We start from the raw sequence: 56426 nt of genomic DNA, 5'->3' as shown, positions 1-56426 counted from the left end.
ATGGTTGTGGCGCCGGGCGACACTGTCGATTTCTGCGCCGCAGGCTGCTTCGTCACTTTTCCGAACGGCGACCGCGAAGCGCTGACCGGTGATGAGACGATCACCATCACCGGCGGCAAGGCGACGCTGAAATAAGTCTGCCGCATTATTGAATTGAAAAAGCCGGGCGTTGTGCCCGGCTTTTTGTTGGCCTCACCGCTGGCTCAACTGCGCGGCTTGAGGTTTTCCGGGTCGTAAAGCGGCTTATAGCCAACAGACGCTACCTCGACCGGATAGGTTTCGCCGAAATATTCGACGGTCAGCTTGCGGCCTTCCTGACAATGGCTCCATGGCAGATAAGCAAGCGCGATATTCTTGCCGATGGTCGGGCCGAAAGCGACCGACGAGGTGAACGAGCGGCGGCCCAGTTCATCGACCAGCGTTTCGCCGGTTTCCGGCTCCATGACCGGCATGATGCCGACCGGGAAACGGGCGACGCCCTTCGAATCGATATTGTCGGTCATGACCAGCGTGCAGAGCATAGCGGGCTGATGTTCCCGGGCGCGATATTCGACATGTTTGGCCTTGCCCCGGAAATCGGCCTCCTTGACCTTCGGGCGCGCCAGATCTGCTTCAAGGAGATTATACTCGGTCAGCAGGTCGGCGTTCTGAAGGCGCAGGCTTTTCTCCATGCGGCGGGTATTGGCATAGGTTTCGACACCCACGGCAATCGTGCCGGTGGAGCGCAGCGCATCCCAGACGGCGAGGCCATCTTCATAGCGCATATGCAATTCCCAGCCCTGTTCACCAACATAGGAAATGCGGAAGGCGGTCACGTCCTTGCCCGCAATCCTGATCGGCTTGATCGCCGCAAACGGGAAGTTTTCGGCATTGAGACCGTCAGGATTCTCAACGACTTTCTTGAGATTTTCGCGGGCATTCGGGCCCCAGATGCCGATGGTGACATATTTCTCCGTCACATCGGTGATGGTGACGTCAAAGCCCTTATCCTCGGCCACGCGGCGCATGTAATGGAAATCGCGGGGGCCAGCATCGGCACCGTTGATCATGCGGATGCGGTCCGCCATGCGTATTGCCGTGAAATCGGCGCGCACCATGCCTTCATCGTCGAGGAAATGCGTATAGATGCCCTTGCCGATATTGGCGTCGCCGCCGATCTTGGCCGCACAAAGCCATTCCATCAGCTCGACATGGTCCGGGCCTTCAATGTCAACAATCGCGAAATGTGAAAGATTGATGATGCCGCAATTTTCGGTCAGTTCGAGATGCTCGGCATTGGAAACGCGCCAGAAATGGCGGTTGTCCCATTCATTTTCACGCACGGGTACGCGGTTGCCGTATTTTTCCAGCAGGTGTTCATTGGCGGCATAGCCATGCGCACGCTCCCAGCCGCCGAGTTCCATGAAATAGCCGCCAAGCTCCACTTCGCGTTCATAGAAGGGTGAACGGCGGATATTGCGGCCCTTGGAGAAAGGCTCACGGGGATGCACCGCCGGGTTATAAACCTTCATTGCCGTTTCGGTGCAGCGATCCCAGATGAACTGTTCGGTCATCTGGTGCGGATAGAAACGGGAATAGTCGATGGCGTGATGGTCGATGGATGTGCGGCCATCGGTCATCCAGTCGGCAATAAGCTTGCCCATGCCGGGGCCGTCCTTGACCCAGATGGCCACCGCATACCAGAGGCCGCGCACCTTCTGGCTTTCACCCATGGATGGGCCGCCATCGGTGGTGACTTGCAGGAAACCGTTGAAGGAATGGCTTTCATTATAGCCAAGCTCGCCGAGGATCGGGGTCAACTCGATGGCGCGTTCGAGCGGTTCCAGAACCTGTTCCATATCGAGGTCGCGCTGCGATGGCGAAAGGCGCGCTTCGTGCTTTTCCAGAAGATCACGCGGGTGGCAGAGGCGCGGATTGGTCTCTTCGTAATAGCCCCATTCGATCTGGCCACCTTCGGCGGTCTTCGGATCGCCGGTGTCGCGCATATAGGCCGAATTGCCCTGATCGCGCATCAACGGCCAGCCGATTTCCTTGCCGGTGCCTTCGAATTCATTATAAGGACCAAAGAATGTCAGCGGATGGTCAATCGGCATGACAGGCAGATCTTCACCGACCATTTCGGCAATCAAACGTCCCCAGAGGCCAGCGCAGATCACCACATAATCGGCTTCAATCGTGCCGCGATGGGTGACAACACCCTTGATGCGACCGTTTTCGACCAGCAGCGACTGGGCGGGTGTATTGGCAAAGCTCTTCAACTTGCCAGCGGCTTCCGCCTGATCGATCAGTTTGCCAGCAACCGTCTGCGAACGTGGGATGACCAGACCGGCATCCGGGTCCCACAGGCCGCCCTGAACCATGCTTTCTTCGATCAGCGGAAATTTTTCCTTGATCTCTGCCGGTTCCATCAGGCGGGCGCGGGTGCCAAACGCCTTGCCCGATGCGACCTTGCGCTTGATTTCATCCATGCGGCCATCGTCGCCCACACGCGCAACTTCAATTCCGCCGACGCGGGCGTAGTGCCCCATCTTCTCGTAGAAATCGATGGAATAAAGCGTGGTCCAGCAGGAGAGGAAATCGTGGCTGGTTGCATAGCAGAAATCCGACGCGTGGGCTGTCGAGCCGATATCGGTCGGAATGCCCGACTTGTCGATGCCGACGATGTCGTCCCAGCCCCGTTCGATCAGGTGGTGCACGACGGATGCCCCGACGATGCCGCCGAGCCCGACGATTACGACCTTCGCCTTCTTAGGAAACTCTGCCATTTTATGTGACCCTGGTTGGTATTTGACAGAACCATAATCGCTGACGGGGCAGGATATTTGCCTTTATACGACATATTCGCTGCCTGACACGACTGCGTCTGCCACCGGGCAAAGCCGGGGTTATTCGCAACAAGCCTGTTCTGCAAGCGACATGCCGGTACGAGCGTCACCCGATCTTGCGAAACTGATTCCGAAAGACGCTTTACGATACTGATTTTCTTAGTCTTTTACACGAGGATCGGACTGCTTCATCCAGCGGGCATTCGATCTGTCGCAATGATCCAGCCTATGCTGCGATGAGCATTTTGCGATCTGCGCGTTCCTGCTGCGGCGAGCGTCCATAGAGTTCGCGATAGCATTTGGAAAAATGCGACGCGGAAACGAAGCCACAGGCCACCGCCACTTCCACCACCGGCATGGACGATTGCAAAAGCAGGTGCCGTGCTCGGTCGAGGCGGATTTCCAGATAATAGCGGGCGGGAGAGCGCCCCATTTCCTGCCGGAACAGACGCTCGACCTGACGGCGCGACAGGCCGATGGTATGGGCGACATTGATCAGCGCCTGCGGCTCGGAGAGGTTGGCCTCCATCATCTCGATGATCGTTAGAACTTTCGAGTTCTGGATGCCAAGGCGCGCGCGCAGCGGCAGACGCTGCCGGTCTTGCGGGCTGCGGACGCGGTCGGTCAGCGCCTGCTCGCAGATTTTGTTGACCAGATTGGCGTCGAAATCATCGCCGATGAGCTTCAGCATCATGTCGAGCGAGGCTGTTCCGCCTGCGCAGGTGTAGATATTGCTGTCGAACTCGAACAGGTCGGCATAGACTTCCGCCTTCGGAAACGCCTCGGCAAAGCCCGGCAGGTTTTCCCAATGAATGGCGCAACGCTTGCCGGAAAGGAGGCCGGCTGCCGCAAGGATATGCGCGCCGGTGCACAGGCCGCCGACCGCGACGCCGCGGTTATATTCTTCGCGCAGCCAGGCGAAGACCGACTTGTTGCGGAATTCCTCGACATAGACGCCGGAACAGACGAACACCATGGACGGGCGCTGCTCGCGTTGCAGATAGCGTCGTTCGTCTTCCAGCGAGGCATTGGCGGCGCAAACCACGCCGTTCGATGCCGTTACTGGCTGGCCATCCGCCGACGTCAGACGCCAGCGATAGGCTTCGTAACCGAGCATGCGATTGGCGATGCGTAACGGCTCGATGGCGGTCGCAAACGCGATCATCGAGAAGTTCGGCACCAGAAAAAAGACAATAGACCGCTTAACCGATGAAGCCTGGTTCATAACCGGACCGTTCCCACTTTATGAAGCACGCGCTGCGGTTCCCGACGCGGCGATGCTTCCGTCTCCGTCACGACTGCGGGGCCTGTTTTTGCCCCGCTTTTTGCCGGTCGCTATCAGACCGGCGATCCCGGCATCATTGCCCGCAAACACTAGGGGAGAGCAATGACGCAAACGGGACAGTGCTTTATTGAGACACAGAACGGTTAGGTTGCAAAGTGCGGCTAAATGCCTGCCGCGAGAAGGTATTTTCATGTCGTGAAAATGAGGGCGAGACAGGCTCGCCCTCATTGGAAAAGAGATGTTTGTCGCAAATCAACCGTTGTGGAGCGTGTTGGCACGCGTGGGTTGGCTCGGTCGGGTCATCGGAAGGCGGTCATCGATTGCGGGCCAGCCGATGTCCTGCCGAATATGTTCCGGCAAATTCTGGATCGAGAGGCGCGTGCGTGCAATTTTGCGGTCGAGCATCCACTGTTCGATCTGGCTTCTTATTTCAGAGTGGGCCTGACGCAGCCATGTAAAGATCGAAGGCGATTCCGACGTCGCTGAACGACGGTCGCGGGCTGCTGTCTGGCTTAGGGCTTGGCCCATAGTTTGGCATTGTGCGGTCATTTTCGGTCTCCTCGGGGCGAGAATGGATTGGTTTGAATGCCTGCTGCAGCGGGATGGGTGTTTTCGATGTGCTTAATGTGCGCTGTGCTTGACGTTCAATCAAACGAAATATAAAAAGTCTTAAGATCAGAAAATTTGATTTATCATCACCGGAGTTCCGTCATGACAGCGCCCGTCCAGCATCCTTTGCCAATGCTCGATATCGATGTCCTTCGCACCTTTGTGGCGATTGCGGACACCGGCAGTTTTTCATCCGCAGCCAATGCGGTGTTTCGCACGCCATCGGCCGTATCGATGCAGATCAAGAAACTTGAAGAGCAGATCGGCGTCGCCGTGTTTGACCGCGATGCCCGTTCGGTGACACTCACCAGCGATGGCGAAGTTCTGCTCGGTTTTGCGCGTCGCCTTCTGGCGCTCAACCGTGAAGCGGTTTCGAAATTTGTCGCGCCGACTGTCACCGGCGTGGTGCGGCTGGGCTCGCCCGACGATATCGGCGAATGTGTTTTGCCGCTCGTCTTGAAGCGTTTTGCCGAAACCCATCCCGGTGTGACCGTCGATGTGGTGATCGATCAGAGCAGCAATCTGCGCAAGCGCCTGGATGAACGGCGTCTCGATGTAACGCTGGTGAACATGTCGCATACGGTGCCCGGCAAGGGGGACACGGAAGTTCTGCTCGATGAGGAACTCGTCTGGGCCGGGGCGAAATGTGGAACGGCTTATCGTCGCGATCCGCTGCCGCTTTCCATCTGGGAAGAGGGCTGCGCCTGGCGCGGCAATGCTCTGGAAGCGCTTGAAAGCTCGGGGCGTCCCTATCGCATCGCTTATATGAGTTCGCATTCTACCGGGCAGCGCGCCGCCATCATGGCCGATCTCGCCATCGCGCCTTTCGCGAAGACCTTGCTTGGCGAAGGCATTGTCGCGCTGGGTTCGGAACATGGCCTGCCGGAACTGGGGCGCTATCAGCTTGGCATGATCATAAAGCCGGAAGCCGGACCACATATCCATGCAGTGGCGGAGAACTTGCGCAATGTGTTCGAAGCTTATCGTCGGACGGGCCGCTTCGAGACTTTTCGTTCTTGCTGATACATCTCACAAGAACTTGTGGGTCTAAGTAATCCCGTCTCTTGTCAGGCCGAAATGTTGCGCTAGATTTCCTCTATGACAGCCGGATGAAACGGCTTCATCGCCAGCTGACAGAGGCGGGGTCCGGGGTGGGCCGATGGAATGCTGGCACGATACAAGCATGTGTGCCCATTGGTTTGGGCTGTAACGACATCCTTATTCGGAGAGACCGCTATGAAACTGACCCGCCTTGTCCCGGTTGCTATTGTTCTCTGTGCCTTCACACTGGCTTCTTGCGCCAATACGGTTCGCGGCGTCGGACGCGATGTAAAAGGGACTGCAAATGCCGTTCAGGAAACGGTTGAATAAGGTTTTAAGCAAAAGGCCCGGGATATGCTCCCGGGCCTTTTTCGCGACGCGCATTATTGCGCGTTGACCAGAAAATAACCCACCTGCATCTGCATATCCGGGCGTGTTTTATAAGCGATGCTCGTCGTGAAGATGCCCGTCGTCGGCAGCGCGATATCGGCATTCGCCAGAAGATTCGCAATGTGGGCGTTGGGCGTAGCGTCGCCAAACCACATGACCAGAATTGGCGCTGTGATTTGCTTGGCCCCATCGGGCGTTTCCGGGTGGACAACTTTCAGCGACGGATCGAAGAGCCGGAAATTGCCCGGTATCTGCGCATTATCGGCCACGATGGTCCTGAAATGTCCGTGGCTGCTGATTTCCGTATAAAGCTGACGATAATCCAGCTGACCGTAGGGCGGCATGCTGGAGCCGTAGACCAGATAATAGGACAGGACCGGCGGAACCAGCAGCGCAACCAGCGCGCCCATTGCTGCATATTCGATGACTGGGCGCTTGCCGATACGGAAGCGCTCCAGACGAAATGCCAGCACAGCCGGCAACAGAAACAGCACTGGCTGAAGCCAGCGGTCCTTGACGTCATTGGCGCCGGTAGCAACGACGCCGACGAAAACCACGAGCAAGCCGACAAGCACGAGGCGACGCATGAATGTCTCGCCGGGCGTGTAGGGCGTGGTTGGCTTTGTGCGCTTTTTGTAATGGATCAGCGCGATGATAGCCGCGATTGCCAGGGCGAGCACAGAGAACAGGAAGGCCGCTTCCACGAAGCTTTCAATGCCGTTCAGCCGGTCGAAGATCGGATTGCCCGATGCGCCCATCTGCAACTTGCCGGAACGGGCGATGACGCTCGATTTGTGCGCGAACATCCATGTTGCCGTCGGGCCGACACAGATCGCGAAGGCAAGCAGGGTGACAGCCGAAAGTTTCGACAGCAGCACAGTTCGATATTCGGGCACTGAAAGCCCAGTTATGATCACCATGATGAGGAAGAACGACGCGTTGAACTTGCCCAGAAGTGCAGCGGTCATGGCAACGCCAAGAAGGGCAGCCGAAATAACGCTGCGCTTGCGCATATGCCAGGCAAAGGCAAGGAAGGTCCATCCGCAACCCGCCGTGCCAGCCACCGAATGGGTCAAGGCGCGCTGCGATTCCCAGCCGATTTGCGGAATGAGAAACAGGCCGAGCATGCTGGCCGAGGCCACGGCGCGCGAAAACCCTAAAAGCCGCATCGCGCCAAAGACGCTGAGGAACAGGCTTGCCAGCATGCCGAACTTCACGATTTGAAGCGTCAGCATCGACGTGCCCAGCACGGAGGCGGCAAGATTGGTCGTCCAGGTATAGAGTGGTGGCTGCGAACCGCCATAACCCCAGTCGAGATAGCCTATATTGGCGAGCTGTTCCGCGTCATCGAGCCCGGCACCGTTGGAGATATAAGTCACCAGAACGGCCTGAAGCACGAAATAGCACACTATAAAAAGAACGGCCCAAGGCAGTCCCAATATTTCTTTGTCTGCGGTAGACGCGGTTTGTCTTAATGCGGTCAAGCTTGAAGTCCCGATGCTGAACGAAATGCCCGGATGGGCGCAAACAGGCTGCTACATGTCACAGGATTATGTTCGGATTTCAATCCGGGTAGCGCCAATCAATCGAAATATGAGGACAATATTTGATAAAATTTTCGTTTACGGCAAAAACCGCGCTGCCTTTCGGCGCACGGTTTTGCCAACTACGCATGGCAATCTCACCGGACTAAACGCTGGTGAGAGATACATAAAGCTCCGGTACGCAATACCAGATCCGGAGCATCGAGAGAGGCTCAGCCTGTCTCGAGCTCCTTTTTATCCGAACATCGTTACCGTACGGTTAGCAGACGATTAAGCAAATCTAAACATTGCCTTTTTTGGGCAAGTTTTTCACGGATGTGATGTTTTTTTACTTGGCGTCGGATTTTGCCCGCAAATGATTGATGATGCCGGAGAAATCTTCGCCACCATGACCTTCACCGTCGAAAAGCGCGTAAATCGCTTCGGCATGGGCACCAAGCGGCGTTTCCGCGCCCGCACTTTTCGCCGCTTCCTGCGATAGCTTGAGGTCTTTCAACATGAGTGCTGCGGCAAAGCCCGGTTTGTAGTCGCGATTGGCGGGGGAGGTCGGCACCGGCCCCGGGACAGGGCAATAAGTGGTGAGCGACCAGCATTGGCCCGACGAGGTTGAGGCCACGTCGAAAAGCGCCTGATGCGAAAGGCCGAGCTTTTCGGCCAGCACGAAGGCCTCGCTGACGCCGATCATCGAAATGCCGAGAATCATATTGTTGCAGATCTTGGCGGCCTGTCCGGCTCCATCGCCGCCGCAATGCACAATCTTGCCAGCCATTGGCTTGAGGATCGGTTCGCCACGCTCGAAGGCCTTGTCGCTGCCGCCCGCCATGAAAGTGAGTGTGCCTGCGGCTGCACCGCCGGTGCCGCCCGAAACCGGCGCATCGATGGAGAGGTGACCGTGGCTGGCAGCGAGAGCATGCGCCTTGCGTGCTGAATCGACGTCAATCGTGGAGCAATCAATGAAAAGCGAGTCTTTACGGGCCGTAGGCGCGATTTCCTCATAAACGGCGAGAACATGCTTGCCTGCGGGCAGCATGGTTATAACTGCGTCTACGTCGGCCACGGCTTCCACCGCGCTCGCGGCGATCTGCAATCCATTGGCGCGGGCTTCTTCAAGATGCTGCGGCAACAGATCGAAGCCGCGCACCGTATGTCCGGCCTTGACCAGATTTGCCGCCATCGGGCCGCCCATATTGCCGAGGCCGATGAATGCGATAGTGGCCATGATAAACTCCTCCGTATAAGTGCTGTTCAGCGCCCGATCATATGCCTTGCAATGATCACGCGCATGATTTCGTTGGTGCCTTCCAGAATCTGGTGCACGCGCAGGTCGCGAACCAGCTTTTCGATCCCATAATCGTGAAGGTAACCATAACCGCCAAAAAGCTGCAGCGCTTCATTGGCGACATTGAAGCCCGTGTCGGTCACAAACCGCTTGGCCATCGCCGACCATTTGCCAGCATCGTGGGTTTTGCGGTCGAGCTTGCTGGCGGCGGCATAAAGCAGCAGGCGCGCTGCCGAAAGTTCCGTCTCCATGTCCGCAAGGCGAAACTGCAGGGCCTGAAAACGGTCGATCGTTTGTCCGAAGGCTCTGCGTTCACCGCAATATTCCAGCGCCTTGTCGAGCGCGGATTGCGCGCCACCAAGCGAACAGGCACCTATATTCAGACGCCCGCCGTCAAGACCCGCCATGGCGATCTTGAAGCCGGTGCCTTCATTGCCAAGCCGATTTTCCACCGGCACGCGGCAGTTGTCGAAAATGACGGTTCGCGTCGGCTGACAGTTCCAGCCCATCTTGTATTCATTGGCGCCAAACGACAGGCCGGGTGCATCTTTCGGCACAATGAGGGTGGAAATACCCTTCGGACCGTCCTCGCCGGTACGCACCATGGTGACGTAGATGTCAGTCTCTCCGGCGCCGGAAATAAACTGCTTGGCGCCGTTGATGACATATTGATCGCCGTCCCGCGTCGCACGGGTGCGAAGGGCGGCGGCGTCCGAGCCGGACCCCGGTTCGGTCAGGCAGTAGCTGGCAAGCCAGTCCATCGCTGTCAGCTTGGGCAGAAACTGCTGTCGTTGCGCTTCGTTGCCGAATGTGTCGATCATCCACGCAGCCATGTTGTGGATTGAAACAAAGGCCGAGAATGACGGGCAGGCCGCTGCGAGCGCTTCGAAAATAAGCACTGCATCCATGCGTTTCAGCGCTGATCCGCCAACATCTTCGCGGACGTAAATGCCGCCCATGCCGAGCGATCCGGTCTCGCGGAGTGCATCAACCGGGAAATGCTTGTCGCGGTCCCATTGCAGCGCGTGGGGTGCAATCCGGTCGCTGGCGAAGCCGCGCGCCATTTCCTGAATGGCAAGCTGTTCTTCATTCAGCTCGAACTGGTTTTGTTCGGCAGCATCCATGGTTTCCTCCCTCAGCTTTGAAAGTTGAGTACCGCTCCTCTGTTGTGGACTAGAGCATAAGACCGGATGGCTGCCAACGCTCTATTGGAATAATCTTGCTCACATTTGTAATAAACTGATGCGCATTTTTGCATAGAAGGTGTGTCGTTGAACGCTTCGGATGTGCTGTAAAGCATAGGCTGCGACCCAGATTGCCATGGCTTGCCGTTTCGGCTACGCAGGTCCTATGGTACGGGCAATTATGTTTCAGGGAACGGGGTCTGATGTCGGCAAGAGCGTGCTTGTCGCTGGGCTCTGTCGTGTGGCGCGCAATCGCGGATTGAAGGTCCGCCCGTTCAAGCCTCAGAACATGTCGAACAACGCTGCTGTCAGTGACGACGGCGGCGAAATCGGTCGTGCCCAATGGTTGCAGGCACTGGCGTCGGGCGTGCCATCCTCGGTGCATATGAACCCGGTTTTGCTTAAACCTCAGACAGATATGGGCAGCCAGATCGTGGTGCAGGGTCAGGTGCGTGGCGAGGCACGCGGGCGCTATTATCAGGAATTGAAGCCGCAGTTGATGGCGTCGGTGATGGAGTCCTTTTCCATCGTCAGTGAAGGCGCTGATCTCGTGCTGATCGAAGGTGCGGGGTCGCCCGCGGAAATCAACCTTCGGGCGGGCGACATTGCGAATATGGGTTTCGCAACGCAGGCAGATGTGCCGGTGGTGCTGGTCGGCGACATTGATCGGGGCGGGGTGATCGCCTCTCTGGTCGGAACCCATACAATTTTGTCGGACGAAGACCGCGCCATGGTGCGCGGTTTCATCATCAACAAGTTTCGTGGTGATATTTCTCTGTTCGATGACGGGCTGGAAGCAATCGAACGCTTCACCGGCTGGCGCTCGTTCGGTGTGGTTCCGTGGCTAAAGGCGGTTTCCAGATTGCCTGCCGAGGATTCGGTGGTTCTGGAGCGCGCCGTGCGCAGTGCTGACAAGGCGCTAAAAGTTGCGGTGCCGATGTTGCCGCGCATCGCCAATTTTGACGATCTGGACCCGCTGAAAGCCGAGCCTGCGGTGGAGGTGGTCATGGTGCCGCCCGGTACGTCTCTTCCGCCCGATGCCGGGCTGGTTGTACTGCCGGGAACGAAATCCACGATCACCGATCTGCTGGCTTTCCGTGAAAACGGTTGGGATCGCGATCTGGTACAGCACGTGAAGCGGGGCGGACATGTGCTGGGTATCTGCGGCGGGTTTCAGATGCTGGGGCGCAGCATCCATGACCCGCACGGTATCGAAGGGCAGGTGCGCGAAGCAGAAGGGCTGGGGCTGCTCGACATCGAGACGGTCATGGAGCCGGAAAAAGTCGTCCGCAATGTGAAGGCGACTTCGCTGCTCTATGATGCGCCGCTCGAGGGATATGAAATTCATGTTGGCCGCACGACAGGTGCGGATATGTTCAGGCCTTTCGCGCGCATCGAAAATCATGATGACGGTGCGATATCTGCCGATGGCCGCATCATGGGCACTTATTTACATGGTGTTTTCGGTGCGGATCGTTTTCGGCAGCAATTTCTCGCAGCGCTAGGTGTTGAGGGCGGAATAGGCAATTACCGCCTGAGCGTCGAAGCGGCGCTGGATGAACTGGCGGAAGGGCTGGAAGCCTGTCTCGATATCGATGCGTTGTTTTCGCTGATCTGACACAACTGTACTCGTTCAGTCTCGATAGTTTCACGTATCAGGGCTATTTTTTGGTCTGATATGACAATAAGTCTTAATTATATATAAATTTCAGATAATTCTAATATACTGTATCGTATAAAAATTTATACTGGCATTTTTACCATCTCGTTTCATTCAAAATATATTTAAAATTATAATGAGGCTATTTTGATATTGAGGTTTTTATATCAAAATCATCATATTGTTTTTCGCCGTCATCTCTACGTATATTCACTCTTGGCGGTCAATGCATTGTTCATTGTTTCGCCTCAGGTCGATTTGATTACCAGCCGATATTTTTTCAAACACGGGGATTTTTCCGCGTCGAATTCACCGGCTTGGGTCGCCCTTAGGGATTTCCACCGTGTCAGTCAGTGTTGGTTGCTGGCTGCAATGCTGGTTTTGATCGGTTTCTACGCGTTGTGGCGGCGCCCCATCCTTTCTATCGCCCCTCACAAGGTGCTTTATGTGCTTCTGACCTTTGCGCTTGGCCCAGGCATCGTAACGCAAAGCCTGAAGTTGCTGATCGGAAGAGCGCGGCCACGACATCTGCTGGAATTTGGCGGCTCAATGAATTTTACACCGGCCTGGCAGATGGCTGCGACATGTAGCAAAAACTGCTCATTTCCGTCGGGAGAGGGCGCTGCTGCGGCTGCGATGCTGTCGCTTTTAATATTCGTTCCTGAACGCTGGCGCGTTATGTCCGCCGCGATTTTCATTCCAATCCTCATGCTGATTTCCATGAACCGTGTTTTCATGGGCGCGCATTTTCTATCGGATGTGGTGATCGCATGGAGTTTGGTGGTGGGCGTGATGTTGTGGCTCTGGCCCAGGATCAATGCCAAGGCGGAGACCATCGACCGCTGGGTTCGGCGCAAGGGGCAATTTCTGCGCCCTCGCGCTGATTGACGGCCTATCAGCAAAGGCTTAATGTCCGCGCATGTGACAGGTTTTCGCCGGACGAATCTGGTGAAACCAAGAGGGAATGCGAAGGACGGACCCAATCAGGGCGTTTCTATCGCAGCCGACCCCGCGACTGTAGAGCGGAGAGGAATGAAGCCAAGCCGGGCAACCGGCAGCCACTGGAACATCACGTTCCGGGAAGGCGGTGACATTACCGACGACCCGCGAGCCAGGAGACCTGCCTGTTGCAGAAGGGTATTTTACCCGCGCCCCATGGGAGGTTTTTCCCTGCTGCCTGCACGGAGGTTGTCATGGCTGCACGTATGAATAATTCTGTCTCCGCTACTATTCCCCTGCCTTTGGCTGCGCGCCTCGGTACGGCGGTGGTCTCCCTGCTTCTCGGCGCGTTTCTTATCTATGGCGTTGGCATTGCGCATTCGGATGCGCTGCACGATTCAGCGCATGATACCCGCCATTCTTACGGTTTTCCCTGCCATTGATGCTTTGCATCGACATTGTGAGCCGCGCCCTTGGCCGGTTTGCATGGGGAAATGACCATATGTCTGTTTTTCTAGGAAGCTGACATTGCAGAGCGTCGGATAGCGTTTGCTACCGACGGGCTTTGCAGCTGGGGAATTGAAATGTTGATCCGTTATCTCTTGGCCACGCTTGCTGCGGGCCTTCTGGCAGGGCTTCTGGTGACGCCTGCCATGTATCTCAAAACCGTGCCGCTGATCATTCAGGCGGAAGTTTACGAAGAGGCGGGCGGCGGCCATAGCCACGGACCGGCGGAAGCCGCGCCGCATGAACACGCCGCTGAGACGCCTGCCCATGACCATGCGGCAACTGCCGCGCCGGAGGAAGAAGGAGCCGGAGCAGAACTGCCTTTCGGTCGCCTTGGCAATACAATCCTCGCCAATCTTGTTGCGGGTGCCGGTTTTGCACTGCTGCTTGGCGGTATCGCGCTGCTGATTGGTCGCCCGATCACCGTGCAGAACGGGCTTTACTGGGGCATGGCCGGTTTCTTTGCGGTGGCATTCTTGCCTGCGCTCGGTCTGTCGCCGGAACTGCCAGCCATGCCTGCCGACGATCTTGCAGAGCGCCAGCTTTGGTGGATTTCGACGGTTGTTCTCAGCGGCGTCGGCCTTTATCTCATCGTGCTGCGCGAAGAAATCTGGGCAAAACTGCTCGGCCTCATCGCCATTATTGCGCCGCATCTCTATGGCGCGCCGCATCCTGAGGATATTGCGTCGCCTATTCCGTCGCTGCTTGCGTCGCAATATGCGGTCGCCTCGCTGGCGACGAACCTGTTCATGTGGGCGGTGATTGGTCTGGCGCTTGGCTGGTTCATCCAGCATTACGCCTCATCGGAACTGGAAGGCTGAAAGCATGGCTCTGCCCGGAAAAATAACCTTTGTTCTTGGCGGAGCCCGTTCAGGCAAATCGTCCTATGCCGAAAAACTGGTTGAAGCCTCCGGGCTTCAGCCGGTCTATCTGGCGACTGGTCGGGCCTTCGACGGAGAAATGGAAAGTCGCATCGCGGTGCATCGCGACCGGCGCGGCACGCAATGGCAAACAGTCGAAGAGCCGTTCGAGCTGAAGGGCGCGCTTTTGCAACAGGCACAATCGTCCAGATTTGTGCTGGTTGACTGCCTGACCTTGTGGGTCACCAATCTCATGATGGCCGAACGCGACATTGCTGCGGAAGGGCGTGATCTGGTGACCGCGCTTTCTGAGCTGGGCGGGCCGGTTGTTTTCGTCTCCAACGAGGTGGGTCTTGGCATCGTGCCGGAAAACCGCATGGCGCGGGAATTTCGCGATCATGCAGGCTTTTTGCATCAGGCCATCGCTGCGGCGGCAGACGAAGTTTATTTCATGGCGGCGGGCTTGCCGCTCAAGATGAAGGGATAATTTTATGCAGGGCCAAAAGATACCGGCGACCGTGATTACCGGGTTTCTCGGATCGGGGAAGACCACGATGATCCGCAATCTGCTTGAAAACGCCAATGGCAAGCGCATTGCGCTGATCATCAATGAATTTGGCGATCTTGGTGTCGATGGCGGTATTCTGAAAGGTTGCGGCATCGAAACCTGCCGCGAGGAAGATGTGATCGAACTCAACAATGGCTGCATTTGCTGCACCGTTGCGGACGATTTCATCCCGACCATGACCAAGCTGCTCGACCGCGCGGATCGCCCGGATCACATCGTCATCGAGACCTCCGGCCTCGCTTTGCCACAGCCGCTTGTGGCTGCCTTCAACTGGCCGGAAATCAAGACGCAGGTGACTGTGGATGGTGTGGTCACGGTGATCGATGCCGCCGCTGTCGCCGAAGGCCGCTTCGCTGATGATCATGACAAGGTGGATGCGCAGCGCGCCGCCGATGAATCACTGGACCATGAAAGCCCGCTGGAAGAGCTGTTTGAAGATCAGATTCATGCGGCCGACTTGATCGTGCTCAACAAGGCCGACCTGATCGATGCCTCAAGCCTCGATAGCGTGAAGGCGGATGTTGCCGAGCGCTCGTCGCGCCGCGTCAACATGGTGCCTGCAAGCTTCGGCAAGCTTGGCGCTGATGTGCTGCTTGGTCTTGGCGTTGGTACGGAAGACGATATCGCCAACCGCAAGTCGCATCATGAAATTCATCATGCCGATGGTCACGAGCATGATCATGATGAATTCGAGAGCTTTGTGGTCGAGGCCGGTTCCGTGTCGGACCCGAAGGCTTTTGCCGAAGAGCTGAAGACCATCATCGCCGACCATGATGTTCTGCGCCTCAAGGGCTTTGTCGATGTGCCCGGCAAGCCGATGCGTCTAGTGGTGCAGGCTGTCGGCCCGCGTATCGAGCATTACTTCGACCGCCCATGGGGCAAGGATGAAGCCCGTTCGACGCGTCTCGTTGTCATCGGCCTGCATGAGATCGATGAAACCGCCATTACCAAGGCCGTGAAAGACGCAGTTTTGTAATGCATCTTCTGCTTGCCCAGAAAGGAACGATCAGCGACGGCAATGAGGCCGTCGATCTCGGCCAGACGCCCGGTGACATTCTGTTCCTTTCCGCCGCCGACACGGAGCTGGCCAGTCTTGCGCAGGCGCACCGCGCTGAGCCAAACGGGCCAAGCCTGCGGCTCGCCAGTTTTCTGAGCCTGACGCATCCTATGTCCGTCGATGCTTATGTCGAGCGGACGGTGCGTCATGCAAAGCTGATTGTCGTGCGCATTATCGGCGGTGAAACCTACTGGCCCTATGGGCTGGAAGCACTTCATGCCTGCGCTGTGAACAACGGCGTCAAGATCGCGGTGCTTCCGGGCGACGACAAGCCGGATCATGGGTTGGATCGCTTTTCGACGGTTGCAAACGCTGACCGTGACGCGTTGTGGCGCTATCTGATTGAGGGCGGCGCTTCCAACATGCGCGCTTTCCTCGATTATTGCGCCGCGCTGATCCACGGCGGCGAAAAGCCAGCCGAAGCCGCGCCACTGCTCAAGGCGGGGCTTTGGTGGCCGGGCGAGGCGGTGGTTTCGCTCGATCTCATCAGCAGTCGTTGGATCGAGAATGCACCCGTTGCGGCAATCGTCTTCTATCGCGCGCTGGTGCAAAGCGGCCAGACTCAGCCGGTTGAAGCACTAATTACGGGTTTGCAGGCGGAAGGCATCAACCCGCTGCCTCTGTTCGTCTCCAGCCTCAAGGACCGGCTGTCCGCTGCCGTGGTGGACGGTGTTTTCGAAGATTGCGCGCCGGATATCGTGCTGAACGCGACCGGCTTTGCCATTTCGTCGCCAGGTGCTGAGCGCAAGCCGACGGTACTCGACAAGCGCGGCAACATGGTTTTGCAGGTGATTTTTTCGGGCACGCCAAAGGCGGTCTGGCAGGCATCGCAGCAGGGACTGCTGGCCCGCGATCTCGCCATGAATGTTGCCTTGCCGGAAGTGGACGGGCGCGTCCTGTCGCGTGCGGTTTCGTTCAAATCGGCGCGGCAGTTCGATGCGGCGGTGGAGGCGAATATCGTCACCCATGAGCCCGATGAAAACCGCGTGACTTTTGTTGCGAAACTCGCGGCGAACTGGGTCCGACTGAAGCGGAAGAAGGCCGGGGAACGCCGTGTGGCGTTAATCCTCGCCAACTATCCCAACCGTGACGGGCGGCTTGGCAACGGTGTCGGTCTGGATACGCCTGCCGGAACGGTTGAGACGCTCAGGGCCATGGCCGATGCGGGCTATCAGACTGGCGAAGTGCCTGCTGATGGCGATGCGCTGATGCAGCTTTTGATGGCAGGGCCGACCAATGCCGCGCGCGATGGGCGCGAGATTCGCGAAACCATTTCGCTCAATCAATACAACGACTTTTTCAAAAAGCTTCCCAATGCGATTCAGGCGGAAATCACCGCCCGCTGGGGCGAGCCGGAAAGCGATCCATTCTACGACCGGGAACGCATTGCTTTTGCGCTGCCGCTGATGCGGCTTGGCGAAACGCTGACCGGCATTCAGCCCGCCCGCGGCTACAATATCGATCCGAAGGAAAGCTATCATTCGCCGGATCTGGTGCCGCCACATGGCTATATCGCATTCTATGCTTATTTGCGCGCCGTGGCGAATGTCGATGCCATTGTTCATATGGGCAAGCACGGCAATCTCGAATGGCTTCCGGGCAAGGCGCTGGCGCTGTCGGAACACTGCTATCCGGAAGCTGTGTTCGGGCCCACGCCGCATATCTATCCGTTTATCGTCAACGATCCGGGCGAGGGCACACAAGCGAAGCGCCGTGCGGGTGCGGTGATTATCGATCACCTGACGCCGCCTTTGACCCGCGCCGAAAGCTACGGCCCGCTGAAAGATCTCGAAGCGCTGGTCGATGAATATTACGAAGCCTCGGGCGTCGATCCACGCCGTTTGTTGCGGCTCAAGGGGCAGATTCTCGATCTGGTGCGCGATATCGGCCTCGACCGCGATGCGGGCATTCACGACCATGACGATGAAGATATGGCGCTGCAAAAGCTCGACGCCTATCTCTGCGATTTGAAGGAAATGCAGATCCGCGACGGGCTGCATATTTTCGGGCAAGCGCCTCAAGCGCGGCTTTTGACCGATCTTCTGGTGGCGCTGGCCCGTGTTCCGCGTGGTGTGCCGGTTTCGCTTGGCGGGAGTGCCGGTGACCAGAGCTTGCAGCGCGCCATTGCGGCTGATGCGGGGCTGGATGAAGGTTTCGATCCGCTGGATTGCAACATGGCCGATCCGTGGACAGGGCCGAAGCCGGAATTGCTGGCCGAGGTTAGTCCGGCGACTTGGCGCATCACGGGCGATACGGTGGAACGTATTGAACTTCTGGCAGCAAAGCTTGTCTCGGGCGAGCAGGCTTGTCCGCAAGACTGGCAACAGACGGGTGCCGTGTTGCAAGCGATCGTCGATCATCTGCGCCCCAGCGTTCTTGCCTGTGGCCCCGCAGAAATCGAAGGACTGTTGGCTGCGCTCGATGGGTGCTTCGTGCCGCCGGGACCATCCGGCGCGCCAACGCGCGGACGGCCCGATGTCTTGCCAACAGGGCGTAATTTCTTCTCGACTGACAGTCGTGCGGTGCCAACACCTGCCGCGTGGGAACTCGGACGCAAATCGGCGGAACTGTTGGTTACCCGCTATACGCAAGACCATGGCGAATGGCCGACCTCCTTCGGTCTCACGGCTTGGGGCACATCCAATATGCGCACTGGCGGCGACGACATTGCGCAGGCGCTGGCGCTGATCGGCGTCAAGCCGGTCTGGGATATGGCCTCGCGGCGCGTCACCGGCTACGAAATCGTGCCGCCCGCTATGCTTGGGCGTCCGCGTGTGGACGTGACCTTGCGCATATCGGGCTTTTTCCGTGATGCGTTTCCCGAACAGATCGCCTTGTTCGACAAGGCCGTGCGTGCGGTGGGAGCGCTCGCCGAAGACGCGGAAGACAATCCGATTGCGGCGCGCATGGCGGCAGAGCAGGTGCGTCTTGTGGCCAGTGGAGTCGATGAAAAGACGGCGCAACGCCGTGCAGGCTATCGCGTGTTCGGCTCGAAGCCCGGTGCCTATGGCGCTGGATTGCAGGCGCTGATCGACGAAAACGGTTGGGTTGGGCGCAACGATCTGGCGGAAGCCTGGCTTGTCTGGGGCGGCTATGCCTATGGCGCGGGCGAGGAGGGGCAGGCAGAGCGTGGCCTTCTCGAAGAGCGCCTGCGTTCGGTGCAGGCCGTCGTGCAGAATCAGGACAATCGCGAGCATGATCTTCTCGACAGCGACGACTATTACCAGTTCGAAGGCGGTATGGCCGCGACGGTGGAAAACCTGACCGGTGCCATGCCAACGGTTTATCACAACGATCATTCGCGACCGGAAAAGCCGGTGATCCGCACGCTTGAGGAAGAGCTTTCGCGGGTGGTGCGCGGACGCGCCTCAAACCCGAAATGGATCGCGGGCGTGATGCGCCACGGCTATAAGGGGGCGGCGGAAATCGCAGCGACGGTCGATTATCTGTTCGCCTTTGCGGCGACCACCGGAAAAGTCGGGAACCATCATTTCGAGGCGGTCTATCAGGCCTATATCGCCGACAAGGCGGTGCATGATTTCATGGCTGAAAAGAACCCGGCAGCGCTGGCGGAAACCGCCGCGAAGCTGAACGATGCCATCGAGCGCGGTTTCTGGACGCCGCGTTCGAATTCAGCGCGGTTCATATTGGAAAATCTTCAGAAGTTGAATCCGGAAAGGGCGACAAATGGCTGAGAAATCTGAAAAACTTCTGTCGATGACGGAAGAAGAGCTGAATGCGCGCCATGCCGACAAGATGCGCAAGAAGAAGGCCGCGCGCGACAAGATACAAGCCACCAAGACCGAGGAAAAGGGTCTTGTGATTGTCCATACCGGCAAGGGCAAGGGCAAATCCACTGCCGGTTTTGGCATGGTGTTCCGCGCGCTCGGTCACGGTATGAAGATCGGCGTTGTGCAGTTCGTCAAAGGATCGTGGGACACCGGCGAACGCTGGGTTCTGGAAAAATTTCCCGATCAGGTGACGATTTCGGCACTGGGCGAAGGCTTTACCTGGGAGACGCAGGATCGCAGCCGCGATATTGCCATGGCGCGTGGCGCATGGGAGCAGGCCAAGGCCATGATCATGGACGAAGAGATCGACATGGTGCTTTGCGACGAACTGAATATTGTTCTGCGCTATGATTATCTGCCCGTGGAAGAGATCATCGAAGTGCTGAAAGCCAAGCCGGAAATGAAGCACGTCATCGTGACTGGTCGGAACGCAAAAGATGAGCTGATAGAGGTGGCCGACCTTGTCACGGAGATGGAAATGATCAAGCATCCGTTCCGTTCGGGCGTGAAAGCCCAGAAGGGGATAGAGTTCTGATCATGTTAGCAAGCTGGCAGTTCTGGGCGTTGATGTCGGCGGTATTCGCCGCGCTGACCGCGATTTTCGCAAAGGTCGGCATTCAGGGCATCAATTCGGACTTTGCAACACTGGTCCGCACCTTTGTTATTATCGGCGCGCTGTGCCTGTTTCTGACGATCACCGGCCAATGGCAAAGGCCGGGTGAGATTTCTGCCAGGTCGTGGCTGTTTCTCGTCCTGTCCGGTCTGGCGACTGGCGCGTCCTGGCTTGCCTATTTCCGCGCCTTGCAAATTGGCGATGCGGCGCGCGTCGCGCCGGTCGACAAGCTTTCGGTGGTGCTTGTTGCGCTGTTCGGCGCTGTGTTTCTCGGTGAGCGCATGTCGACTATCAACTGGTTCGGCATCGTGCTGATCGGCTGTGGCGTGGTGCTGGTGGCGCTACGGGTTTAGAACCCAACCCATTGCCGGAGCGGATTGGTCGGGTCCATCAGAAGGCGCACAGCCAGAGCGAGGCTGACCACGATCAACAGCGGCTTGATCATGCGCGATCCAACCTTCATCGCCAGACTTGCGCCAATCTGCGCGCCGATGAACTGCGCAATGCCCATGCAGATACCGATTTTCCAGTTGATGACGCCGACAGCCGCAAAAGTCGCAAAGCCGCCGACATTGGAGGCGCAGTTCAAAAGCTTCGTATGGGCTGTCGCTTTCAGCACGCCGTAGCCCGCCAGCGCCACGAAAGCCAGCATGAAAAACGATCCGGTGCCCGGACCGAACACGCCGTCATAAAAGCCGATCAGCGGCACGATGGTCATGCCGAACAGGAACGGGCCGATGCGGCGGGAACGGTCGATATCGCCGATATTTGGTTTCAGCGCGAAATAAAGGGCGATTGCCATCAACAGCAGCGGCAGCGCGGCGCGCATGATTGCGACCGGCAGAACTGTTGCGAGCAGTGCGCCGAAAACCGAACCGACGAGTGAAGCAAGCGCTTCCTGCCATTGCTCGCGAATGTTCACGTAACCCTTGCGGGCATAGGCGATTGTCGCCGAAGACGAGCCGAACAGACCCTGCAACTTGTTGGTGCCAAGCGCTTCCACCGGAGGAATGCCCGCAAGCAGCAAGGCGGGAATGGTAATCATGCCGCCACCGCCGGCAATGGAATCGATGATGCCAGCGATGAACGCGGCAGCCGTCAGGAGCAGGGTGAGTGTATCGAAGAATTCTAGCATGGAGAGGGTCCGGGAACTGATGTCGCAACATAACGTTGTTTTCCCGATCCGCCAGCATTAATGATGTGCTTCTAACCACGAACCCGGAGGGGCGCCTATGAGCGAAAGCATCTTCGACCGCATTAGCGCATTTTTGAACAAGAAGAGTGCCGTGCAGCGTGTTGCCGATGATCCGGCGCTGGCTTCCGAATTGCTCCTGCTTCTGCACGTTGTGTTCGCCGATGGCGACCAGCATCCGGCGGAAATTGCTGCCTTCAAGGAAATCGCCTTCAAGAATTTCGGCATCGCGGCGGAAGATATTCCGGAAGTGGCCGAATATCTGAAGGATTTCGCTTACGAAACCACCACCAAGCAGGCCGCCAACATGCTGGCCGAAATGGCGCCCGAACGGCGTCTGTCGTTGTTGCGCGATCTGATGACGATTGCCTGCGCCGATAATCGCATCGATAAATCGGAAACGGTGCTGATCCAGCGTGTTGCCGATGTGCTGGGCATCAAGCGCGAGGAATTGCAGCAGGCGCAACGGGGCTCGCCCTGTGGGGCGTGAGGCGCGGCTTGCCGTTCTGGGGATGGGCAGTTCTTCAGGGGCGACGCTTGGCGAACTGATGGCGCTTGCGGGCACTGTCCTATCCCAGTGTGGTCTGCGCAAACCCGATATGATCGCGACACTGGCATCGAAAGCCGGTGATTCCGTTTGGGCGGAACTTGCCGCTCATTACGATTGTGCTTTGCGCTTCTTCGAGGCGGGGCGTCTGGAAGAAGAAACGCCGCGTCTCGTCAATCCTTCCGAAGCAGTGTTCCGGACTGTCGGATGCCATGGCGTGGCGGAAGCTGCCGCGCTTGCCGGGGCGGGGCCGACGGCAAAGCTCGTCGTTCACAAGACCGGCCTGCTGCACGCCACCGCTGCGCTGGCTGTGGCGGGACAAGAAAACAGGTAAGACAAGTGACCGTTCATTTCATTGGCGCCGGTCCGGGCGCGGCAGATCTCATCACTGTGCGCGGCCTGCGGCTGATCGAAAAATGCCCTGTGTGTATTTATGCAGGATCGCTGGTGCCAAAAGATGTGGTTGCTTCCGCTCCCGCCGATGCGCGCCTCGTCGACAGCTCATCCATGACGCTCGATGAAATCATCGCGGAAATGGCGGCAGCCCACGCGAAGGGGCAGGATGTCGCCCGCGTTCATTCCGGTGATCCGTCAATTTACGGCGCGGTCGCCGAACAGATGCGCAGGCTCGACGCGCTGGGCATTCCATATGATGTGACACCGGGCGTTCCCGCTTTTGTCGCCGCCGCCGCCGCGATGAAACAAGAACTGACGATCCCGGAAGTCAACCAGACGATCATTCTCACCCGCACGTCGATGAAATCCTCGGCGATGCCGGAGGGGGAAGACCTCGCCACGCTTGGTCGTTCCGGGGCCACCTTGGTCATTCATCTGTCGATCCGCAATCTTGGCAAGATCGAACGCGAACTGACGCCGCTTTATGGTGCGGATTGCCCGGTTGTGGTGGCTTATCGCGTCGGTTGGCCGGATGAACTCATCCTGCGCGGCACGCTGTCGGATATTGCCGGAAAGATCGAAGCAGCCGATTTGAAGCGGACCGCGATGATTTTTGTCGGGCGCGGGCTCGATCCGAAGAATTTTCGGGATTCGGCGCTCTATCACGAAGCGCACAGCCATGCGGCGCGCTCAAAATCCGAAGTGTAAGCGAATAAGCCGGATTGTTTCTTCCACTGTCTCCGTGACATGTTCAGCCATGACCGGAGGGCGGGCGATCATCATGACGGGCAAAGCGAGATCGCGCGCGGCCCTGATCTTGGCATAAGATGTGTCGCCACCGGAATTGCGACAGACAATCAGCCCGATGCGCTTTTCCGTCAGAAATTGCGTTTCCTGCGCGTGAGTGCCCGGTCTGGCCAGAACAATTTCACACGTCTTTGGTAAGGGCGCGTCGGTCGGGTCGATCATGCGCATGATGAAATGCGCGTCGGCACGGGTTGCGAAAGGCGCGATATGCTGACGCCCGAGCGCGAGGAACACGCGTTCGCCCGCCGGGATCAGTCTTGCAGCTTCTTCTTCATTGGCCACAGTGATCCACTGGTCGCCATTCTGCTGCACCCATTGCGAGCGCTCAAGCCGGAGCAGGGACGTGCCGGTCAATGCGGTTGCCGTCACCGCATTTTGAGAAATGCGCGCGGCATAGGGATGCGTGGCATCAATGACGTAGTCGATTTTCTCAGCCGTGATATAGGCGGCAAGACCGTCAGCGCCGCCGAAACCACCGCTGCGCACCGGACCGGGCAGAGGTGCCGGATTGGCGGTGCGCCCCGCAAGAGAGGTCATGACTGCAACCGGCCAGGTCGAAAGCTCCTGCGCCAGCTGTGCAGCTTCCGTTGTGCCGCCCAGAATGAGAACCTTGGGTTTAGACACGGGCAAGGATTGTTCCCGCCCGGTCAGTCACGATGATTTCCACATCGACAGGTGCGCCACGGAGAGTCGCGAGCGCGGTTTCCTTCGCCTTGACGGCAATCGGCGTGGCGATATCGATGCCGATTGCCTTTGTCATATCAAGCACTTCCTTGGCGGTGTTCGCAAAGAGAATCCGGTCCTTGAGGTTTCCCGGTGCGCCAGCCTGTTCGGCGATCTCTGCCAGAAAGCTCATGTCCACCTGACTGCGTGCCGAATGCAGGTCGAGCGCACCCTGCGCCAGCTTGGTGAGCTTGGCGAAGCCGCCTGCGATCGTCAGCCTGTCGATCGGGTGATCGCGCAGATATTTAAGCACGCCGCCTGCAAAATCTCCCATATCGAGAATGGCGAAATCCGGCAGATCGTAGATCGCCTGCGCGGCATCTTCCGATGTCGATCCCGTCGCGCCAAGCACATGCCTTTGGCCTGCCGCCCGCGCCACATCGATACCGCGATGAATGGAGTGAATCCAGGCAGAGCATGAGAAGGGATGCACGACGCCGGTGGTGCCGAGGATGGAAATGCCGCCGACAATGCCAAGACGCGGGTTCCACGTCTTCTTGGCGATTTCCTCGCCGTCGGGCACAGAAATGGTGATGACGAGATCGGCAGGGAGGCCGTATTCGGCGCAGATTTCCTCGCAGATTTCGGTCATCATGCGGCGCGGAACGGGGTTGATCGCGGCTTCGCCCGGTGGAATGGGCAGTCCGGCCCGCGTCACGGTGCCAACACCTTCGCCAGCGCGAAAGACCACGCCGGTTCCGGGTGGAGCGGGAAAGACGGTGGAAATGATCGTCGCGCCATGGGTGACATCGGGGTCGTCGCCCGCATCCTTGACGATACCCGCCATGGCGTAACCTTCGCCAAGTCCTTCATAGGCCAGCTGGAAATAGGGCACTTCCCCCTTCGGCAGGATGATTCCAACCGGGTCGGGAAATTCGCCGGTAATAAGCGCCGTCAGCGCCGCCTTGGTGGCAGCGGTTGCGCACGCGCCCGTGGTCCAGCCACGTCTAAGCTCGCTTTTTCCAAGCTTTTTATTGGGGTCTGCGGTTTCGTCACTCATGGATGCCTTATAAAGTATCTGATAGCAGTGCCGCCAGATTTATTAATGGTTGAAGCGAATGAGCGGAATCGGATCGACGACAGAACGGGGCATTGCCCTGCCAGCGATGGAGCCGGGCCATGTCTGGCTGGTTGGCGCCGGGCCGGGCGACCCGGGTTTGCTGACGCTCCATGCCGTCAATGCGCTGCAACAGGCGGATGTCATCGTCTATGACGCGCTGGTGGACGAAGCCTGTTTGTCTCTGAAAAACGAACAGGCGGTGCTGGAATATGCGGGCAAGCGGGGCGGCAAGCCGTCGCCCAAGCAGCGCGATATTTCACTTCGGCTTGTGGAACTGGCGCGGCAGGGCAAGAAAGTCCTGCGCCTCAAGGGCGGCGATCCTTTTGTTTTCGGTCGTGGAGCGGAAGAAGCGCTGACGCTGGTGGAACATGGCGTGCCGTTTCGCATCGTTCCCGGTATCACGGCGGGGATCGGCGGACTGGCCTATGCGGGCATTGCCGCCACGCATCGCGATATCAACCAGTCGGTGACGTTCCTGACCGGACACGATGCGACGGGATTGCTGCCCGACCGCATTAATTGGAATGGCATCGCAAAATCGTCACCGGTTATTGTCATGTATATGGCGATGAAACATATCGATCTCATCACGGCGCGGCTGATCGCTGCCGGACGTTCGCCAGACGAACCGGTCGCTTTTGTCTGCAATGCCAGCCTGCCAGAACAGACCGTTCTCGAAACGACGCTGGCGCGCGCGGCCAGCGATGTTGAGGCTGCGGGGCTCAAGCCGCCTGCCATCGTGGTGGTGGGAGAGGTGGTCCGGTTGCGCGGTGGTCTCGATTGGATCGCCGCCGCACAAGGCCGCCAGCTCGTCAGCGATCCCTTGGATATCAGACGCGGAGGCGAAAGCGCATGAAGGGTTTTATGATCGCCGCGCCCTCGTCCGGTTCGGGCAAGACGACGGTAACGCTTGGTTTGTTGCGCGCCCTGAAGCGGGCCGATGTGGCGCTTGCGCCAGTCAAGACGGGACCAGATTATATCGATCCCGCCTATCACAAGGCGGCAAGTGGCGTGGAATGCTTCAATCTCGATCCATGGGCGATGCGCATGGAACTGATCAGCGCCCTGTCGGCACGGATGACCGAAGGTGGAAAGGTGCTGATCGCCGAGGGCATGATGGGTCTCTTCGATGGCGCGCTGGACGGGCAGGGCTCTTCCGCCGATCTGGCAAGGCTGCTCGATTTGCCGGTGGTGCTGGTGGTGGATTGCGCGAAACAGTCCCATTCCATCGCAGCTTTGGTTTCCGGTTTCAGCCGGTTCCGCAAGGATGTTTTCGTTGCGGGAGTTCTGCTTAATCGTGTCGGCAGTGCGCGCCATGAGGCCATGTTGCGTGATGCCCTGAAGCCGCTCGGCATTCCCGTTTTGGGTGCATTGCCGCGCGATGCAGCGCTGGCTTTGCCGGAACGCCATCTGGGGCTTGTGCAGGCGGGCGAACATGCCGATCTCGAACGCTTTCTCGATCACGCCGCCGATAGGATTGAGGCGCATGTCGATCTTGCTGCTCTGCAGCGCATCTGGTCGGCACCGAAACGCTTCGATCCGATGGCCAACGTGCCGCGTCTTCTGCCGCTCGGCAGTCGCATTGCGGTTGCGTGTGATGATGCTTTCGCCTTTGCCTATACGCATCTTTTCGAGGGCTGGCGCAGGCGCGGGGCGGAAATTTCCTTCTTCTCGCCTCTGGCTGATGAAACCCCGTCGCCAGACGCCGATGCGGTCTATCTGCCGGGCGGCTATCCTGAACTCCATGCGGAACGGCTTGTCGCCGCGCAGAATTTCCAGAACGGTATCAGGGCTGCGGCAGCGCGCGGCGTGACGATCTATGGCGAGTGCGGCGGCTATATGGTGCTGGGCGAGACGCTGGAAGATGCCAGCGGCAAACAGCATCCAATGCTGGGTCTTTTGCCGCTGGAAACCAGTTTTTCCAAACGCAAGCTGCATCTGGGCTATCGCGTTCTGGAGCCATTGAGCGGGTCGCCCTGGCAGGTGCCGCTGAAAGGCCACGAATTTCATTATGCCAGCACCACGCACGAAGGCGCGGCGGACAGGCTGTTTAAAGTCCGCGATGCAGCGGGGGTTGATGTGGGCGATGCCGGGCTGCGGGTCGGATCGGTCGCTGGTTCCTTCATGCATGTCATCGATTTTTCCGGAGACCGTGCGTGACATCCAGCATTGAACATGGCGGCGCGCTCGACAAGGCGATTGCGCGTTTTGGCGGCACATCGGGCGATTGGCTCGACCTTTCGACCGGGATCAATCCCGAGCACTATCCCTTGCCGTTCATTTCAGCCGAGGTCTGGAACCGCTTGCCGGATGAAGGTCTGCTGCGCCAGACGCTTGAACTTGCACGAAACTATTATCGCATACCGGCAGGCGCACCTATCGTTGCCGCACCCGGCACGCAAGCGCTGATCCAGATTATTCCGACTCTGGCGCAACCTGCGACGGTCGCCGTTTTGACGCCGACTTATCAGGAACATGCGGCTTCATTCGCCGCCTCTGGCTGGCAGGTCGCGGAATGTGCTGGCATTGCCGATATTCCCGACAGTGCGACGGTTGCGGTCATCGTCAATCCCAACAATCCCGACGGAAGGGTAATTGCTGCAGATGAGCTGCGCGCTCTGGCCCGGACTTTGGGCGCGAGAGGTGGTTTTCTGGTGGTGGATGAGGCTTTTGCCGATCCGCATCCCGAAGTCAGCGTCGCGGCGCTGGCCTCCGACGAGCCTCTGATCGTACTGAAATCCTTCGGCAAGTTTTTCGGCCTGGCTGGCGTGCGTCTGGGGTTTGCCGTCGCGCAGGCTCGAATCGTCGACACGATCACGCGGCGCTTGGGTCCTTGGGCCGTGCCGGGACCGGCGCTTGTCATCGCTTCCGACGCTTTCGCGGGTGGCGAGACATTGCAGGCGTTTCGCAGGCGGATAGACATTCGGCGTCGGGAACTTTCCGATGTGCTTGCGCGATGCGGATTGTGGGAAGTCGGCGGCACCGCGCTGTTCTCGTTGGTCGCGCACGACAATGCGCACGGATTGCACGGGGCATTGTGCGAAAACCATATTCTCGTCCGCAAATTCGCCTATGCTCCGCATTGGTTGCGCATCGGCCTTGCCAATGACGATGCAGATCTTGCGCGTCTGGAACATGCGCTCATTCAATGTCTCGGAAAAGCAGCTTGAAAAAGTGATTCATGAATCTCGGTTAAATCCATGGAAATAAAGCTGATTATCCTGTCGCTGGCGCTCATCCTCGACCGCGTCGTCGGTGATCCGCCGCAGCTGTGGCACAGGCTGCCGCATCCGGTGGTGCTGTTCGGCAAGGCAATTTCCTGGGGTGAGAAGCGTTTCAACGACCGCACGCTGCCGGACGCGGTCCTGCGCCGGAACGGTATGTGGCTGACCATCGCGCTGGTCGCGGCCTGTATTCTGCTGGGGCTGGCGATCGAAAGCCTGCTGCCCTTTGCGGGCTCTGCCGGGGCCGTGGCGGAAATTCTCATCGTGGCGGTGCTTCTGGCGCAAAAGAGCCTCGCCGATCATGTCGGGGCGGTTGCGCGCGGGCTGCGCGACGCGGGCATCGACGGCGGGCGCAAGGCGGTTTCGATGATCGTCGGGCGCAATCCCGAGCAGCTGAGCGAAGGCGGTGTCAGTCGAGCGGCCATTGAAAGTCTGGCGGAAAACGCCTCGGACGGCATTGTTGCTCCGGCATTCTGGTTTCTTGTTGGCGGTCTGCCGGGACTGTTCGCCTACAAGATGATCAATACCGCCGATTCGATGATCGGCCATCTCAATGATCGCTATCGACACTTCGGGCGTTTCGCTGCAAAGCTGGACGATGTTGCCAATTATATTCCGGCGCGCTTGACTGGCCTTCTGGCCGCGCTTGCAACTGCACCGACCCGGAGCAGGGGAGCAGCAAAGGCAGCGTTTTCGGTCATGCGCAGCGATGCGCGCCTGCATCGTTCGCCCAATGCGGGCTGGCCGGAATCCGCTTTTGCCGGTGCGCTTGATCTGGCGCTCGCCGGTCCGCGTCAATATGGCGAAGAGAAAGTGGAAGGGCCGATGCTCAATGCATCGGGCAAGCGCGAAGCCAACGCGGCCGATATCGACGCGGCGCTGGACCTTTTCTGGGCGACGATGAGCCTGCTGACTAGCCTCGTTATCGTCGCAAGCATCGCCGGACTTATCTATCGGCTGGTATGAAGCGCGAACCCTCGTAGCGCTGCAAGCGGTTCGGATTGTCTGTCCGCATGCCGTTGCCGTCGAACTTGATCGTGCCAAGCACCGTTTCGAAGGATGTATGGCGCAGCGTGTCGAGCACTGGCTGCTTTTGCTCATCGGCTTTGCTGACGGCATCGGCGGCGATCTGCACCGTTGCATAGCCGGTGATCGCATAGGCTTCGACAAAACGACCCGCCTGATGAAGCGCGTCGATTGCCGGTTTCGCGGTTGGCAAATCCTGCGGCTTCAGCGGCGCGGTCATCAATGTGCCTTCGCTCAAGCGTTGTGCGCCGGGTGCGGCGTCCAGCAGGCTGCTGCCTGCAATGACCAGCGGATAATTGAGCGAAGCAGCACTTGCGCCAATCGCGGCAATGTCGTCGCGTTCGCCGCCGACGTAGACATGGGTGGCGCCAGCGCGCTTAAGGCGGGCAACCAGCGCGTTTTGGTTTTCCAACCCGGGGCGATAGGTATCGGTGAAAACCGGCTGTAGCTGCTGCTCTTTCAAGCTGGCAAGAACCCGGCTTGCGCGCTCACGGCCTTCAATGGTGCCATCATCGATCACCGCGAAGGGCTGGGCGCGCCACAGACTGCCGAGAAAACTCGCCGTCGCCTGCGTTTCCTTTTCCAGTCCCGTGCTCAGGCGGAACACCGGCAGGGGCGTTGCGGCGCGGCGCTCGACAAGGGTTTGTTCGCTGACGCCGGATATGATCACCGGAATGTTGCGTTCGGCCAGAAGCGGGGCTGCGGCTTCGAGAGATTCGGCGCAGAGAAAGCCCGATGCGATGCGGACATTTTGCGCAATGAAGCGTTCTGCCGCCTCCTTGCCACCTTCCGCGTCGCAACGGTCATCGAAAATGACCAAGTCTGTGCTTCGTGTTTCGGCAGCCGCACGCGCGCCCTGCGCAAGCTGGTTGCCCAAGGGGGCGAAAGTGCCCGTCAAAGGTGCCGCCAGACCGATCCGGATGTTATCCGCATACGCCAATCCCGATCCTGCCAGCAACAGCATGGCAAGGCTTGTCAGAGTGGCAATGGGAAGCTTCCCAGACTCAATCACGTTATCGGTCTTCTTTATACAATTCGTGGCAATGTGATCGAAAAGTGGGTAGCGGTTTCCGCGCCTTTGTGCAATGCCCGTAATCTATGCCAGTATTTCGGCTAAATATTACGGTCGGCAACGGATCGATTCTGACGTGCAAACGATAAATAACATCATCTCCAGTGCGGCATCTGTGGAGCCCAAGGCTTACCGCGATGCCATGAGCCACTATGCAGGCGCGGTGCAAATCGTGACGACCGATGGCCCGGCAGGACGGCGCGGCCTGACATTGACGGCGGCCTGTTCGGTATCCGACGCTCCCGCGACAGTTCTGATCTGCCTTCAGAAGGTTCATGAAGACAATCGCCTGTTCATCGAAAACGGTGTCTTCGCAATCAACACGCTGGCTGGAACACATCAGCAACTGGCCGATGCCTTTTCCGGGCGCATCGGGTTGACACAGGATGAGCGCTTCGAACTGGCGACGTGGGACAGGCTTGCCACCGGCGCGCCGGTGCTGAGCGATGCGCTGGCGGCTTTCGACTGCCGGGTTGTCAGCATTCAGGATCATTCGACGCATCATGTGCTGTTTGGCGAAGTGATCGGCCTGCGGTCCAATGCCGATGCATCTGCGCTCATCTATCTGAACCGGCGCTATCACACGCTCGAATTGTGATCGGCTGACTGGAGGGGAGGAGGCAGAATGAAAATGCGATTGAACGCAACAGCGCAGGCTGGACTTGGGGGCATGGCAGCGCTGCTGTTGTCGGTGTCCGTAGCTTGGGCACAAGGGCCACTGCCGCCTTTCAAGGATGATGCCTTCGCCTATCCCGGCGTGTTGAGCAGCGCCGATGGCGGCGACTATAAAATCATTGATTACAACGAGATGCGCGACATCAATGGTCGCGATAGCGTGCCGGAAAAGCGCGTCAAGGACAGCTATGTCTCGCTGAAAGCGCGCGCCTATCAAAAGGATGTCACCTTTCAGACCGCGGCGGGGCCTGTGAAGGCCATGGTCGCTGGCAAGCAGCAGGGGGCATCCTTCATCGTAATCTATCTGCACGGTCGCGGCGGTAATCGCTTGCAGGGGATGAATGATTTCACCTTTGGCGGCAATTTCAACCGCGTCAAGAATTTGGCCGCGCTGAATGGCGGTCTCTATGTCACGCCGGATTTCAAGGATTTCGCGACTACGGGCGAAGCGCAGATTGCGGGGCTGATCGAGGCCTTGAAGGCGTCGTCGCCTTCCGCACCGCTGATCCTGTCCTGCGGTTCGCAGGGTGGTTCGCTTTGCTGGCGCATCGCGTCCAATGAAAAGGCTGGCGGAGAGCTTGCCGGGCTCATTCTGTTGGGTTCGCTGTGGGACGACGGTTTCTTCACATCGGCGACATTCAAGCGGCGTGTGCCGGTCTTCTTCGGACATGGCAGCCGCGATCCGGTTTTCGCTATTGACCGGCAGGAAGCTTTCTATGGGGAAATTCGCAAACGCGCGCCGGGCTATCCGGTACAGTTCCGGCGGTTCGAGTCCGGCAATCACGGTACGCCCATCCGCATGACCGACTGGCGGGAGATGGTAAACTGGATTCTCGCAAAACAGTGACGACAGTTTTGTGGATGCGAATCGAAATTCCGGCTCTGTGGCGTTCCTGCCACTCGACAATCGGCTAAAACCGAATAGTTATCGAAATTAAAATTTTACCTATCCAGCAGACCTAATGAGGAAGACCATTATGTACGGACGAGTCCGCACCGGAGCCCGTTTCCTTGCAATCGCCATGTTGGCCCCGCTTGCTGCCGCCTGTACGACGACCGCGCCGGTTGCCATCACCCCCGGCAAGACCGATTCCCCGGTGCCAGCGGCCAGCTCCTCGCTGCCAAGCTTCATTCCGACTCCGGTTAAGACGGTCGACTATTCCCTGGCGCAGCCTTGCATCACTGCCGCCGCCAACAAGTATTTCCTGCCGGAACGCGTGATCAGCGCTGTCGATTCCCGTCCGGGCGCCAATGGCGGTACGGATGTGGACCTGAAGGTCGATCTGCGCACCGCAGTCTGCCAGCTGACCGCCAAGGGCGGCGTGCGCGCGGTTATCGACACTTCGCCGAAGAGCGCCGATCAGGTTGCCGCTGAAGCTGCTGCCGCCAAGGCCGACGCAGCCGCAGCTGTCGCGCCGAAGAAGGCCAAGGCAAAGAAGAACTGATTCATTAAACTTAAATAAGTTACGAAAAAGGCAGGGATTTCCCTGCCTTTTTGTTTGATCATTTGTCCGGCTTTACGCCGTACCAGCGTGGCGTATAGACCCATTCGCCGCCTGTTGCGCGGTCAAACCGTTGCGTATGAGACGAGCCGACGATCACCACCGTGCGCATATCCACATCGTCGGGCGTCAATTGCCCAAGCGTGGTGACGCGCATTGTCTCCGCCGGTCTGCCGATATCGCGGCCTAGCACAACCGGCGTTTGCGGTGCGCGATGCTGGCGCAGAATTTCCAGCGCACGGCCCAGCTGATGCGGGCGGGCTTTGGAAATAGGATTGTAAAAAGCCATGGCGAGATCAGCTTCTGCGGCCAGCGCCAGCCGCTTTTCGATCACGTCCCATGGTTTCAGATTATCGGACAGCGAGAGAATGCAGAAATCATGGCCGAGCGGTGCACCGCTGCGGGACGCTGCTGCCATCGCAGCCGAGATGCCCGGCTGAATGACCAGTTCCACACCATGCCATGCAGGGTTGTCGGTTTCGTGCAGCGCCTCGACCACGGCAGCCGCCATGGCGAAAACGCCGGGATCGCCAGACGAAACCATCGCCACCGTGCGGCCTGAGGCGGCCAGTTCGAAGGCATGGCGCGCGCGCTGCATTTCCTCGCGATTATCGGTCATATGCACGGTCTGACCGGCATGAAACGGCCCGGCCATGTGCACATAAGTCTCGTAGCCGAGAATATCTTCGGCCTGTTCGAGTTCGCGCTGCACGGCGGGCGTCATCAGATCCCGTGATCCGGGGCCAAGCCCGACCACGACCAGCTTTCCGCGTTTGCGCCCAATCCGCAGCACGTCAGCAGGGGCAGGAGCGACGGCCAGCACGAGGCCGCCCGCTTCGATCAACCGCAGCGGCTGCTCGACTGAAAGATGAGCAAGTGAAAGCGCAGTGTCAGCCGACGGCACAAAGCGTAGCTCTGCGCCGAGTGCGCCTGCCGCTTCATGGATTTGCTGCACAGCGCAGTGACGTTCATGGGCCAGCAGCAGCGCGAGCGATGATCGTGCGAGGCCCGTTTCGTCGAACGCCCGTGTCATTGCTTCCGCAAGATCGTCGGTCGGCTGGTCGATGGCGACGGCCACGACCTGCGGATGATAGATGAGTTCATCCGGCAGCGGCGTGCGCTTTTCTGGCGTGATGCTGACGGTGAGCCTGCCATCGTCGGCGAAAGGCAGCTTCGACGTCTGTAGCCAGCGGGAACGTCCGTTGAGGCGCAGTTTCGCACCTGCCAGAAGATCGGACGTGAAGGCTTTCGCCGCATCCGGATTGGCGAGCGTCAGTTCCGCTGGCGGGTGCAGGAGATTGATTCCGAAGCGCAATTCGCCGGAGGTAGTGATCGCCGGGGCGATTTCAAGTGCGGCGGCGATGGTTCGCGCCATGTCATTGACGCCGGACAGCCCGCCAAGAAGCGGCACTACGGCGCTGCCGTCTTCGGCAATCACCAGAACGGGCGGCTCTATGCGCTTGTTCTGCAAAAGAGGCGCCAGTGCGCGGATGACAATACCGGCGGCGCAGAGCGCTACGACCGGTCGGCCTTCTTCATAGAGGGCGCGTATGGTGTCGCCGAAATGGGCAAATGTCCTGTCGGCACCCGTGACGCGATCCTGAAGTCCAAGCACCTCGGCCTGATCGAGCACGGCGGCAATGCGGCGTGCTGTTACGGTCGCCGCTTCCGCCAACACAACGATAGCCGGCTTCATGCGCCGTTCCATTTCTGGCCGGGAACAAGGATGATCGAGAAATAGGGGCAATCGCTGCCGCTGACGTCCGACAGCGGCACGATGCGCTGATTGGCCATGGTGGCGCGCTCGACATAAAGCGCGCGGTCCATCAGGCTAAGATCGGTCAGCACATCGCGAACCTTGTCGAGATTCTTGCCGAGTTTCATGATGGCGGCGGCACCAGTATCGGCCAGCCTGCGCTTCAATTCGCCGGCTTCCATGACGCCGGAAAGGATCGACAATGTCTGGTTGCGATAGACAAGCGGCGCGCCAAGCACAGCCGAAGCGCCGAGCACCGAACAGACGCCCGGAACCACTGTGGTTTCATAGCTTTCAGCCAACCGGTCATGAATATACATGAACGAGCCATAGAAGAACGGGTCGCCTTCCGCGATCACGGCCACATCCTGTCCCTGATCGAGATATCCGGCGATTGTCGTGGTGATCTCGCCGTAAAAATCGCTGACGATCTGCTCATAATCCATGTGCGCGGGCAGTTTTTCCGTAGTCACCGGATAGATGAGCGGCACCAGAACCTGTTCCGGCGAGAGATAGTCCTCAACAATGGTAAGGGCATTGCCCTTCTTGCCCTTGGCAGCGTGATAGGCCACCACCGGCGCTGATTTTAGCAGCCGAAGCGCCTTCAGTGTGATGAGTTCAGGATCGCCGGGGCCGACACCCAGACCGAAAAGCTTGCCTTTTGTCGTCATTATTCGCGCTCCGAAGCCAGAGCATTGACCGCCGCCGCGGTCATGGCACTGCCGCCGCGTCGTCCGCGCACGATGACATAGGGCACGCCGCGACTATTGGCGGCGAGTTCGTCCTTCGATTCCGCCGCACCGACAAAGCCGACCGGCATGCCGATGATAAGCGCTGGCTTTGGCGCACCGGCATCCAGCATTTCGAAAAGCCGGAAGAGGGCGGTTGGGGCATTGCCGATGGCGACGATGCTTCCTTCGAGATGCGGCAACCACAAATCGAGCGCGGCGGCAGAACGGGTGTTGCCGATTTTCTTCGCCAGTTCAGGAACGGAAGGGTCGTTCAGCGTGCAGATGACCGGGTTGTCGGCAGGCAGGCGCGAGCGGGTGATACCTTCGGCAACCATGCGTGCATCGCAGAGAATCGGTGCGCCTTTGGCAAGCGCCTGTTTGCCAGCCAGACCTGCACCTTCCGAAAAAGCGATGTCGCTCACTACATCCACCATGCCTGAAGCATGGATGACGCGCACGGCGAGTTTTTCGAGATCGGCAGGGATGCGGCTCAGATCCGCCTCGGCGCGGATGATGGCGAAGGAGCGGTCATAGATGGCCTGCCCGTCGCGAATGTAATCAATCATGGTTTCCGCTCTGGTGAGTTGAGAAGGCGCGCGGCAGCGTCAATAGTCACGTCAGTCGCCAATAGCCGCCCGAAACGGGATGGTCCAGCCTTGTCTGCAAAAAAGACATCGTAGCGGCCCGGAGCGCGCGCCAGAAGCGTGTGCGGAAGCGGCGCAAGCGCGGCGCAGGACTTGGCGCAGCCAGTGAGATGGACCGCGTCCGGGCTATCGACGTCAAGGAGCGAGGCCAGTTCTCTCGCGTCGGTCTGTGTGTCGGAGAGGGCAGAGGCGCAACCCTTTGACCCGGTACAACTGCGCAGTCGTGATTGCGGTGCCTGCGCATCGGTCGCAAGGCCGAGCGTATGCAATTGCCGGAGAACTTTGTCGCAATGTGCTGCATCGACATTTGGCAGGATCACGCCCAGCCAAGGCGTCAGGCGGATTTCCCCGCCGCTGACCTTTTGTGAAAGGGCACCGAGTGCCCGCAGTTGCGTCGTATCGAGCCGCCCCAGAAGCGGCATGGCGCCGATGTAGAGCCGTCCGTCAACCTGAACGTGGGCTCCCAGATGGGCGCATGGGCGGGGTTGCCGCCGTTGCCAATTGGCAGCGGAATCGACCGGAAACGGAAGGCTGGCAATCAGTTCTTTCAAAAACTCTTCGACAGCAAGGGTTTCGAAGAGTTGCTTCATTCGCGCCGCGCCTTTGGAGTGGGCAAGAAATAATCGCAGCGCTGCTTCTATAAAGGGCAGCGCATCATCGATTTCCACGCTTCCCAATGCGGTTCCATCGGGCGACGAAGCAAAGCCGAAAGCAAAAATACGACCGTCATCTGTTGCGGATAGCCAAATGTCACCCGGATGAGCAATCATGGCGCAAGCTTCGCCGCCATCGATCTGGAACGAGAATTTTGGCGACAGCGCATGATGGTCGGCGTTGTTCTCAAGCGCTGCCAGCAATTGCCGCGCTAGCGGCGTGACATCGCAAGCTTGATCGCGGTCTATACCGGATGTGGGGCTGACCATGACGTTGCGAATGTCATCCGCAGCGGGGTTATCGGCACCAAAACCTGCTTGATAAAGTGCTGTGACTGCTTGTTCCCAGTTCTCAGGCGCGATGGCGCGCAGCTGGATATTGGAGCGAATCGAAAGTTCCACAGCGTCGGGACCGAATTTTTCGGCAATCTCGGCCAGCGCAAAAGCCTGATCGGCGGTGAGCCGTCCGAGCGGCAGTTTGATGCGCGCAATGGCACCGTCGAGCGCCATAACCATGCGCGACAGGCCCGGACAGGCATTTCGCCTGTCAAACGGTTCGATCTTTGTCGCGGTGGTCTGCTGGTTCAACATGATTGCCTTATACGCCGCCCGTGCCGGGCCGGAAAGTAGGAACCGCCTTTGGGACTTGCGCTTGTCACCGTCGCACCCTACGAACGAAGAAAACGGAGCAAAGAGCATGGCTTGCTGGCTGACGGTCATCGGCATCGGCGAAGACGGTTTGAATGGGCTTGGCGAGACTGCGCGGCAGGCCCTTGCTTCGGCTGATTTGATTTTTGGTGGCAAGCGGCATTTGGGGCTCATCGGTGAAACACCCGGTGCCCGGCAGATTGCATGGCCTTCGCCCTTCGATGATGCTTTTCCGATGATTGCTGCCGAGCGCGGCAAGTCAGTCGTGGTTCTGGCCAGCGGCGATCCGATGCATTACGGCATGGGCGCTTCGCTGACCCGGCATTTTTCTCCGGATGAAATGCTTGTCTTGCCTTATCCGTCGTCATTTTCGCTGGCTGCGGCGCGTATGGGCTGGTCGCTGCAGGACGTGTGTTGCCTCAGCGTGCACGGGCGTCCGCTGGACGTGCTGGCAAAGCATATTCTGCCCGGCATCAAATTGCTGATCCTCAGCAATGACGGCACCACGCCTGAAAAAATCGCAACGATGCTGGCGGCACGCGGTTTTGGATCAAGCCGCATCGATGTGCTGGAACATCTGGGTGGCCCCAAAGAAACGCATAAGCGCGGTATTGCAGGTGCATGGACAGTTCCCGCCGGTGCCGATCTGAATGTCGTCGCCGTGGAATGCATTGCAGAGCCGGATGCGAAAATTCTTCCCAGCGTGATAGGCCTGCCTGATGAAGCCTTCGAAAATGATGGTCAACTGACGAAGCGCGATATTCGCGCCGTGACACTGTCGCGGCTGGCGCCGCTGCCTGGCGAAATTCTGTGGGATGTCGGCGCGGGGTGCGGCTCCATCGGTATCGAGTGGATGCGCACCCATGCTTCCTGTCGTGCCATCGCCATCGAGGCGCATGAAGAGCGGCAAGGCATGATCGCCCGCAATCGCGATGCGCTGGGCGTACCCGGTTTGCAGATCGTTTCCGGTGAAGCGCCGGGCGCTCTCGCAGGACTGGAAACGCCGGACGCGATTTTCATCGGTGGCGGCGTCACGGATGAAGGCGTGTTGCAAGCCTGTTGGGATGCACTGAAACCCGGCGGACGGCTGGTTGCGAATGCCGTGACCTTGCAAAGCGAAATGCAGCTTTTCGGCTGGCGGCAGCGCTTTGGCGGAGAACTCGTGCGGCTTTCCGTGGCACAAGCCGGTGCGCTTGGCTCGTTCGATGTATGGCGGCAGGCACTGCCTGTCACGCTATATTGCGCGATCAAAGACAAATGATGACTTGAATTGTCATCTTATATTCGGGTAAGGCTGACGCATCATTTCATCCGATGGAGGATGGGTCGTGTCCGAACTCAACGCCAATACCCGTTTCACGCTGACCAATGCTGGTCACATCGTCAATCAACTGCTCGATCATTTCGTCGAACATGCTGATGTGCAGCGTGACGAGACGCATGCGAAACTCGTTTTGAGCTTCGGTCAGGCCGATGTTCAATGGGATAACGAGACGGTCAGCGTCGATGTCAAAAGCGATGATGAGACCGGCCTTGCCTATATGAAATATTCCATCGCTGAGCATGTGCTGGAATTTCTGGAGAAGGGCAGCCCCACGCCGAAAATCATCTGGCAGGGCGATGGCGCGGCGGGACTGCCGCTGCCTTACTTCCGCGAAATGCAGGTGGTGGCGGTGTCCAATGTCACGCCGCATATGCGTCGCGTGCGCCTGAAAGGCGACAACCTCCAGCGGTTTTCGCATACCGGGCTGCATATCCGCCTTCTGTTCCCGCCAAAGGGGCTGGCAAAGCCACAATGGCCGGTGACGGGTGAGGACGGGCGTCCGGCATGGCCGGAAGGCGATGCCAAGCTTGCAACCCGTGTCTATACCATCCGCAATATCGATCCTGAAGCGGGCTGGGTCGATATCGACATGGTTGTGCATGGTGATGATTGCGACGCTCCGGGTTCGGGTTGGGCGCTTAACGCCAAGCCGGGCGATATTGTCGGCATGACTGGTCCGGGCGGTGGCGATGCAGGCGATGCCAAATGGTATCTGCTCGCAGGCGACGAAACCGCGCTGCCCGCCATCGGGCGCATTCTCGAACGACTGCCTGAAGATGCAAAGGCCGTTGTGCGCATTGAAATCGGCGATCAGGCCGAGGAACAGAAGCTTGTCTCGCGTGCGAATCTCGATGTGCAATGGCTGAACCGCAATGGCGCCGAAGCTGGCACCACCACGCTGTTGCAGGATGCGGTGCGCGCGGTCGAACTGCCGGAAGGCGAGGAAGACATTTATGTCTGGGCGGGTTGCGAGTTCAATGCCTTCCGCAATATTCGCAGCTATATGCGCAAGGAGCGTAACGTTCCGAAGAATCGCCAGCTGATTGTCGCCTATTGGCGGCGCGGCCAGGACGGGGACAATGCCCGCAAAGCTTCTGAGGAATAAAAAAGGGGACCGAAAGGTCCCCTTTTTGTTGTGTCATGCGGCTGGTTTCAGCGCCGGAAACCTTCACTCGCGCGCATCAGGTTTTTGGTATAGTCGGCGTGAATATTGCCGGTGACGAGATCGCCAGCCTGTAATTGTTCAACCACTTCGCCGTTGCGCATCACTGCAAGGCGGTCGCACATATGGGTGACGACACCAAGATCGTGGCTCACCATGATGAAGGTGAGGTTGCGGTCACGGCGAACCTGTTCAAGCAGGTTCAGCACTTCCGCCTGTACCGATGCGTCGAGCGCCGAAGTTGGTTCGTCGAGCAGCAGAATGCTCGGTTCCACGATCAATGCGCGGGCAATGGCGATGCGCTGGCGCTGACCGCCCGAAAGCTGGTGCGGATAGCGGAAGCGGAAGCCCGAGCCGAGCCCCACTTCATCCAATGCGCGCACGATGCGCTGTTCGGCATCGCCGACACCATGAATGGCGAGCGGTTCCAGCAAAAGCCGGTCCATCGTCTGGCGCGGATGCAGGGAGCCATAAGGGTCCTGAAACACCATCTGCACCTTGCGATAGAAGGCCTTGTCGCGTGGTGTCTTGAGAGGTGCGCCGTCGATACGGATTTCGCCATCGTCAATCGGCGCAAGCCCCGCGACTGCGCGCAGAAGTGTGGACTTGCCCGAACCGGATTCGCCGACGAGACCATAGGATTCGCCCTGCGCCACATGGACGCTGACCGACTTCAACGCATGGAAATGGTCGAAATAGACATCAATATTGTCGACGCTCAGTGCTGGTGCCGTACTCATAGCTTCCAGGCCTCCTCACGCTGCAAGGTGGGCAGAGGATGGCGGTCGGCTCCGATTTTCGGCATGCAGTTCAGCAATCCTTGCGTATAGGGATGTTTCGCATTGGCAAGATCCTTGGCCGCGATCTCTTCGACGATGCGGCCCGCATACATCACGATGACGCGGTCGCAGAAGGACGAAACAAGGCGCAGGTCATGGCTGACGAAGATCAGCCCCATGCCGCGTTCGGCCACCAGCTTGTCGAGAATGCCCAGCACTTCGAGCTGCACCGTCACGTCGAGCGCCGAAGTCGGTTCGTCGGCAATCAGCAGTTCCGGCTCGGCCACGAGCATCATGGCGATCATCACGCGCTGGCCCATCCCGCCCGAAACCTCGTGCGGATAGAGTTTCATGACGCGTTCCGGATCGCGAATCTGCACCGCTTCCAGCATGGCCATCGAGCGCGTGCGAATTTCTCCGCTGCTGTATTTGCCGTGCGCTTTCAGCGTTTCGGCAATCTGCTTGCCGATGGTCATCACAGGATTGAGCGAATATTTCGGGTCCTGCAACACCATGGCGATGCGGCCGCCGCGTAAGGAGCGGCGTTCACGGGCCGAAATGTTGAGGAGATCGATGCCGTCGAAATTAAGCGTCTTGGCCGTAATCTGCGCGTGGAGTGGCGTCAGACCCATGATGGCGCGCCCGGTCTGGGACTTGCCTGAACCGGATTCGCCAACGATGCCAAGGCGTTCGCGGCCCAGCTCAAAGCTGACACCACGGACAGCCTCGATGGCCCCCGTGCGCGTCGGGAAGGTGACGCGCAGGTCTTCTACTGTCAGAAGCGGCTTCATTGGTTGTTACCCCGCGGATCAAGCGCATCGCGCAGACCATCGCCCAGCAGGTTGAAGCCGAGGCTGACGATCAGGATCGCAATGCCGGGCATGGCGGCAACCCACCATTGGTCGAGGATGAAACGGCGACCCGATGCGATCATCGCGCCCCATTCCGGCAGTGGCGGCTGTGCGCCGAGGCCGAGGAAGCCCAGGCCCGCTGCCGTTAGAATGATGCCCGCCATGTCGAGTGTCACACGGACGATCAGAGACGAGGTGCAAAGCGGCATGATGTGGCGCACGACAATGCGGATCGGCGAAGCACCCATCAGGCGGACCGCCGAAATATAGTCGGAATTGCGCACCGTCAGCGTTTCGGCGCGCGCGATGCGCGCATAAGGCGGCCATGAGGTGATCGCGATGGCGATGATGGCGTTTTCGATGCCCGGTCCCAGCGCCGCCACGAAGGCAAGCGCCAGAATGAGTTTCGGGAAGGCCAGGAAGATGTCGGTGATGCGCATCAGCACGGCATCGACCCAGCCGCCCGCATAACCGGCCACTGTGCCGACCAGCAGGCCGATTGGGGCCGCAATGATCGCAACCAGCAGCACGACATAGAGCGTCAGGCGGGAACCGTGAATGAGGCGCGAAAGAATATCGCGACCCTGATCGTCGGTGCCGAGCAGATAGCCGGGGCTTCCCGGCGGCAGCAGGCGGGCATTGGCCAGATCGCCGACAACCGGCGAATGCGGCGCCAGCACATCGGCGAGCGCTGCAACGACCAGCAGTCCGATGATGATCAGGAGGCCGAGAACGGCCAGCTTGTTGGCGGTGAACCGCCGCCAGACCATATAGGCGCGACCGAGGCGGGCCTGCGTACGTGACTGGGGCCGCTCGGTAAGCAGCCATTCACGCCAAGAGAGGTTGGAATTATCTGTCATTTGGCTCATCGTGCGCGCGTCCTTGGATCGAGAAGCCGATAGAGAAGATCGGACACGAGGTTGAGCGCGATAAAGACCGACCCGATAACAATGGTGCCACCGAGAACGGCATTCATATCAGCGTTTTGTAGCGAATTGGTGATGTAGAGACCAAGGCCCGGCCAGGAGAAGATGGTTTCGGTCAGAACCGAACCTTCCAGAAGCCCGGCATAGGAAAGCGCAATCACGGTCACCAGCGGCACGGCGGCATTGCGCAAAGCGTGGCCCCAGATGATGCGGGTTTCCGAAATGCCCTTGGCGCGCGCCGCGACGATATATTCCTGATCAAGCTCGTTGAGCATGAAGGAACGCGTCATGCGGCTGATATAGGCAAGCGAGAAATAGCCAAGCAGTGCCGATGGCAGGATAAGGTGGGAGACAATATCCTTGAGGGCTGGCCAGTCGCGCTGAAGGATCGCGTCGATCAGGTAGAAGCCGGTGATCGGCGTGAACGTGTATTCGAATGTAATGTCGATGCGTCCGGGACCGGAGGTCCAGCCGAGACGGGCATAGAAGATCAGCAGCGCAAGCATGCCGAGCCAGAAGATCGGCACGGAGTAACCGACAAGGCCGATAACGCGCACGATCTGGTCAATGATGCTGCCGCGTTTGACGGCTGCGAGCACGCCGAGCGGAATGCCGAACACGGCGCCGATGATCGTGCCGAGTGTGGCCAGTTCCATCGTGGCCGGGAATACGCGGCGAATGTCGGTCATGACCGGATTGGTCGTGAGCACCGAAGTGCCGAAATCGCCTTGCAGCACGCCTTTCACGTAAAGAAAGAACTGCTGGTAATAGGGCAAATTGAAGCCCATTTCCTCGCGCACGCGGGCGACGACATGCGCAGGCGCGCGGTCGCCGACGATGGCCAGCACAGGGTCAATCGGCACGACGCGACCGATGAAGAATGTTACGGCCAAAAGGCCCAGATAGGTCGTGACGACGATGACCAGAAAACTGGCTATCGACGCGGCAAGGGCCGATGAACGCCGCGGCGCTCGCCTAACCTTTTTGGTGGTTTCAGTGTTACTCAATGTTTTGACCGCTTCCGATGATGAGTGCGTTCAGAACAGGGTCCGGTCTGACGCTCGATCATCTTTGCTTGAAAAAAGCTCTGGAGCGGCTTTCCTTTTTGATTCAGAAAACCGCTCCATCTCCTTGTTTTAAAGCCGGTTAGGCACATTCATGCGCCGAGGCTTGGCCGACTATTCCTTGGTGATGTTTACCAGCGGATTGGAGTCGAAGGTCGGGCCGAGCTTGTAACCCTTCACATTGCCCGCGATACCGGCTGTTTCGATCTGCTGGAACAGCATCACGAACGGGCTCTGGTCGAGCGCTTCCTGCTGAAGCTTCTTGTAGATCTCGGCGCGCTTTTCGTTGTCGCGTTCCAGAAGAGCAGACTGCGTCTGCTTGGTCAGCTCAGGAATGTCCCAGGCGTTGCGCCACGCAAGCGTCTTGTTGGCGGCGTCGTCCTTATTATCCGGATTGCTCGTGAAAGCTTCGGCATTGGAATTCGGATCCCAATAGTCCATGCCCCACTGGCCGATATACATGTCGTGGTTACGCGCACGATATTTGGTCAGGGTCTGCTTGCCATCGCCCGGGATGATTTCGATCTTCACGCCAGCCTGAGCAGCGCTCTGCTGGAAGGATTCGGCAATGCCGGTCACCGGCTGCGTGTTGCGCACGTCGAAGGTCACGGAAAGACCGTCCTTCAGACCTGCCTTGGCGAGAAGTTCCTTCGCCTTTGCAACGTCGTATTTGTAGGGTGCAGCATCGAGCGCGCCCAGAACGCCCTTAGCCTGATAGGTCTGGCGGATTTCGCCAATGCCTTTGATGAGGGTCGAACCGATTGCATCATAATCGACCAGATATTTGAACGCTTCGCGAACTTCCGGCTTGGCTAGGTTCTCGTTCTTCTGGTTGAGGCTGATATAGTAGACCGTACCCTTCGCGGCGCTGGTCGTCGTCAGCTTGTCGTTTTTCTGAACGGCTTCGTAGTCGCCGGGTTCCAGATTACGCGCCACATCGACGTCACCCGATTCAAGCATCAGGCGCTGTGTCGCGCTTTCCTTGACGTGACGATAGAAAACGCGCTTCAGCTTGGCCTTTTCGCCGTAATAATTGTCGTTGCGTTCCAGAATGACGACTTCATTGGCGCGCCATTCACGGATCGCGAACGGACCGGAGCCTGCCGACTTGGTCTTCAGCCATGCATTGGCATAGTCGGTGTCGTATTTGTAGTCGTCGGTCGGTGTGACCTTTGCGGCATGCTCTTCGAGAAGCTTCTTGTCGACGACTGCGGCGACGGTCGCGGTCAGGCAGTTCAGCACGAAGCTTGGTGCGTATGGCTTGTCCACGGTGAAGACGAAAGTCGTGTCGTCTACGGCTTTCGCCTTTTCGTTGACATTATCCTTGGTCAGGCCGAACTGGGTCAGGATGAAGGCCGGGCTCTTGTCCAGACGCACGGCGCGTTCGAAGGAATAAGCCACGTCAGCAGAGGTAATCGGGTTGCCGGAAGCGAACTTGATGTCCTTTTTCAGCTTGAACGTGTAGGTCAGGCCGTCGTCGGAAACGGTCCAGCTTTCCGCCACGCCCGGCACGACTTTCGACGTGTCGTTGATGTCGAGGCGAACGAGCATGTCATAGGCATTACCGATGAATTCAGCCGGGCTGAGTTCGAAGGATTCTGCCGGGTCGAGCGTGATGGTGTCATCAATCGCCCATGCCTGGACGAGCGTGTCGGCTGGCGTGGCCGACAGGGCCGGATTGGCAGCCATAACGGCAGCAAGTGCTGCACCAGCGGCGAGGATGCGAAAACGTCCGAAATGCATCATGATTGAGTTCCCTTTCTGTATTTTTGTTGGGATTTTGTTGAATTGTATTTGTATCTCAGGCTTCGTGCCATGCCTGTTTCAGAACCCTGATCCAGTTGTCCCGGCAAAGCTTCGCCAGTTCCTCATCGTTATATCCGGCCTCTCGCAAGGCCGTGACGAGGTTCTGCGTTCCGGCGGCATCGGAGATTTCGGCTGGGATGGTCGCGCCGTCATAATCGGAACCGAGCGCCACGCAGTCGATCCCCATGCGGTCAACCATGTAATCGATGTGGCGAACCATATCGGACATCGGCGTGTTGGCATCTTCCTTGCCATCGGCGCGCAGCATGGTGGTGGCGTAGTTGAGACCCGCAAGCCCCTTGCTTTCGCGGATGGCATCCAGCTGCTTGTCCGTCAGATTCCGGGCCACGGGCGTCAGGGCATGGGCATTGGAGTGGCTGGCGATCAGCGGCTGGTCGCTGAGTTCAGCCACATCCCAGAAGCCTTGCTCGGTGATATGGGCGAGATCGATCAGAATACCCTTGCGGTTGCACGCCTTGACGAGACGCTTGCCCGCTTCCGTGAGACCGGGACCGGTATCCGGGTTCATCGGGTAAGAGAAGGGCACGCCGTGACCGAAAATATTGTTGCGGCTCCACACAGGGCCAAGCGAACGCAGGCCAAGCGCGTAGAAGACATCGAGCGCGGCAAGATCGGCGTCAATCGCCTCGCAGCCTTCCATGTGCAGAACGGCGGCAAAGGTGTCGCTGTTCAGCGTTTCATCGAGCTCGCGGCCATTGCGGCACAGTTTCCACGCGCCAGCTTCTTCAAGGCGGAGTGCGATGGATGCGATTTCGATGGCGATGTCGAGGGAAGGAGGGCGCTTGAGCGGCGGAGAAAGCGGCGTGTCGTAATGGCCATTGGCGTCGGGTTTGCCAAGTTCGATATGATGGCCGGACGGCACATAGATGGCGCAAATGCCGCCAGCGAGACCGCCTTTGCGGGAGCGCGGCGCATCAATGTGGCCGGTTTGCGTTCCGTCGATGAATTCCCGGATGGGATCGTCGCCGTTTCTGGAGTTTTCCCAGAGCCTCAGAAGGACATCGTTATGCCCATCGAAAACACGCTGCATGCTATCTTCCTGGCTGAGTGATAAAGCGTTGTTTTAGCACTCGATTAAATAAAATCACGCAACGGGAAGAATTTGTATCGGCATATTTGCATAAAATTTAAACACAATAGCCACGCGCCTAATCCCCAATCGCACATCCCTATAAGATAGGAGCCGGTGCCGGAGTCAAGAGATACGAAAGCGGACGAACTCTTTTGAAAGCAAAGAAATCGGTGCAAAAAGAAAGGGCTACGGTTGACCCGCAGCCCTTGTGCAAAAATGGAATTGCCTTATGCAGAAACGGTATAGGGCTTATATCGCTTTAGAAGCGATAGTTCAGACCGGCCTTGATGGCGTGGTTCTTGAGGTTGTTGCGCTGCGAAACGCCGTTGACCTCAGACTTCACGTCGCCGAAACGCTGGAAGTCGTATTCAGCCTTCACCGAAAGCGGGCCGGTCAGGGCCTGTTCGACGCCAGCACCAACCAGCGCGCCGCCTTCCCAGCCTGGACCTGACGTGGTGTTGTCCTTCGCCTTGAAGCGCGTTGCGCCATAGCCGAGAGTGCCATAAACCAGCGTCTTGTCGAAGGCGTAACCGGCTTTGACCTTGGCATTGGTGTTCCAAGACTGCTGGAGGCTGCCGCCATTACCGATGCGGTGTTCGGCTTCCGCGAAATTGGCTTCGACTTCACCGCCAACGACGAAATTGCCGCTCTGGATGTTCTTACCGGCGACAACGCCACCGAGCACACCAGCGCGATTCGTAAACGGGCCGGGGATCTTCGAGGACGATGCACCGACCTGTGCGCCGACATAATTGCCGGACCAGTCGTGCGGGCCTTCGGCAACCGGCTCGTTGTAGGAATAATCGTTCGAACCCATCATATCGGCAGCGAATGCCGGGGCTGCGATGGCCATGATGCTGGCGCTGAGCGCCACTGCGGTAAAGGTACGCTTCAACATTTTATACTCCGTTTTCCCATCCGGAACGCTGATGGAAAATATGCAAGATCTGTTTGGCAAAGACGGGCCTTCCCGTCTTCGGTTCGGTTGCCTTCTGTTGGGTGATTGTGACTAAATTTAAGAAAATTCGAGCGAATTCCACCCGTCGCACAGCCATTCTTCGCACTATGCTTAACAAGTGGTAACGATCTCCAACAGGCCAGCCCTGACGGCTTCACATCAGGTTCTGCTTTCTGAAGCTGATGCATTTTTCCTTGCCGACAATGATGTGGTCGTGCACCGCGATTTTCAAAGGTTTGGCAGCCGCAATCAACGCATGTGTCATCTCGATGTCGGGTCGCGACGGCGATGGATCGCCTGAAGGGTGATTGTGGACGAGAATGATCGCCGTTGCCGCAAGCTCCAGCGCCCGGTGAACCACTTCCCGTATATAGACCGGCGTATGGTCGACCGTGCCTCGCTGCTGTACCTCATCGGCAATGAGCCGATTCTTCTTGTCCAGAAACAGAATGCGGAATTGTTCGCGTGTCTCATGCGCCATGGCGGCAGCGCAGTAGTCGATCACCTTTTCCCAGACTGTGAAAACCTCGCGCTTCATAACCTTGCTGCGCGCACTGCGTTTGTAAACGGCTTCTATGATCTTGAGGTCGCGCGCCACGGAGGGGCCCGCGCCCGGTACTTCGGCGATGAGCGTTTCGGAAGCGCCGAGCACTTCCGCAAGCGTGCCGAAGCGGGTCAGCAAGGCCTTTGCGATGGGTTTGGTATCCGCACGCGGGATAACGCGAAAGAGCAGGAGTTCAAGCAGTTCATAATCGGCAAGCGCATCGGGCGCGGTCTGAAAGCGTTGCTTCAGGCGATCCCGGTGGCCGACGTGATGCGGCTGCTTCGCCACTTTCGGCGTCAGCTGGAGCGTGTCGCTGAAACCGGGAATGTTGTAGCTCCCCGGTCTATCCGTCTTCCTTGTCATTCTGTTTAAACCCCCGCAAAAACAGATGAGACTATAGTTTCAGTTTTATCGCATTGATGCCGGGCCAAACATATTGGCCGGTGACAATGTGAATATTTCGCAGCCGTCCTTGGTAACGCCAACCGTATGTTCATACTGGGCGGTCAGCGAGCGGTCACGCGTCACGGCAGTCCAGCCGTCCGCCAGCACTTTTACATGCGGCTTGCCGAGATTGATCATCGGCTCAATGGTGAAGATCATGCCTTCCTTGATTTCCACGCCTTCGTTCGGCGTGCCGTAATGAAGGATATTCGGCGCGTCGTGGAAAAGCTGACCAACGCCATGGCCGCAGAAATCACGCACCACGGAGCAGCGCTCGCCTTCGGCATAGGTCTGGATTGCAGCGCCGATAGCGCCGGTCTTCACGCCCGGCTTGACGACCGCAATGCCGCGCAACAGGCTTTCATAGGTGACTTCCAACAGACGTTCGGCAGCGCGCTTGATCTCGCCCACCGCATACATACGGCTGGAATCGCCATGCCAGCCGTCGAGCAGATAGGTCACGTCGATATTGACGATATCGCCTTCGCGCAGTGGCTTGTCGTTCGGGATGCCATGGCAGACAACGTGGTTGATCGACGTGCAGGTCGATTTGGTATAGCCACGATAGTTGAGCGTCGCCGGGAAGGCGCCTTGATCCATGCCGAATTCGAAAACGAAGCGGTCGATTTCATTGGTGGTCACGCCGGGCTTCACGATGTCGTTCAGCGCATCGAGGCAGCGTGCGGTCAGGTTGCACACCTTGCGCATCGCCTCGAAGGCGTCCGGGCCATAAAGCCTGATCTGGCCGGTATATTTCATGGGGGCGCTTGTCGCTTCGATATAAGTTACCATTACTAGATCCGTCTTTGTCTATTCAATTGGCACCAGCTCGGTGGCGACAATGCTTTTGTCCGTTATGTGGCATCGAACGGCCCATGCCTCAACCCCGGATGCGACGGCGCGCTCAAAAGCGCGTGCATATACAGGGTCGAGATCGCCGGAAATGCTGAATTTGCTGCAATCGCTTCGCTGGATAATAAACAACATCACACCACGATGACCAGCGGCAACACTGTCGGCCAGCTCATTGAGATGTTTTGTCCCGCGCGCGGTCACCGTATCGGGAAATTCCGCAAGGCCAGCCGTGCGGGTGAAGTGCACGTTTTTGACTTCCACGTAGGCGCGGGGCAGGGCACCTTCGTCGAGCAGAATGTCGATGCGGGAATTCTGTCCGTATTTCTGCTCACGCTTGAGGCTGGCATAGCCGCCGAGGCTCGGAATGAGACCGGCGAGTATCGCCTCTTCGGCGATTCTGTTCGGCAACCCGGTGTTGACGCCGACCAAAGTGCCGTCAGCTTCGATGATCTGCAGCGTGTGGGCATATTTGCGGTGGGGCGCATCGGAAACGCTGAGCCAGGCGCGAGAGCCGGGCGTCGTCAGGCCGAGCATGGAGCCGGTATTGGGCACTGCCGCCGTAATGAAGCGGCCATCGTCGAGCGTTACGTCTGCGAGAAATCTTTTATAGCGGCGTTCGAGCCTGCCGGAGACAAGGGGTGTTGGGAATAACATAAAGCTTTCTGAACAGTTTGGACGGAATGGCGAAATGTTTGTCCGCCTAACGCCGCAAAAAGTCAAAAGCACAATCGTTGCTTGTTATCGCTCGTTTCAGAAAAGAGCCTTGATAACATCTGCCCAGCTCAGATCCGCACCAAGCGCCATTGCTGCGGCGACAAAGCCTGCACCGAGAAAGGTGAGGGTGGTTCTGGTTTCGCTGGTCATCATATCTTTCCCCATCAAATCGGTCGCTTGAAGTTGTGAGGAATGTCGCGGGTGAATGAGCCCGGAATGTGATGCGATAATGGCTATTCCGGGCATTTTGCAGGCAATTTGCGGATAAGGTAAATGGCGGCTCTTAGGCCTGCGTCTGCTGCCAGTTGAACACCAGTTCCTCGCGGAAGGCAAAGCGGACGATGTGATTGACCACGACGTCCTGAAGCCGGTCGAGATTTTCGGCTGAGGTCTTCACGGTGGTGGTCAGTTTTTCCGCATCGGCGTCGAGAATCACCAGCCGGTCGTCGCCGAGATCGATCTGGCCGTGTTCGGGTGTGAATTCGACGGCAAACTTATGCGCCCAGTGTTTGCAGAGCTGCTGCAGATAACGGCTGGCATGGGCGGTGGGAACGATGGCTGTAGCTTGCGACATACGCAGTAATTTCCCTTTGAATTGCGAAATGGGTGCAGCTGCGCGTAGCAACATACTGGGAGAACGACCAGTATTAATTCCATCAATTTTTCGGGAAAAGAAAACCCAGCAAGTGGTACGCCCAAGGGGAATCGAACCCCTGTCTGCGCCGTGAAAGGGCGCTGTCCTAACCGCTAGACGATGGGCGCCTGCTGGTGTGGGGCGCTTATAGTCAGGATAATTCAGACATGCAAGCCCCTTTTTTCAGCATCTGTGAAATAAATTCAGATGGTGCAAAACGGCGCGCGAAGGACCGCTCTCGGAGCGCTAAAGCTTTGATATGTCGGGAAAAAGAAAAACCAGCAAGTGGTACGCCCAAGGGGAATCGAACCCCTGTCTGCGCCGTGAAAGGGCGCTGTCCTAACCGCTAGACGATGGGCGCCTGTTGCTGGTGTGAGTGGGCTTATATTCAGGTCGATGCTGACTCGCAACCCCCTAAAATCAGTTTTCTGAAAAAAGTCGCATAAGCACCTATTCCGTAGGACGCAGCCTGTGGATTTCCAGGCTATGGCTTTGAAATCGATGACAAAAAGAAAGGCTGGCTCCAATGGGGCCAGCCTGTTCATTCAAGAGAATTGGGGCGCAGAGGTTCAGATCAGCCCTTGCATTTCCAGTTCCAGTCGCGTTCCGGCCCGATATCCACATGGACGGATGACGTATGGCAATAGGTGCCGACGCCGCCGCGTCCCGGCATTGATCGCGCAAAGCGGGCCATTTCCCACTTGGAAACACCATCGATCTGAATATCGGCTGCGGCACAGATCATATGGAGCGATTTGCGTGCGCCGTTGACCTTGCGGTTATAGGACGGGCTGCGATAGCCAGACGTCACCATGACCGGGCGGCGGAAGTGCCGTTCCATGGTCTTCAGCATGGCGACGAGCTGTGGCTTGAGGCAGGCAACATCCACGGTCTGGCGCTGCACCTTCAGGCCGTTCGGCGCGAGCCGGGCGAGGCCGGGCGCCGAAGCAAGCGTGACATTGGGAGAATCATCATATTCGTTCGCATCAATGTCGGTGTCGTCATAGAGACTATTGCGATGCTTGATCTCGATGCCGCCATTCGCGCGCACACCTGGCAATGTATAATTATACTCATGCTTCACGGCAGGCGAGACAGGCTTTGCCATCGCCAGCTTCTTGTTCTCGGTACGGTCGGAACGTGAATTGGCCGATTCGTCGGAGAAAAGCCGCGAGATGCTGCCCTGCGATGCGGTCGGGCGCTGAGGTGTCGCATAGGCATTGGCATTCTTCGGTGTGCCGAAAAGCGAAGCGACCTGAACCGGCTTTTCCGGCTGGGCCGGTTTGGCGGCTTCCGGCTCGTTCGCCTTCGCGACTTCAACGGCAGGCGCTTCGGCCTCGGTTGCAGGCTTTGCTTCAGCGGTCTCAGCCTTGGGCTTCTCGGCGCTGGCCGTTGCGGCTGGCTGTTCGGTCGCTTCGGCTGGCTTCGATTCGCTGGAACCACTTCCGCCAAACAAGCCGAACAGCGAATTGCTCTTCTTTTCCGGTGCCGCCGCTGCCACTTGGGTTGGCTGCGCTTCGGTTGCCGCGTTTTCCGCAGTTGCGGTCGCGGCTGCATTTTTCGCATTCTCTTTGGCCGGGGAGGCGGCAGATGTAGCGCTAGGATTGGCCGCCGTTGCAGCGGCTGCGACCTGTTTGGCCTCGCCGGGCTTTTCTTCCGTCTTTGTCTCTGCGGTCTTTGCTTCTGCGCCAGCTTCGGCGGCGACAGTCTGGTCGGCAGCACTTTGCAGCGTCTCGGTCAGCATCGAGCCATTGGCCGTCATCTGCAGTGGCTTGCCGTCAGGACCGGTCCCCGTCGATGTACAGGACGACACCAGAAGCGCGAGCAAAGCCACGCTGCCTGAAAGTAGTCGGCCGGTTGTCCGGTGCGCAGAAGGTACAAATTTCAATAGTCCGCTCCAGCTCGATTTCCCTGACCAGTTTGGCGAACCGGACGTGTCCGAACCCACCTGGTTTCGGGAGATCGGCTCTCCCGTGTGGGTGGAACCAATCACAAAAGTGATTTCTCCCACAGTCCCCTGTCAAAGCCCAATAGAAGCTTAGGGAAACAAACTCCATTATATCAATGCGTTAAAGTGGCTTTCCCAGTTTCTCAGTGAGCCAATTTTAGCAGTGTGCAAATCACCTGATCTGCAATTGTTGCCAATTTTTAAGTTTTTTATGCCGTGAAGGCAACTATCGAAGTGCATTTTATACGACAGGCACTATGCATTATTCCGTGGGGTTAAGGATTAACCCGTTAGTAACGAAATATTACTTTGTGTAATCTTTTGAGGATCAGAGCGCTGCTCCTATCGAAATAAGCGGCTTCGGCAGGCCAAATGTCGGAATTGGGCCAATCGCTTGTTGACATAATGCATCGACTTGGTGCTATCCCTTCGGAAGTATATTCTGTCGCGACTTGTGCGGCAGCCTCAACGGCAGAACCGGGATCAGACATATGACCAAGAGCACGCGGCAGATCGCCCATCTCATGCTGGCATTAACCGCCGCAGCGATGCTCACTGCCTGTGCCGGTGGGAAGGAATTTCAGGGCGTTCCGCAGGAAGGCGCATTGCGCACCGGCGTCTATCCGACATTCGGTCGTATGCCGAAGGCTGCAACCGAGCAGATCACACCGGAAGAAAAGCAGCAGATGACTGCAAAACTCGATTCCGATCGCACGCGTCTTGCGGCATCGAGAACGTCTGGCGGCGGTTTTACCCCCGCACAGGCTGAGGCCATGCGCAAGCAAGCGCAGGCTGAATCGGAAGCTACCCTGAAGCAGATCGAATCCGGGGAAGAATAAGCCCTTCATCGGCACGGAAGGCCACGTTCGAAACGGCGCGGCAAGAAGTCTCGACCCGATTCGATAACAGGTGTATAGCTCCACCCACGGCGCAATAATGCGTCCTATCGTTAACTCTCCTTTTGGAACAGGATCATGTCGGAAGAATTCCATAAAGTCCGTCGCTTGCCCCCTTATGTCTTTGAACAGGTCAATCGCCTGAAGGCATCGGCGCGAGCGGGCGGGGCCGACATCATCGATCTTGGGATGGGAAATCCCGATCTGCCGACGCCGCAGAATATCGTCGACAAGCTGTGCGAGGCTGTTCAGGACCCGCGCGCGCATCGTTATTCCTCGTCGAAGGGCATTCCGGGGCTGCGCCGTGCGCAGGCGCAATATTATGCCCGCCGTTTCGGCGTGAAGCTCAACCCGGACACGCAGGTTGTCGCCACGCTTGGCTCCAAGGAAGGCTTCGCCAACATGGCGCAGGCCATCACGGCGCCGGGCGATGTGGTGCTTTGCCCGGACCCGACCTATCCGATCCATTCCTTCGGCTTCATCATGTCGGGCGGCGTGATCCGTTCAATTCAGGCCAAGCCGGATGACAACTTCATCCCGGCACTGGAGCGGGGCGTGAAGCACTCGATTCCAAAGCCGATTGCGCTGATCCTCAATTTCCCGTCCAATCCGACGGCTTATGTGGCAACGCTCGACTTCTATAAGGATGTCGTGGCCTTTGCGCGCAAGCATGACATCGTCATCCTGTCGGATCTGGCCTATTCGGAAATCTATTTTGACGGCAATCCGCCCCCGTCCGTACTCGAAGTGCCGGGCGCCATGGATGTTGCGGTCGAGTTCACCTCCATGTCGAAGACATTCTCGATGCCGGGCTGGCGCATGGGCTTTGCGGTCGGCAATGAACGCCTGATTGCTGCTCTGACGCGTGTGAAATCCTACCTCGATTACGGCGCATTCACGCCGATCCAGGTGGCGGCAACCGCTGCGCTTAACGGCGACGGTTCCGACATTGCCTATGTTCGCGATGTGTATAAGCAGCGCCGCGATGTGCTGGTTGAAAGCTTCAGCCGTGCAGGCTGGGATGTTCCGCCACCAGCAGCGACGATGTTCGCCTGGGTGCCGATCCCGGAACGCTTCCGCGCTCTTGGCTCGCTCGAATTCTCCAAGCTACTGGTGGAAATGGCCGATGTGGCCGTTGCTCCGGGCATTGGCTTTGGCGAGCACGGCGATGATTATGTGCGTATCGCTCTGGTCGAAAACGAACATCGCATTCGTCAGGCAGCGCGCAACATCAAGCGTTTCCTCGCCACCAAGGACGAAAACCTGCACAATGTGATCCCGCTGGAAGGCCGCCGCTAAGCGCCATTCCGGGTTCTTCCTTTCTGGCCGTGACAAGCGCGCGGCCAGAACTCCCACCTACCAAAAATCCACTACATCCACACAATCAGAGTCAGAAGGTCGATATAATGAGTGATGCATTGCGGATCGGCGTTGCGGGGCTTGGCACCGTTGGCGCTTCAGTGTTGCGTATCCTGCGTGACAAGTCCGAAATGCTCACCCGCCAATGCGGTAAGCCGGTGACTATTACCGCCGTCAGCGCCCGAGATCGCTCGCGTGACCGTGGCGTTGACCTGAACGGTATCGACTGGTTCGACGATCCAGTTGAACTGGCCAAGTCTGCCGATATCGACGTTTATGTCGAGCTTATCGGTGGTGATGATGGCCCGGCCAAGGCTTCTGTTGAAGCCGCTTTGCGCGCTGGTCGTCATGTCGTGACCGCCAACAAGGCGCTTCTGGCACGCCATGGCGTCGCTCTGGCGAAAATCGCCGAAGACAAGGGCGTTCTTCTCAACTTCGAAGCGGCGGTCGCCGGTGGCATTCCGGTCATCAAGGCGATGCGTGAGTCGCTGACCGGTAATACGGTTTCGCGCGTCTATGGCATCATGAACGGCACTTGCAACTACATCCTGACCCGGATGTGGGAAGAGGGCATTTCGTTCGAGGCCTGCCTGAAAGACGCGCAGCGTTTGGGCTATGCCGAAGCCGACCCGACTTTCGATATCGAAGGCAACGACACGGCGCACAAGCTTGCGCTGTTGACCAGCCTTGCCTTTGGTACGCAGATTGCTGCCGACGATATTTATCTTGAAGGCATCAGCAATATTTCGCTCGCCGATATTCGCGCCGCCGATGAACTGGGTTACCGCATCAAGCTTCTGGGGGTGGCGCAGAAGACCGATACCGGCATTGAGCAGCGCGTGCATCCGACCATGGTTCCAACCTCGTCGGTGATTGCGCAGGTGCATGGCGTGACCAATGCGGTTGCCATCGAGACCGATCTTCTGGGCGAGCTTCTTCTGTCTGGTCCGGGTGCGGGCGGCAATGCGACGGCGTCCGCAGTCATCGGCGATATCGCGGATATCGCCAAGAGCCGTCCGGGCTTCCAGCATGGTCCTGTTTTCGGCACGCCTGCCAAGGCCTTGCAGCCTTATAAGCGCGCCAAGATGCGCAAGCATGCGGGCGGTTATTTTATTCGTCTGACGGTTCTTGACCGCATCGGCGCCTTTGCCGGTATCGCCAAGCGCATGGCCGAAAACGACATTTCGCTTGAGTCGATCGTGCAGCGTCCGCCGATGGGCGACATGCAGCAGGAAGGCATCAAGACTGTCATCCTCGTCACGCATGAGACGACGGAAGCAGCCGTCAAGAAAGCGCTGGAAGCGATCCTCAAGGACGACCATCTGGTGGATAAGCCGCAGATGATACGTATCGAGCGCGCAGGCTAAATCGAGTGTCGCGCTGTGCGATCTGCCATGATTATTCGTGGCCGATTGCACCATGATGTTGCGCAGGCCAGTTCACGCCCGGCCATGACATGCAACGAAGCGTGTAGTCCTTAAATCGATTAAGCAATTGAGCGCACATAGTTTTTAGCTTTCGGGCTCTTGCAGGGCACCGGGGACTTTGACAAAAGGTTCGCATACTGTCGCTATAAACGCGGCACGGCGCCCCTTGTGGCGCATCAACGCAATTCGAATTCAGGACTTGTTCAAATGGCCAACACCGCAGAGCAGCACCCCCACGGACTGGATCGCATTCTCACACTGGAACTGGTCCGTGTAGCCGAACGCGCAGCAGTGGCAGCAGCGCGGCTGCGGGGGCGTGGTGACGAGATGGCTGCCGATCAGGCTGCTGTTGACGCCATGCGTCAGGAACTGAACCGTCTGCCGATTTCCGGCACTGTGGTGATCGGCGAAGGCGAGCGCGACGAAGCGCCAATGCTCTATATCGGTGAAGAAGTCGGCACCAAGCAGGGGCCGGATGTCGATATCGCGCTCGATCCGCTGGAAGGCACGACGATCTGCGCGAAGAACCTGCCGAACTCGCTGGCGGTCATCGCCATCGCCGAGAAGGGCAATCTGCTTTATGCGCCCGACGTCTACATGGAAAAGATCGCCGTTGGCCCGGGCTATCCGAAGGGCGTTGTCGATCTCGACGCCAGCGCAACGGAAAACATCAACTCCATCGCCAAGGCGAAGGGTGTAAAGCCGCATGAAATCACGGCTTGCATCATGGACCGCCCGCGCCACGCACGCCTGATCGAAGAAGTGCGCGCGACAGGCGCTGCAATCCGCCTGATTGGCGACGGCGACGTTGCAGGCGTGATGCACACGACCAAT

At 58.3% G+C, this 56426-nt stretch carries 54 protein-coding genes, 2 tRNA genes and 1 riboswitch (2 of these 57 running past the window's edge); of the genes, 28 read left to right on the top strand and 28 right to left on the bottom strand.

Annotation, left to right across the window (positions count from 1 at the left end; translation table 11 throughout):
• On the top strand, positions 1-135 hold the 3' portion of the coding sequence (locus ABWW11_RS08380; RefSeq protein ID WP_109369303.1) for a hypothetical protein. Its footprint begins 156 nt before the window's first position; 135 of the gene's 291 nt are visible here — the last part of the coding sequence; its start codon lies off the left edge, out of view; it ends in the stop codon at positions 133-135.
• Between the two features lie 68 nt (positions 136-203).
• Here the strand turns inward: ABWW11_RS08380 and ABWW11_RS08375 are convergent, their stop codons facing one another.
• The 3 genes from ABWW11_RS08375 to ABWW11_RS08365 all read right to left on the bottom strand — a co-directional run bounded on the left by ABWW11_RS08375 (position 204) and on the right by ABWW11_RS08365 (position 4659).
• The gene (locus ABWW11_RS08375) at positions 204-2765 is read right to left on the bottom strand and encodes a GcvT family protein (RefSeq protein ID WP_319080322.1); all 2562 of its coding nucleotides are present in this window, start codon (positions 2763-2765) and stop codon (positions 204-206) included.
• A gap of 286 nt (positions 2766-3051) precedes the next feature.
• On the bottom strand, positions 3052-4050 hold the full coding sequence (locus ABWW11_RS08370) for a GlxA family transcriptional regulator (RefSeq protein ID WP_109369301.1): 999 nt from the start codon (positions 4048-4050) through the stop codon (positions 3052-3054).
• 312 nt (positions 4051-4362) lie between these two features.
• Positions 4363-4659, bottom strand: a complete 297-nt coding sequence (locus ABWW11_RS08365) for a DUF1127 domain-containing protein (RefSeq protein WP_124916210.1) — start codon at positions 4657-4659, stop codon at positions 4363-4365.
• A gap of 162 nt (positions 4660-4821) precedes the next feature.
• Here ABWW11_RS08365 and ABWW11_RS08360 point away from each other — a divergent pair, with 162 nt between their 5' ends.
• Both ABWW11_RS08360 and ABWW11_RS08355 read left to right on the top strand, forming a co-directional pair.
• Positions 4822-5742, top strand: coding sequence for a LysR family transcriptional regulator (locus ABWW11_RS08360; protein WP_109369299.1), 921 nt, complete (start codon positions 4822-4824; stop codon positions 5740-5742).
• A 213-nt stretch (positions 5743-5955) separates the two neighbouring features.
• Positions 5956-6090, top strand: coding sequence for an entericidin A/B family lipoprotein (locus tag ABWW11_RS08355; protein WP_010659830.1), 135 nt, complete (start codon positions 5956-5958; stop codon positions 6088-6090).
• A gap of 53 nt (positions 6091-6143) precedes the next feature.
• On the opposite strand, the gene ABWW11_RS08350 is transcribed toward ABWW11_RS08355, so the two are convergent.
• From ABWW11_RS08350 to ABWW11_RS08340, 3 genes are all read right to left on the bottom strand, one after another.
• Positions 6144-7529, bottom strand: a complete 1386-nt coding sequence (locus ABWW11_RS08350) for an ArnT family glycosyltransferase (protein WP_235858884.1) — start codon at positions 7527-7529, stop codon at positions 6144-6146.
• Positions 7530-8022: 493 nt separating this feature from the next.
• Positions 8023-8913: a 3-hydroxyisobutyrate dehydrogenase gene (gene mmsB / locus ABWW11_RS08345; RefSeq protein WP_109369297.1), complete on the bottom strand. Its 891-nt coding sequence runs from the start codon at positions 8911-8913 to the stop codon at positions 8023-8025.
• Between the two features lie 26 nt (positions 8914-8939).
• Positions 8940-10097, bottom strand: coding sequence for an isobutyryl-CoA dehydrogenase (locus ABWW11_RS08340; RefSeq protein WP_109369296.1), 1158 nt, complete (start codon positions 10095-10097; stop codon positions 8940-8942).
• Positions 10098-10323: 226 nt separating this feature from the next.
• On the opposite strand from ABWW11_RS08340, the gene ABWW11_RS08335 reads away from it, so the two are divergent.
• The 9 genes from ABWW11_RS08335 (at position 10324) to ABWW11_RS08295 (ending at position 20505) form a co-directional block, all read left to right on the top strand.
• Positions 10324-11775, top strand: a complete 1452-nt coding sequence (locus ABWW11_RS08335) for a cobyric acid synthase (protein WP_121536348.1) — start codon at positions 10324-10326, stop codon at positions 11773-11775.
• A 189-nt stretch (positions 11776-11964) separates the two neighbouring features.
• Positions 11965-12705, top strand: coding sequence for a phosphatase PAP2 family protein (locus ABWW11_RS08330; protein WP_124916209.1), 741 nt, complete (start codon positions 11965-11967; stop codon positions 12703-12705).
• Between the two features lie 21 nt (positions 12706-12726).
• Positions 12727-12959: riboswitch (cobalamin riboswitch) on the top strand.
• A gap of 51 nt (positions 12960-13010) precedes the next feature.
• Positions 13011-13199 carry a CbtB domain-containing protein gene (locus ABWW11_RS08325; protein ID WP_109369293.1) on the top strand — a complete coding sequence of 63 codons (189 nt, stop codon included), beginning with the start codon at positions 13011-13013 and terminating at the stop codon, positions 13197-13199.
• A gap of 141 nt (positions 13200-13340) precedes the next feature.
• Positions 13341-14084, top strand: coding sequence for a CbtA family protein (locus ABWW11_RS08320; protein WP_319080323.1), 744 nt, complete (start codon positions 13341-13343; stop codon positions 14082-14084).
• 4 nt (positions 14085-14088) lie between these two features.
• Positions 14089-14610, top strand: coding sequence for a bifunctional adenosylcobinamide kinase/adenosylcobinamide-phosphate guanylyltransferase (cobU, locus tag ABWW11_RS08315; RefSeq protein ID WP_109369291.1), 522 nt, complete (start codon positions 14089-14091; stop codon positions 14608-14610).
• 4 nt (positions 14611-14614) lie between these two features.
• Complete coding sequence (gene cobW, locus ABWW11_RS08310; protein ID WP_121536344.1) at positions 14615-15667, top strand: cobalamin biosynthesis protein CobW; 1053 nt, start codon at positions 14615-14617, stop codon at positions 15665-15667.
• Positions 15667-19443 (top strand): cobaltochelatase subunit CobN, encoded by a 3777-nt coding sequence (gene cobN, locus ABWW11_RS08305; RefSeq protein ID WP_109369289.1) that lies wholly within the window; start codon positions 15667-15669, stop codon positions 19441-19443. Before cobW ends, cobN begins: the two co-directional genes overlap by 1 nt.
• Positions 19436-20074, top strand: a complete 639-nt coding sequence (gene cobO / locus ABWW11_RS08300; protein WP_109369288.1) for a cob(I)yrinic acid a,c-diamide adenosyltransferase — start codon at positions 19436-19438, stop codon at positions 20072-20074. The genes cobN and cobO overlap by 8 nt, the downstream gene beginning before the upstream one ends.
• Before the next feature lie 2 nt (positions 20075-20076).
• Positions 20077-20505, top strand: a complete 429-nt coding sequence (locus tag ABWW11_RS08295; protein ID WP_109369287.1) for an EamA family transporter — start codon at positions 20077-20079, stop codon at positions 20503-20505.
• On the opposite strand, the gene ABWW11_RS08290 is transcribed toward ABWW11_RS08295, so the two are convergent.
• Positions 20502-21287 carry a TSUP family transporter gene (locus ABWW11_RS08290; RefSeq protein WP_109369286.1) on the bottom strand — a complete coding sequence of 262 codons (786 nt, stop codon included), beginning with the start codon at positions 21285-21287 and terminating at the stop codon, positions 20502-20504. The genes ABWW11_RS08295 and ABWW11_RS08290 overlap by 4 nt on opposite strands.
• Before the next feature lie 97 nt (positions 21288-21384).
• Between ABWW11_RS08290 and ABWW11_RS08285 the strand changes: the two genes are divergently transcribed.
• From ABWW11_RS08285 to cobM, 3 genes are read left to right on the top strand one after another with little or no spacing between them, the layout of a single operon-like run.
• Complete coding sequence (locus ABWW11_RS08285; protein WP_109369285.1) at positions 21385-21834, top strand: tellurite resistance TerB family protein; 450 nt, start codon at positions 21385-21387, stop codon at positions 21832-21834.
• 22 nt (positions 21835-21856) lie between these two features.
• Positions 21857-22225, top strand: coding sequence for a cobalamin biosynthesis protein (locus tag ABWW11_RS08280; protein WP_109369284.1), 369 nt, complete (start codon positions 21857-21859; stop codon positions 22223-22225).
• Between the two features lie 5 nt (positions 22226-22230).
• Positions 22231-22995 carry a precorrin-4 C(11)-methyltransferase gene (gene cobM / locus ABWW11_RS08275; RefSeq protein WP_109369283.1) on the top strand — a complete coding sequence of 255 codons (765 nt, stop codon included), beginning with the start codon at positions 22231-22233 and terminating at the stop codon, positions 22993-22995.
• On the opposite strand, the gene ABWW11_RS08270 is transcribed toward cobM, so the two are convergent.
• Both ABWW11_RS08270 and ABWW11_RS08265 read right to left on the bottom strand, forming a co-directional pair.
• A complete protein-coding gene (locus ABWW11_RS08270) occupies positions 22978-23724 on the bottom strand; it encodes a cobalt-precorrin-6A reductase (RefSeq protein ID WP_109369282.1) in 747 nt (248 codons plus the stop codon). The genes cobM and ABWW11_RS08270 overlap by 18 nt on opposite strands.
• A complete protein-coding gene (locus tag ABWW11_RS08265) occupies positions 23711-24817 on the bottom strand; it encodes a cobalt-precorrin-5B (C(1))-methyltransferase (RefSeq protein ID WP_109369281.1) in 1107 nt (368 codons plus the stop codon). Before ABWW11_RS08265 ends, ABWW11_RS08270 begins: the two co-directional genes overlap by 14 nt.
• 58 nt (positions 24818-24875) lie before the next feature.
• On the opposite strand from ABWW11_RS08265, the gene cobA reads away from it, so the two are divergent.
• Genes cobA through cbiB form a run of 4 tightly spaced genes read left to right on the top strand, consistent with a single transcriptional unit; the run spans position 24876 to position 29067 of the window.
• Positions 24876-25733 (top strand): uroporphyrinogen-III C-methyltransferase, encoded by an 858-nt coding sequence (gene cobA, locus ABWW11_RS08260; RefSeq protein WP_109369280.1) that lies wholly within the window; start codon positions 24876-24878, stop codon positions 25731-25733.
• Positions 25730-27037, top strand: a complete 1308-nt coding sequence (locus ABWW11_RS08255) for a cobyrinic acid a,c-diamide synthase CobB (RefSeq protein WP_109369279.1) — start codon at positions 25730-25732, stop codon at positions 27035-27037. The genes cobA and ABWW11_RS08255 overlap by 4 nt, the downstream gene beginning before the upstream one ends.
• Positions 27034-28047: a threonine-phosphate decarboxylase CobD gene (gene cobD / locus ABWW11_RS08250; RefSeq protein ID WP_109369278.1), complete on the top strand. Its 1014-nt coding sequence runs from the start codon at positions 27034-27036 to the stop codon at positions 28045-28047. Before ABWW11_RS08255 ends, cobD begins: the two co-directional genes overlap by 4 nt.
• A gap of 30 nt (positions 28048-28077) precedes the next feature.
• Positions 28078-29067 (top strand): adenosylcobinamide-phosphate synthase CbiB, encoded by a 990-nt coding sequence (gene cbiB / locus ABWW11_RS08245; protein WP_319080324.1) that lies wholly within the window; start codon positions 28078-28080, stop codon positions 29065-29067.
• Here cbiB and ABWW11_RS08240 read toward each other — a convergent pair.
• Positions 29048-30139, bottom strand: a complete 1092-nt coding sequence (locus ABWW11_RS08240; RefSeq protein WP_371830789.1) for a branched-chain amino acid ABC transporter substrate-binding protein — start codon at positions 30137-30139, stop codon at positions 29048-29050. The two genes, cbiB and ABWW11_RS08240, sit on opposite strands and share 20 nt — an antisense overlap.
• 136 nt (positions 30140-30275) lie before the next feature.
• Here ABWW11_RS08240 and ABWW11_RS08235 point away from each other — a divergent pair, with 136 nt between their 5' ends.
• From ABWW11_RS08235 to ABWW11_RS08225, 3 genes are all read left to right on the top strand, one after another.
• Complete coding sequence (locus tag ABWW11_RS08235; protein ID WP_109370255.1) at positions 30276-30797, top strand: flavin reductase family protein; 522 nt, start codon at positions 30276-30278, stop codon at positions 30795-30797.
• Between the two features lie 33 nt (positions 30798-30830).
• Entirely contained in the window at positions 30831-31721 is an 891-nt protein-coding gene (locus ABWW11_RS08230; protein WP_109370254.1) for an alpha/beta hydrolase, read from the top strand.
• A 130-nt stretch (positions 31722-31851) separates the two neighbouring features.
• Positions 31852-32319 (top strand): hypothetical protein, encoded by a 468-nt coding sequence (locus tag ABWW11_RS08225; protein ID WP_109369275.1) that lies wholly within the window; start codon positions 31852-31854, stop codon positions 32317-32319.
• A 58-nt stretch (positions 32320-32377) separates the two neighbouring features.
• Here ABWW11_RS08225 and cobJ read toward each other — a convergent pair whose 3' ends face one another.
• Genes cobJ through cobG form a run of 4 tightly spaced genes read right to left on the bottom strand, consistent with a single transcriptional unit; the run spans position 32378 to position 36751 of the window.
• Positions 32378-34072 carry a precorrin-3B C(17)-methyltransferase gene (gene cobJ, locus ABWW11_RS08220; protein WP_181376096.1) on the bottom strand — a complete coding sequence of 565 codons (1695 nt, stop codon included), beginning with the start codon at positions 34070-34072 and terminating at the stop codon, positions 32378-32380.
• On the bottom strand, positions 34069-34803 hold the full coding sequence (locus ABWW11_RS08215; protein WP_109369273.1) for a precorrin-2 C(20)-methyltransferase: 735 nt from the start codon (positions 34801-34803) through the stop codon (positions 34069-34071). The genes cobJ and ABWW11_RS08215 overlap by 4 nt, the downstream gene beginning before the upstream one ends.
• On the bottom strand, positions 34803-35429 hold the full coding sequence (locus ABWW11_RS08210) for a precorrin-8X methylmutase (protein ID WP_109369272.1): 627 nt from the start codon (positions 35427-35429) through the stop codon (positions 34803-34805). Before ABWW11_RS08210 ends, ABWW11_RS08215 begins: the two co-directional genes overlap by 1 nt.
• On the bottom strand, positions 35426-36751 hold the full coding sequence (gene cobG, locus ABWW11_RS08205) for a precorrin-3B synthase (protein ID WP_319080325.1): 1326 nt from the start codon (positions 36749-36751) through the stop codon (positions 35426-35428). The genes ABWW11_RS08210 and cobG overlap by 4 nt, the downstream gene beginning before the upstream one ends.
• A 106-nt stretch (positions 36752-36857) precedes the next feature.
• Between cobG and cbiE the strand changes: the two genes are divergently transcribed.
• The gene (gene cbiE / locus ABWW11_RS08200) at positions 36858-38069 is read left to right on the top strand and encodes a precorrin-6y C5,15-methyltransferase (decarboxylating) subunit CbiE (protein WP_109369270.1); all 1212 of its coding nucleotides are present in this window, start codon (positions 36858-36860) and stop codon (positions 38067-38069) included.
• Positions 38070-38136: 67 nt separating this feature from the next.
• On the top strand, positions 38137-39237 hold the full coding sequence (locus ABWW11_RS08195) for a siderophore-interacting protein (protein ID WP_109369269.1): 1101 nt from the start codon (positions 38137-38139) through the stop codon (positions 39235-39237).
• Positions 39238-39284: 47 nt separating this feature from the next.
• On the opposite strand, the gene ABWW11_RS08190 is transcribed toward ABWW11_RS08195, so the two are convergent.
• From ABWW11_RS08190 to ABWW11_RS08125, 14 genes are all read right to left on the bottom strand, one after another.
• Entirely contained in the window at positions 39285-40034 is a 750-nt protein-coding gene (locus ABWW11_RS08190; protein WP_124915999.1) for an ABC transporter ATP-binding protein, read from the bottom strand.
• Positions 40031-40864, bottom strand: a complete 834-nt coding sequence (locus ABWW11_RS08185; RefSeq protein ID WP_109369267.1) for an ABC transporter ATP-binding protein — start codon at positions 40862-40864, stop codon at positions 40031-40033. The genes ABWW11_RS08190 and ABWW11_RS08185 overlap by 4 nt, the downstream gene beginning before the upstream one ends.
• Positions 40861-41793 carry an ABC transporter permease gene (locus ABWW11_RS08180; RefSeq protein ID WP_121536336.1) on the bottom strand — a complete coding sequence of 311 codons (933 nt, stop codon included), beginning with the start codon at positions 41791-41793 and terminating at the stop codon, positions 40861-40863. The genes ABWW11_RS08185 and ABWW11_RS08180 overlap by 4 nt, the downstream gene beginning before the upstream one ends.
• A complete protein-coding gene (locus ABWW11_RS08175; protein ID WP_109369265.1) occupies positions 41790-42857 on the bottom strand; it encodes an ABC transporter permease in 1068 nt (355 codons plus the stop codon). The genes ABWW11_RS08180 and ABWW11_RS08175 overlap by 4 nt, the downstream gene beginning before the upstream one ends.
• A gap of 171 nt (positions 42858-43028) precedes the next feature.
• Positions 43029-44660 (bottom strand): ABC transporter substrate-binding protein, encoded by a 1632-nt coding sequence (locus ABWW11_RS08170; RefSeq protein WP_109369264.1) that lies wholly within the window; start codon positions 44658-44660, stop codon positions 43029-43031.
• 55 nt (positions 44661-44715) lie between these two features.
• The gene (locus ABWW11_RS08165) at positions 44716-45771 is read right to left on the bottom strand and encodes a dipeptidase (protein WP_121536334.1); all 1056 of its coding nucleotides are present in this window, start codon (positions 45769-45771) and stop codon (positions 44716-44718) included.
• 301 nt (positions 45772-46072) lie between these two features.
• Positions 46073-46711 (bottom strand): outer membrane protein, encoded by a 639-nt coding sequence (locus ABWW11_RS08160; protein WP_109369262.1) that lies wholly within the window; start codon positions 46709-46711, stop codon positions 46073-46075.
• A 214-nt stretch (positions 46712-46925) separates the two neighbouring features.
• A complete protein-coding gene (gene radC / locus ABWW11_RS08155) occupies positions 46926-47678 on the bottom strand; it encodes a RadC family protein (RefSeq protein WP_121536332.1) in 753 nt (250 codons plus the stop codon).
• Positions 47679-47723: 45 nt separating this feature from the next.
• Positions 47724-48551, bottom strand: a complete 828-nt coding sequence (gene map / locus ABWW11_RS08150) for a type I methionyl aminopeptidase (protein WP_109369260.1) — start codon at positions 48549-48551, stop codon at positions 47724-47726.
• An 18-nt stretch (positions 48552-48569) separates the two neighbouring features.
• Positions 48570-49268: a DNA/RNA nuclease SfsA gene (sfsA, locus tag ABWW11_RS08145; RefSeq protein ID WP_109369259.1), complete on the bottom strand. Its 699-nt coding sequence runs from the start codon at positions 49266-49268 to the stop codon at positions 48570-48572.
• A gap of 343 nt (positions 49269-49611) precedes the next feature.
• Positions 49612-49902, bottom strand: coding sequence for a DUF2218 domain-containing protein (locus ABWW11_RS08140; protein WP_109369258.1), 291 nt, complete (start codon positions 49900-49902; stop codon positions 49612-49614).
• A gap of 113 nt (positions 49903-50015) precedes the next feature.
• Positions 50016-50090: transfer RNA gene (locus ABWW11_RS08135), tRNA-Glu, on the bottom strand.
• Positions 50091-50248: 158 nt separating this feature from the next.
• Positions 50249-50323, bottom strand: a tRNA-Glu gene (locus tag ABWW11_RS08130).
• Between the two features lie 213 nt (positions 50324-50536).
• Positions 50537-51850 carry a D-Ala-D-Ala carboxypeptidase family metallohydrolase gene (locus tag ABWW11_RS08125; RefSeq protein WP_109369257.1) on the bottom strand — a complete coding sequence of 438 codons (1314 nt, stop codon included), beginning with the start codon at positions 51848-51850 and terminating at the stop codon, positions 50537-50539.
• 551 nt (positions 51851-52401) lie between these two features.
• Here ABWW11_RS08125 and ABWW11_RS08120 point away from each other — a divergent pair.
• From ABWW11_RS08120 to glpX, 4 genes are all read left to right on the top strand, one after another.
• Positions 52402-52749: a hypothetical protein gene (locus tag ABWW11_RS08120; RefSeq protein WP_109369256.1), complete on the top strand. Its 348-nt coding sequence runs from the start codon at positions 52402-52404 to the stop codon at positions 52747-52749.
• Positions 52750-52884: 135 nt separating this feature from the next.
• Positions 52885-54105 carry an LL-diaminopimelate aminotransferase gene (locus tag ABWW11_RS08115; protein WP_109369255.1) on the top strand — a complete coding sequence of 407 codons (1221 nt, stop codon included), beginning with the start codon at positions 52885-52887 and terminating at the stop codon, positions 54103-54105.
• 107 nt (positions 54106-54212) lie between these two features.
• On the top strand, positions 54213-55532 hold the full coding sequence (locus ABWW11_RS08110) for a homoserine dehydrogenase (RefSeq protein WP_109369254.1): 1320 nt from the start codon (positions 54213-54215) through the stop codon (positions 55530-55532).
• A gap of 267 nt (positions 55533-55799) precedes the next feature.
• A protein-coding gene (glpX, locus tag ABWW11_RS08105) for a class II fructose-bisphosphatase (RefSeq protein ID WP_109369253.1) crosses the window boundary here: on the top strand, positions 55800-56426 show its 5' portion. Its footprint extends 360 nt past the window's final position; only the first 627 of its 987 coding nucleotides appear in the window; it begins with the start codon at positions 55800-55802; the stop codon falls past the right edge of the window.

Source organism: Brucella sp. NBRC 113783, from assembly GCF_040372265.1.
GTDB classification, from domain to species: domain Bacteria; phylum Pseudomonadota; class Alphaproteobacteria; order Rhizobiales; family Rhizobiaceae; genus Brucella; species Brucella teleogrylli.
Note: the sequence above shows the minus strand (reverse complement) of the source record. Positions and strands in the feature narration are given on the sequence as shown.

What these genes read in the sequence shown, in the direction of transcription:
- ABWW11_RS08290 (WP_109369286.1), bottom strand. Translation starts at nt 21,287, where the DNA reads ATGCTAGAATTCTTCGATACACTCACCCTGCTCCTGACGGCTGCCGCG.
- ABWW11_RS08210 (WP_109369272.1), bottom strand. Translation starts at nt 35,429, where the DNA reads ATGATTGATTACATTCGCGACGGGCAGGCCATCTATGACCGCTCCTTC.
- ABWW11_RS08375 (WP_319080322.1), bottom strand. Translation starts at nt 2,765, where the DNA reads ATGGCAGAGTTTCCTAAGAAGGCGAAGGTCGTAATCGTCGGGCTCGGC.
- ABWW11_RS08265 (WP_109369281.1), bottom strand. Translation starts at nt 24,817, where the DNA reads ATGAGTGACGAAACCGCAGACCCCAATAAAAAGCTTGGAAAAAGCGAG.
- ABWW11_RS08165 (WP_121536334.1), bottom strand. Translation starts at nt 45,771, where the DNA reads ATGCAGCGTGTTTTCGATGGGCATAACGATGTCCTTCTGAGGCTCTGG.
- ABWW11_RS08115 (WP_109369255.1), top strand. Translation starts at nt 52,885, where the DNA reads ATGTCGGAAGAATTCCATAAAGTCCGTCGCTTGCCCCCTTATGTCTTT.
- ABWW11_RS08230 (WP_109370254.1), top strand. Translation starts at nt 30,831, where the DNA reads ATGCGATTGAACGCAACAGCGCAGGCTGGACTTGGGGGCATGGCAGCG.
- ABWW11_RS08190 (WP_124915999.1), bottom strand. Translation starts at nt 40,034, where the DNA reads ATGAGTACGGCACCAGCACTGAGCGTCGACAATATTGATGTCTATTTC.
- cbiB (WP_319080324.1), top strand. Translation starts at nt 28,078, where the DNA reads ATGGAAATAAAGCTGATTATCCTGTCGCTGGCGCTCATCCTCGACCGC.
- cobJ (WP_181376096.1), bottom strand. Translation starts at nt 34,072, where the DNA reads ATGAAGCCGGCTATCGTTGTGTTGGCGGAAGCGGCGACCGTAACAGCA.
- ABWW11_RS08340 (WP_109369296.1), bottom strand. Translation starts at nt 10,097, where the DNA reads ATGGATGCTGCCGAACAAAACCAGTTCGAGCTGAATGAAGAACAGCTT.
- radC (WP_121536332.1), bottom strand. Translation starts at nt 47,678, where the DNA reads ATGACAAGGAAGACGGATAGACCGGGGAGCTACAACATTCCCGGTTTC.
- ABWW11_RS08180 (WP_121536336.1), bottom strand. Translation starts at nt 41,793, where the DNA reads ATGAGCCAAATGACAGATAATTCCAACCTCTCTTGGCGTGAATGGCTG.
- ABWW11_RS08365 (WP_124916210.1), bottom strand. Translation starts at nt 4,659, where the DNA reads ATGACCGCACAATGCCAAACTATGGGCCAAGCCCTAAGCCAGACAGCA.
- ABWW11_RS08370 (WP_109369301.1), bottom strand. Translation starts at nt 4,050, where the DNA reads ATGAACCAGGCTTCATCGGTTAAGCGGTCTATTGTCTTTTTTCTGGTG.
- ABWW11_RS08170 (WP_109369264.1), bottom strand. Translation starts at nt 44,660, where the DNA reads ATGATGCATTTCGGACGTTTTCGCATCCTCGCCGCTGGTGCAGCACTT.
- ABWW11_RS08320 (WP_319080323.1), top strand. Translation starts at nt 13,341, where the DNA reads ATGTTGATCCGTTATCTCTTGGCCACGCTTGCTGCGGGCCTTCTGGCA.
- cobA (WP_109369280.1), top strand. Translation starts at nt 24,876, where the DNA reads ATGAGCGGAATCGGATCGACGACAGAACGGGGCATTGCCCTGCCAGCG.
- cobG (WP_319080325.1), bottom strand. Translation starts at nt 36,751, where the DNA reads ATGTTGAACCAGCAGACCACCGCGACAAAGATCGAACCGTTTGACAGG.
- ABWW11_RS08295 (WP_109369287.1), top strand. Translation starts at nt 20,077, where the DNA reads ATGTTAGCAAGCTGGCAGTTCTGGGCGTTGATGTCGGCGGTATTCGCC.
- ABWW11_RS08335 (WP_121536348.1), top strand. Translation starts at nt 10,324, where the DNA reads ATGGTACGGGCAATTATGTTTCAGGGAACGGGGTCTGATGTCGGCAAG.
- ABWW11_RS08355 (WP_010659830.1), top strand. Translation starts at nt 5,956, where the DNA reads ATGAAACTGACCCGCCTTGTCCCGGTTGCTATTGTTCTCTGTGCCTTC.
- ABWW11_RS08215 (WP_109369273.1), bottom strand. Translation starts at nt 34,803, where the DNA reads ATGACGACAAAAGGCAAGCTTTTCGGTCTGGGTGTCGGCCCCGGCGAT.
- cobU (WP_109369291.1), top strand. Translation starts at nt 14,089, where the DNA reads ATGGCTCTGCCCGGAAAAATAACCTTTGTTCTTGGCGGAGCCCGTTCA.
- ABWW11_RS08280 (WP_109369284.1), top strand. Translation starts at nt 21,857, where the DNA reads ATGGGCAGTTCTTCAGGGGCGACGCTTGGCGAACTGATGGCGCTTGCG.
- ABWW11_RS08185 (WP_109369267.1), bottom strand. Translation starts at nt 40,864, where the DNA reads ATGAAGCCGCTTCTGACAGTAGAAGACCTGCGCGTCACCTTCCCGACG.
- ABWW11_RS08120 (WP_109369256.1), top strand. Translation starts at nt 52,402, where the DNA reads ATGACCAAGAGCACGCGGCAGATCGCCCATCTCATGCTGGCATTAACC.
- ABWW11_RS08110 (WP_109369254.1), top strand. Translation starts at nt 54,213, where the DNA reads ATGAGTGATGCATTGCGGATCGGCGTTGCGGGGCTTGGCACCGTTGGC.
- ABWW11_RS08140 (WP_109369258.1), bottom strand. Translation starts at nt 49,902, where the DNA reads ATGTCGCAAGCTACAGCCATCGTTCCCACCGCCCATGCCAGCCGTTAT.
- mmsB (WP_109369297.1), bottom strand. Translation starts at nt 8,913, where the DNA reads ATGGCCACTATCGCATTCATCGGCCTCGGCAATATGGGCGGCCCGATG.
- sfsA (WP_109369259.1), bottom strand. Translation starts at nt 49,268, where the DNA reads ATGTTATTCCCAACACCCCTTGTCTCCGGCAGGCTCGAACGCCGCTAT.
- ABWW11_RS08360 (WP_109369299.1), top strand. Translation starts at nt 4,822, where the DNA reads ATGACAGCGCCCGTCCAGCATCCTTTGCCAATGCTCGATATCGATGTC.
- cobN (WP_109369289.1), top strand. Translation starts at nt 15,667, where the DNA reads ATGCATCTTCTGCTTGCCCAGAAAGGAACGATCAGCGACGGCAATGAG.
- ABWW11_RS08225 (WP_109369275.1), top strand. Translation starts at nt 31,852, where the DNA reads ATGTACGGACGAGTCCGCACCGGAGCCCGTTTCCTTGCAATCGCCATG.
- cobO (WP_109369288.1), top strand. Translation starts at nt 19,436, where the DNA reads ATGGCTGAGAAATCTGAAAAACTTCTGTCGATGACGGAAGAAGAGCTG.
- ABWW11_RS08325 (WP_109369293.1), top strand. Translation starts at nt 13,011, where the DNA reads ATGGCTGCACGTATGAATAATTCTGTCTCCGCTACTATTCCCCTGCCT.
- ABWW11_RS08160 (WP_109369262.1), bottom strand. Translation starts at nt 46,711, where the DNA reads ATGTTGAAGCGTACCTTTACCGCAGTGGCGCTCAGCGCCAGCATCATG.
- ABWW11_RS08285 (WP_109369285.1), top strand. Translation starts at nt 21,385, where the DNA reads ATGAGCGAAAGCATCTTCGACCGCATTAGCGCATTTTTGAACAAGAAG.
- map (WP_109369260.1), bottom strand. Translation starts at nt 48,551, where the DNA reads ATGGTAACTTATATCGAAGCGACAAGCGCCCCCATGAAATATACCGGC.
- cobW (WP_121536344.1), top strand. Translation starts at nt 14,615, where the DNA reads ATGCAGGGCCAAAAGATACCGGCGACCGTGATTACCGGGTTTCTCGGA.
- ABWW11_RS08255 (WP_109369279.1), top strand. Translation starts at nt 25,730, where the DNA reads ATGAAGGGTTTTATGATCGCCGCGCCCTCGTCCGGTTCGGGCAAGACG.
- cbiE (WP_109369270.1), top strand. Translation starts at nt 36,858, where the DNA reads ATGGCTTGCTGGCTGACGGTCATCGGCATCGGCGAAGACGGTTTGAAT.